Origin of the sequence: Thalassovita taeanensis, from assembly GCF_900110775.1 — a bacterium.
GTDB lineage: Bacteria > Pseudomonadota > Alphaproteobacteria > Rhodobacterales > Rhodobacteraceae > Litorimicrobium > Litorimicrobium taeanense.
This window is the reverse complement of sequence record NZ_FOEP01000005.1, coordinates 115,344-170,530: the sequence shown is the minus strand read 5'-3', so window position 1 is coordinate 170,530 and position 55,187 is coordinate 115,344. Positions and strand designations below refer to the sequence as shown.

Here is a 55,187-nt window from a genome sequence, read left to right as displayed (position 1 = left end):
GCAAAGGCCTGCTCGTCCTCACGCTTCACCATGACCTGAGTTTCAGTGGGCACAGCCGCGCGCGCCATGTCGATCACATCCTCGAACCACAGGCAGTCACCGTCCTTTACCTCAACCGAGATCCGCGCGACCGAGCGCTGCGAATGCGGCGTCGCCAACTGCCCCCGCGCGCGGCGGGCATGCTCGCTCAGCTCCAAGGAACAGGGGCAGGTCGAGGAATAAACATAGTCCAGATGCACGATCTTCTTGCGCTGCCCCGCCAGTTCAACCAGCTCTAGCGCGATGTCGTAATACTGATACCCATGCAGCCCCGATCGCAGCGATTCGACCCGAACGGGATAGGAAAACCGCATCTGGATCCGCGCATCAAAGCTTTCCAGATCGGCTTTGTAATCGTCCAGCGCGGCCTGTATCACCTCGAAACTAAAGGTTTTTTCAGCGTGAGCATAGAACGAGCGCATGATCCGGGACATGTTGATGCCCTTCTTTTCCGCCTCAAGGCTGACCGTGCCGGTCACGCTGGTTTCCAGCGCCAGATCACCACTGTCACGGCTGTGAAAGCGGATCGGAAGCCGGAAATTCGAGATCCCAACATGCTGGATCGGCTTGCGCGCACCCCGGATCAGACTGCTGGGACCGTTTTGCAGATCGGGCAAATCATCCTTATACGCGGCATCCACCTCGAACGCATGCGGATAGCTGCGCGACAGCACCGGATAGCTATCCTCGGCCGTATGTGGCAACAGGCGCGCCAGCGACGGATCAAGATCGGCGATTTCAGCGGGCGTCGCACGGGTGGCCCAGGCGCGCAACTGTTGCAGCGCCTCGGCGGCCTCATCCCGGCTGGGATGGCGATCAATCTCCGGCGTGTGGAGGTTCATTTTGTGCCCTTTCGATCCTGTGGCAAACACTAATCTAGTGTCAGATAGCCCGAATTGCCAATATCGCAGGGGTATATGCCGGAAATGACCTGTCGGATCACTGTTTACGATGCGATCTGGAAAGGGCCGGACATCTCCGGCCCATCCCGTTTCAGATCTGATCCAGCGCCTGACGCAGATCGGCCACCAGATCATCAGTGTCCTCCAACCCGACACTGAACCGGATCAGTCCCGGCGTGATCCCCAATTCCACCTTCTGCTCGGCGGGCAGACGTTGATGGGTGGTGGTTGCCGGATGGGTCGCGATGGATTTCGCATCGCCCAGATTGTTCGAGATCACAGCGATCTTCAGCGCGTTCAGAAACTTGAATGCCGCCTCTTGCCCGCCACGAATATCGAAGGACAGTACCGTGCCGCCCTCACCCATCTGTGCCACGGTCAACGCGTGCTGCTCGTGCGCCTGCAGACCAGGATAGACCACCCGCTCCAGCCCCGCATGGCCTTGCAGCGCCTCGGCAATTGCCAGCGCGCTGGCGGCCTGCGCCCGCACCCGCAGATCCATCGTTTCCAGACCCTTCAGCATGATCCAGGCGGTAAACGGGCTCATCGCGGCGCCGGTATGCTTCAGATAGGGCTCGACCGTGCCGCGGATAAACTCCTTGGTGCCAAGGATCACACCGCCAAGTGCGCGCCCCTGCCCGTCGATATGTTTGGTGGCCGAATAGATGACCACATCGGCGCCCAAATCGACCGCGCGCGAAAACACCGGTGTGGCAAACACGTTGTCCACCAGCACCAGCGCGCCGACGGCATGGGCCAGATCGGCCACAGCTTTGATATCAATCACTTCCAGCGTCGGGTTGGACACCGATTCAAAGAACACAGCCTTGGTGTCCGAACGCAGCGCCGCCTGCCACTGGCCCAGATCGGTGCCATCAACCAGCGTCACCTCGACGCCGAAGCGGCCAAGAATATCTTCGAGAATATACAGACACGAGCCAAACAGCGCGCGGGCCGCGACCACATGATCGCCCGCCTTCAGCATCGACATCAGCGCGGCGTTCACCGCCGCCATGCCGCTGGCGGTGGCAAAGGCATCTTCGGTGCCTTCCAGCATCGCAATCCGGTCTTCGAACATCGCCACGGTCGGGTTGCCATAGCGGGCATAGATGAATTCATCCTCGCCCACTTTCAGGAACCGCGCCTCGGCCTGCTCGGCGGTGTCATAAACAAAGCCCTGAGTCAGGAAAATTGCTTCGCTGACCTCGTTGTATTGGCTGCGGCGGGTGCCGCCGTGCACCAGCTTGGTACGTTTATTCCAGTTCTCGCTCATGTCATTCCTCCGGGCGATCCGCCCATAAAAAAACCCCCGACGCGGCCAAGCGAAAGGGGGCTCCTTCATCCTGACCTTTTAGCGGAATATTTAACGTGGCCCGCAATCCGGTAACAAATCGCCACGAAAATTCTGATACGCCCGCGTGCGGATCACGTCAACACCGTCACGGTTCTGTAATCTTATTTTCATCCCGGTTTCGTATCCCTCGTCTAAGCCCTGATCACAAGATGTAGTGGAGGGACGGGGAAATGCCCCTTCTACGGATCAACGCAACGAATAATGGCCCCCGGCTGCACGGGGCAGATCGACCTTTGATGCCCACGCTGGCGCATGCCGCCAACGGGGACGGGCCGGTGATTATCATGGTGCATGGCTATAAATTCGCGCCCGGATCGGCTGACAACTGCCCGCATGATCACATCCTGTCGATGCGCGAGGACCACGACTGCCCCAAAGCCCTCAGTTGGCCGCGCGCACTTGGCTTTGGTACCGCAAATGCCGACGAGGGGCTGGGGCTAGCGTTTGGCTGGTCGGCGCGCGGCAGCGTCTGGCAGGCCTATGCGCGGGCCGAAGAAGCGGGGGCTGATCTGGCGCAGGTCATCGCCGCCCTGCGCCGACTGGCCCCACATCGCCCCATCCACGCCTTGGCGCATTCAATGGGGGCGCGCGTCGTACTGTCTGCGCTGCGCCGACTGCCCGGCCACAGCGTAAACCGGGTGATCCTGCTGGCTGGCGCCGAATATCAGACCCACGCCAACGAGGCCCTGAACAGCCCCGCAGGCCAAAGCGCCGAGGTGATCAACATTACCAGCCGCGAAAACGATTTCTACGATTTCTTGCTGGAACGGCTGATTTCCCCGCCAGTGCGCGGCGACCTGACCATTGGGGCGCATCTGTCGCAAAGACCAAATGCGCTGACGCTGCAACTGGATGATCCGGTTACACTGCGCGCCCTGGCGTGGCACGGATTTCGCATTGATCCCCCCCAACGGCGGGTCTGCCACTGGTCGGCCTATCTGCGTCCGGGCGTGTTTGACCTGTACCGCGCGTTGCTGCGGGCGCCGCAACGGCATCCGCTGGCACAGCTGCGCCCGCTTCTGCCCGACCAGCCAGCCCCGCGCTGGTCACGCCTTTTTGCATGGCCTGCGCTGCCTCACTCCTTGCCCCTGACCGGAAAAGCACCATCATAAGCGCGACCAATATGGAGCGCGCAGATGACCACACCGATTGACCTTTTCTACTGGCCGACCCCCAACGGATGGAAAATCTCCATCGCGCTGGAAGAAATGGGCCTGCCCTATGCCCTTCACCTGATCAATATCGGCGCAGGTGAGCAGTTTCACCCCGATTTCCTGAAAATCGCCCCCAACAACCGGATGCCCGCGATCATCGACCCCGATGGCCCGGACGGCGCGCCGATCTCGATCTTCGAATCCGGCGCGATCCTGCAATATCTGGCCCGTAAAACCGGGCAATTCGGCGGCCCGACCGAACGGGACCGGATTGCAGTCGATCAATGGCTGATGTGGCAGATGGGCGGACTGGGTCCGATGGCGGGTCAGGCGCATCACTTTCTCAAATACGCCCCCGCGATGGAGCCGCCGAACGATCTGCCCTATGCCAAGGACCGCTATCGCAACGAGGTGGGGCGCCTGCACCGGGTGCTGGACACGCAATTGGCGGAAAACGAATATGTTGCGGGGGATTTTTATTCCATCGCCGATATGGCGATCTGGCCCTGGGCGTGCCTTTGGGAAGGGCAGGAACAGTCACTGGACGACAAGCCGCACCTGAAACGCTGGCTTGATCTGGTCGGCGCGCGCCCCGCGGTGCAAAAAGGCAAGGCCGTGGCTGCCGAAAAGCGCGCCAACCTTCAGGACAACAAGAACGCGCAGAAGGTGCTGTTCGGTCAGAAGGGGTGACACCTTAGGCGGGGCGGCCTTAGTGCCGCCTCAGCCGTCTTTGCTGTCGCCGCCTTCGGCCTCGGTGCTATAGCGTTTGAGCACGCCGCCTTGGGTCATGAAAAACAAGAACACCGCCGCCGTCAGCCCGAAGGTCTTGAAATACACCCAAGTGTCTGTGCTTTGCGTCCGCCAAATCGCCTCGTTCAGCAGTGCCAGCGCAAAGAAGAACCCCGCCAACCGCCGGGTCAGCACCATCCAGCCCTCGTGACTGATCGGCAAGGCCCCCTCCATCACATCCTGAAGATAGCTTTCGCCGCGCAACAGCCCGATCCCAAGTGCGCCGGCGAACAACAGATAGATCAGCGTCGGCTTCATCTTGAAAAACCGGTCATCATTCAGCCAGACCGACAGCCCGCCAAATACCACGATCAGCAGCAGCGTCACGATCTGCATCTTCGACAGCTTGCCGGTCAGTTTCCACAACAACACGGTGGACAGGATCATCAGTGGAATAAACCCGGCGGTGACAAGGATGAACCCCTCGTATTCGGTGCCACCAATCGTGAACATCCGCTCGCGCGTCAACAGATATGCAGCGAAGAAGACCACGACCGGCCCGATCTCCAGCACGGTTTTCAATATCGGATTGATTGTCTTGCCTGACATACCTGCCTCCTAGCCTCCCATCTCAACTATGACTGCTCCGATGGCGATCAAGGTCATCAGCGCAATCCGGCGTGGTCCAACCGTCTCTTTCAGCACAAGCCAGCCGATCAGCGCCGCAAAAACGGTCGACGTTTCGCGCAACACGGCCGCTTCGCCCACCTTATCCAGCCGGGTGGCCATCATGACGGAGCCAAAGCTGAAAAATGCCACCACCGACCCAATCGCCCCACGCGCCAGCAACGGCAGGGCGTCGGGCGGGTTGAACATACTGCGCCAGCGCAGGAAGGCGAAGAGCGGCATCACCAGCCCCTCGAACAGAAAGAACCACGCCAGAAAGGTGAACGGATTGGTCGAGGCGCGGATGCCATACGCGTCATAGGTCGTATAGAGCGCCACAAACAGACCGGTCGCCACTGCCAGCAGCATCGCCACCCCCAGCGTGTCGCGGTTCAGCTCGAGATACATCATGTTGTACAGCGCCAGACCGAAAATCCCCGCCAACAGCACGGCCACGCCGCCCCATTGCACCCAAGTAAACACCTCGCCAAACAACAGATAGGCACCGATCACGGTGAAAAACGGCCCGGTGCCCCGCACGACAGGGTACACAACCGTATAGGCGCCTTTGGTATAAGCCTGCGCCTGCAACAGCTTATAGCACATATGGATTGCAAAGACGGTGGCAAAGATGGGCCACATATGCGGCTCGGGAAAGGGCACGACAAAAAGCACAAACGGCAGGGCCAGCAGTGAGTTGAACAGATCAACCGACCCGCGCGTCAGCCAGGGATCATGCCGCCCCTTCTGCAACGCGCCGAAAACCGCGTGCAGAAACGCCGCCAGAAGCGCCAGATACATTGCCAGCTGATGTCCGGCGGCCGTCCCCTCCAATCCGGCCAGCCAAGCGGTCATATGACGCGCTGCTCGGCATAGCCAAGGGCGAGGTCGCGCAACCGCTCGACCCGTTCCGAGATGTCGATCTCGCGCCCGTCATAGCCCAGAACCACCTCGCCGCCTGCCGCCTCTTCGGCGTAATAATCGATCAGGACCGACTCCATCGTGTCAATCACGAAGGGCGTGCGATACTTCGGGCGCAGGCACAGATCGTGAATGGTTGGCACCGCGCCCTCAATGTGCATGTCCCACACCAGCCGCCCAAGCCCGACAACCTCGCCGCCGTCGGAAACGACGCATTCGGCATAAAGTATCCGCCCGTCCGGCCAGATTTCATCCGCCGGGGTCACGCCAAGGCGATCCGACCACAGAAGATCATCCACAACCGCATAGAGCGACACGTCATCCCATCCGAGATCGCCGCTCAGTGTTTCATGTATTTCAAGCATCCAGACCCGTCAGCGCCTTTGCAAATTCTTCCGGGTCAAAGGCTTGCAGATCGTCGATCTGCTCGCCTACCCCGATGGCATGGATCGGCAGGCCGAATTTGTCCGCCAATGCCACCAACACACCGCCCTTGGCCGTGCCATCCAGTTTCGTCATGATCAGCCCGGACACATCCGCCAGCTTGCGGAAGGTTTCAACCTGACTCAGGGCGTTCTGCCCCGTGGTCGCATCCAGCACAAGCAAAGTATTGTGTGGTGCGCTGGGATCTTTCTTGCGGATCACGCGCACGATCTTGGCCAACTCCTCCATCAGGTCGGCACGGTTCTGCAACCGTCCTGCGGTATCGATCAGCAACAGATCGGCGCCCTCGGCCTCGGCCTTGGTCATCGCATCGAACGCCAGACTGGCCGGGTCCGAGCCTTCGGGCGCGGTCAGAACCGGCACCCCCGCCCGTTCGCCCCAGACCTGCAACTGCTCTACTGCCGCCGCGCGAAATGTATCGCCCGCCGCAATGATCACTGATTTACCGGCCGCGCGGAACTGGCTTGCCAGCTTACCGATCGTCGTCGTCTTGCCCGAGCCGTTCACCCCAACCACCAGCACCACTTGCGGCACCTTGGGATAGATCGGCAGGGGGCGCGCCACCGGCTCCATGATGCGGGCGATTTCCGCCGCCAGCAGCCCCTTGATCTCTTCCACCGACAGCTTGCGGCCAAACCGGCCTTCGGCGATATTTGCGGTAACCCGCAGCGCCGTATCCACGCCCATGTCAGCCGAGATCAGCAGCTCTTCCAGCTGCTCCAGCATCTCGTCGTCCAGCGCACGGCGCACCACTGGTGCCGCATCTGTCCGCCCGACCAGACGCCCCAGAATTCCCGGCTTGGCTTGTGCGGGCTCGGTTTGGGTCGGCTCATCCGCCACGACCGACTCAGCGGGGGCATCGACAACGGCTTGGCCGCCCTCGTCGACAATCGAATCCAGACCTTCCCCCAACTTCGAGGATGATTTGGTCAGTCGTTGTTTGAGCTTGCCGAAAAAAGACATACGGCCCTCCGCAGGTGTTTGACCTCACCTAGACATTCTTTCCGGCAGTGGAAAGCCCCGTTGCGGATTTGCCTGTGGACAACTCTGCGCCACGACCCTCACTAGATCCGGATAAATCCAGTTATGATAAAGACTTGTGCGACGACATAAAGCGGCCAGATTAAGAAGGGCGTCAGCCGATGAAACCAGCCTCCGGCCAGAACGAACAGGTCCAGCGACAAGATCAGGTCAGAGGCAATGAACAGCAGCGCCCCAACCAGAAGCGTTTCACGCGGCATCGACGGCAACGCAGCCACCGCGCCCATCGTCAGGATCAGCCCGACATAGACGCGCACCGCAGCACGAAGCCCGCCCGTGCGCGACGTCAGCCAGATCTCGGTCGACAGCCCCAGCAACACCAGCGAAGCCACTACGCCAACAGTCACCCCGTCCGGTCCCGCGCCCCAGCCAAAACTGGCCAGAAACGCCACCACATACAGCACATGCCCAAGCGCAAACGCCCCGATCCCCGCTTTCAGCGTGGCTTCTCCGGGCCGCGACAAAAGATAATCACCCAGCACACAGGCCCAAAGCCCGGCAACCGCAAGCCACGGTGCCCCGACCAACGTCACACCAAGAGCAGGCAGCGCGATCGCTGCTGTTTTGATTATGGTCTTGCCCCAGCTTGGCCCGCGCCAGCAATAAACGCCCCAATACAGGCAGGCACAGGCCAGCCCAGCCAAAGCGAAGATCAGCAGTTCGTCATGCATATCGGGGCTTCTCCCATTTTTTCCGCAGTCCGCCGCCTGCGGTGCCCCCTTGCAGCGGGGATTTCCGCCAGTAAGGAAATCGGGGCTTGGCGATGCGCCCGCCCCCGGCCAAGATGATCTTATGAAACATTTTGTTCCACTTCTATTTCTTGCGGTCCCGGCTCAGGCGCAGCAGGCGATGACCGCGACCGAATTCGACAGCTATACCCGTGGCAAGACCTTTTACTATGCCGAAGACAGCCAACCCTATGGTGGAGAAGAATATCTGGACGGCAAGCGCGTGCGGTGGTCCTTTCTGGATGGCAAATGCAAGGAAGGCCAGTGGTTTGAGAGCAATGACCAGATCTGCTTTGTCTATGAAGACAACCCCGACCCGCAATGCTGGAGCTTCTTTGAAAGCGCCGAGGGGCTTGTTGCCCGGTTCGAGAACGATCCCTCGCAAACTGTGCTCTATGAGGTCGGGAAGTCGGATGAGCCGATGGTGTGCCTGGGCCCAGATGTCGGGGTTTGACTTGTCTTTTTCCGTCGAAAATCGCACCACCCTCTCGAAATCCACTCGCGAAATTTCACTTTCACGATAAATCGACGCGTAAACGCACACGATCAAAATCCCATGCAGAGCCTGCCGATCTTTCGCCTGATCTGCCCGAAGATAAATCCACACGAGGCCTAGAATGCTGCTTTTTTCCCTCGCAACCCTGACACCTGCGTTGTTGCTGGCATTGGGCAGCGTCTGGGGTGGGATCTGGATCGGTTTGGCGGTTCTGTTCATCACCGTCTTTGTCTTTGCGATGGACCGGCTGGGGGAAAAGGTCGTGGCGCAGACTGCCTCAAGGGCTGAATTTCCTAGCGGGGACGGGCTGTCGGTGATGCTGGGCCTACTGCACTTGCCGCTTCTGGGGCTGGCGGTCTGGTCTCTCAGTGGGGCAAGTGCCCTGTCGGCGTGGGAAAGGATTGGGCTTTGGGTGGGATACGGGCTGTTCTTCGGCCAAGTTGCGCATCCAAACGCGCATGAGCTGATCCACCGCAGCAATCGCTGGCTGCGGGGCTTGGGGAAGATGGTTTATATCACGCTACTGATCGGCCATCATGCCTCGGCGCACCCGAAGGTCCATCATATTCATGTGGCCACAGATCAGGACCCAAGCTCGGCTCGACTTGGCGAGGGCTTCTGGCGCTTTGCCCGGCGTTCGTGGATCGGTGCGTTTCGGGCAGGATGGCAGGCGGAAACCCGGATGCGTGGGCGACTGTCCCCGCCGCCGCCCGCCTGGAGCCACCCCTATGCCGGGTATATCGGTGGCGCGGTAGCGACGCTTGCGGCGGCATTTGTTTTGGCGCGCGCACCGGGCGTGATCGCGGTTTTGGCGGTTGCCACCTATGCGCAGCTTCAGATGCTGCTGTCGGACTATGTGCAGCACTATGGGTTGCGCCGCCCCCTGCGGGAAGATGGTCGCCCTGAACCTGTCGGCCCGCAACATTCATGGAACACACCACACTGGTTTTCCAGCGCAATGATGCTGAATGCGCCGCGTCATTCCGATCACCACATGCACCCGACGCGGCCCTATCCAGCGCTGCAGTTGGAGGCAACGATGCCCATTCTGCCGCATTCATTGCCGGTAATGGCGGTGATCGCGCTGTGGCCCGGGCTTTGGCGCAGGCTGATGGATCCCCGGACTGTTGCCGTCATGGCGCCTGCGGCGGGCGGCGGCAAAGGGGGCTGACGGCCCCCTCTTGGCCTTTGGCCAATTCACCCCCGTGAGTATTTTGATCAGAAAGAAGCCCGGATCAAAGCAGGCTTCCTTGTTCAGGCGTATCTTTCGGCTTTTTGCGTGGGGGTTTGCCGCCCAGCGTCAGGCGGCCATCGGCGAACTCAATCTCGAGCGATGCGGCCTGAGCTGCGGATTTTTTCGAGGTCACAACATCGCCATCGCCGCGTACAACGGCATAACCGCGCTGCAGGGTTGCCTTATAGCCCAGCGTTTCGCGCAAGCGCTCAAGCGCTTCGATCTGTTTGCTCCAGTTGTCGATCTGTCGCCCGCCGGCATCCGACAGACGCAGCGACAGCCGAAGCAGATCATCGGACTTTCGTTTCAGATCAGCCTTCAGCGGCGCGATGCTCAACCGATCTGCCCGGCGTCCAAGTGCTTCGCGCCGGGCATCCACCACCCGTTGCAGCCCGGTGGGCAAGCGCGGCGCTGTCGCGCTCAGGCGCCGCTTGTCGGCCTCAAGCCCGCGGCGCAGCATGGCCGGGCGGAGCGCGCCTGAGGTGTCGGACAGCCGCACCCGGCGCAACTGCACCGACCGGGTCAAGGCCTGCGGCAAACGCTCGCCCCAGCCATCCAGCCGCTGGCGCGGCCCATCCAGCAGGGCATCGGCCCGTGGCAATGCGCGCGACAAGTCACGTAGGCGCTGGCCACGTTGGCCCACCCCCTGCGTCAGCGCCCGTGTAAGGCGTGCCGATTGAGTTTCCAACCAGCCCAGTAGTTCCATCCGCACCGGCACGGCCAGCTCTGCCGCCGCCGTTGGTGTCGGCGCGCGCATATCGGCGGCATAGTCGATCAGCGTGGTATCGGTCTCGTGCCCAACCGCTGAAATAAGCGGTATCTCGGATTCTGCCGCCGCGCGCACGACCACCTCTTCGTTGAAGCCCCACAGATCCTCGATCGAGCCGCCACCGCGCGCCACGATGATCAGATCGGGCCGGGGCATCGCGCCGCCCGTTGTCATCGCATTGAAGCCGCGAATCGCATTCGCCACCTCTGCCGCGCAGGCCGTGCCCTGCACCGCCACAGGCCAGATCAGCACCTTGCGCGGAAAGCGGTCGCGCAACCGGTGCAAAATATCGCGGATTACCGCCCCCGAGGGCGACGTCACAACGCCGATCACTTCGGGCAGATAGGGTAGCTCTTGCTTACGCGTGGCGTCAAACAGCCCTTCTGCCGCCAGCGCCGCCTTGCGTTTTTCGAGCATCGCCATCAGGGCACCGGCGCCTGCGGGCTTGATATCCTCGATCACGATCTGATATTTTGACTGCCCTGGAAAGGTGGTCAGCCGCCCGGTTGCAATGACCTCCATCCCCTCTTCGGGCAGGGTCGCCAAGCGCCCCGCCACGCCTTTCCAGATCACCCCGGAAATCACCGAACGGTCGTCTTTCAGGTCCAGATACATATGCCCCGAGCGCGGCATAGACACGCGTCCAACCTCGCCCCGGATCCGCACATGCGAAAACTCGCCCTCGATCAGACGCTTCACCGCGCCCGACAACTCGGTCACAGTAAATTCCGGGGCGTTCACGCCAGAGGCGTCATCGTCAATCAGATCGGACATCGGGGGCTTGGCCTATCTTGTGTCTGCGGTTCGGGCACCTTAGAACGCCATGAAACCAAGGCCAAGCGACAAGCGGAGAGATGCGCCATGAATATCCTGATCCTCGGCAGCGGCGGGCGTGAACACAGCATCGCCTGGGCGGTAATGCAGAACCCCAAATGCGACAAGCTGATCGTGGCACCGGGCAACGCCGGGATTGCCGCTATCGCCGATTGTGCCGATCTGGATATCCTGAACGGTGCGGCGGTGGTCAATTTCGCCGAAGAGAACGCCATCGAGTTCGTGATCGTCGGCCCCGAAGCACCCTTGGCCGCCGGTGTCGCTGACCGCCTGCGCGAGGCTGGTGTTCTGGTCTTTGGCCCGTCCGAGGCTGCGGCCCGGCTTGAGGCCAGCAAAAGCTTTACCAAAGAGGTTTGCGACGCCGCGAACGCCCCCACCGCGGGCTATGGCCATTTCACCGATGCCGCTGCCGCCAAGGCCTATATCCAGCAGCAGGGCGCGCCGATTGTGGTCAAGGCCGATGGTCTGGCCGCAGGGAAAGGCGTGATCGTCGCCATGACCGAGGCCGAAGCCTTGGACGCCGTGGACGACATGTTTGGCGGCGAATTTGGCGCGGCCGGGGCCGAGGTGGTGATCGAAGAATTCATGGAGGGCGAAGAAGCCTCCTATTTCGTGCTTTGTGATGGCAAGGACGCGCTGCCGATCGGCACCGCGCAGGACCACAAGCGTGTTGGTGACGGAGATACCGGTCCGAACACCGGCGGCATGGGGGCCTATTCGCCCGCACCCGTTTTGACCGACGAGATCGCGCAAAAGGCGATGGATGAAATCGTCATTCCGACAATGAACGTGATGGCCGCGCGCGGGATGCCCTATCAGGGTGTGCTTTACGTCGGGCTGATGATCAAGGACGGCCAGCCGCGGCTGGTTGAATATAACGTGCGCTTTGGCGATCCGGAATGTCAGGTGCTGATGATGCGTCTGGGCGCGCAAGCGCTGGACCTGATGCAGGCTGCCGCCGAGGGCAGCCTGGCCGAAATGCGGGTGAACTGGGCTGACGATCATGCGATGACGGTGGTGATGGCGGCAAATGGCTATCCCGGCGCCTATGAAAAGGGCAGCGAGATCAAGGGGCTGAACGCCCTTCCCGAGACAAGCTCTGAAATGTGTTTTCATGCCGGCACCTTAGAAAAAGACGGTCAGATCGTCGCCAACGGCGGGCGGGTTCTGAATATCACCGCGCGCGGCGCAACATTGGCCGAAGCGCAAAAGCGCGCCTATGCGATGGTCGACAAGGTTGACTGGCCACAGGGGTTTTGCCGCCGAGATATCGGCTGGCGCGCGTTGTGATCGGGCGGCGCAAGGTTTGCGCAGCTCCGCCGACTGACATAATCTGCCAACGGAAATACAGATGATCAGAAAGGGCCGAGGCCATCAGCGATCCGATTGACATTGATGCGTGCTATCGTGACGGGACCTTCGCCGAGCTGGCCTTCAGCTTTGCTCCGGTCGGGCTGGTGATCACCGAAAACCGGGTGATCCGCGATTGCAATCCTACCTTTGCCCGCATGTTCGGCTATGCCCGCAGCGAACTGCAAAATCAGGTGTTTGCCATCCTGTACCCGACGCAGGAAGAGTTCGTGAACATCCGCAACCGCGGCGTCAAAGAGCTGCGCGAGACCAACAGCTATTGGGACGAACGGGTAATGATGCGCAAGGACGCCTCGTTGTTCTGGTGCCGAGTACGAGGCCACAGCTTTACACAGGACGATCCCTTGGCCCGCGCTGTCTGGAGCTTTGCCGACCTGTCAGGCACCCGCCCCTATCAGCCCCTGACCCGACGCGAGCGCGAGGTATTTTCACTGTTGGGCGAAGGCAAGACCAGCAAGGAAATCGCGCTCAATCTAGGCATGTCCTATCGCACGGTCGAGGTGCACCGCGCCCGCCTGCTGCGCAAATTCGGCGCCAGCAACACCGCAGGGCTGTTCCAGTCTCTGGGCGGGATCAGTGGCGCGCATGTGGTCAGTGCGCCCGGCTGAGGCTCAAAGCGGGCGACACGCCAACGCGCTGTTCAGACTTTCGGGCCCCGTGTAGCGCCCAAGCACCCGCATCTGCGTGTTGTGCCCGTCAAACCGGGTGGCCACCACATGCGACCAATCCGCATCGGCGGTAATCACCTCGGTATTCCCGGCACAGTGGCGTATCCCGCCAGAAATGCTTTTCTCGCCGAAACGGTGGTTAGTCACGTCGGGCTGATCGGCGATGTGGGTCAGCGCCCCCTTCTCGAGCCGCCAGATTCGCAGGGTTTTCGCCAGATGCGGTCGGTCGACATAGGCAATCTCGATCCGCCCATCGCCATCCAGATCCGCCGCACCAAGTTGCGCCAGCCAGCGATTGCGCTGCCCGATGAAGGGCGTGGCAGCGATACGTGTCACACGGGCGCCGCGCCGCGCGTAAATTGCCAAGCGCGCGCCCTTGCTGCGGTGGCTTTCCACCGTCAGCACCTCAGGCTCGCCATCGCCATCCAGATCCGCAAGGATCGGCGCGACATCCTCGAACACCAGTTCTTGTGGCAGTACGATCGTCGAAGTGCTCAGCCCCGCCCGACACGGCATTTTCAGCGCAATCGACACGGACAAAGCGCCCCATTCCCACGGGTCACCCAATGCACCATGCGGGTATCGGTCGGTCGCGCTGGTATACGTGGCGCCGCTGATGCCCCCGATGCAGTTCACCGGCACCGGGGTCTGCGCTATCGCTGGGCCACATGGTCCCAGCAGAAAAACGGCAACCAAACAGGACCAGAGGGCCCCCTGTCGCCGCCTCTGCATCAGATCTGTTTTTCCGGCATCTGCACAATCAGGCCATCCAACGCATCGGTAACCTTGATCTGGCAGGTCAGGCGCGAGCGAACAGGATCGGGCTGATAAGCGAAATCAAGCATGTCCTCTTCCATGTCGTCCTTACCGGGCAGCTTTTCCACCCACGCAGGATCAATGTAAACATGACAGGTCGAACAGGCGCAGGCCCCGCCGCAATCGGCCTCGATCCCCGGAATATTGTTGTCGCGCGCGCCTTCCATGACCGTCAGGCCATTGGCCACGTCGACCACATGCTCTGTCCCATTATGCTCGACATAGGTGATTTTCGCCATGCTGGCCGTCTCCTGTTTCCTGCAATCGCTATATTCAGCCCTGTTCCTAGCCAAGCCTGCCCGCCTGTACCAGTCCCTTTTGCGTGAGACACGATATCCGGCGCGCCCTGTGGCTGGGCTTTGTCAGCCTGATCGCAGCATTTCGGGCGGGTTCCCAAGGCCCCGCCGGTCCGGGTTGATCTGCTTCCCCCGGCCCAGAAAACCCGTTAGAGTAGCCTTATATTTGCAGATCGTCGTGAGAGCCTTGGTATATGACCCGACCCCGCCTTTCCGCCATTGCGGCGCTTAGCCTTATTGTGGCGGGCTGCGATACGGCGTTGCCCCTCTCCGATCTGACAGAGCCACAGGTCAGCCGCCGCATGGAAATGGCCCCCCCCGGCGCGGCGCCCGGCACATGCTGGGGCAAGCACATTACCCCCGCAATCGTGGAAACCGCGACCGAACAGATTTTGCTGCAACCAGCCGAGGTCACGGCCGACGGCACCCTGCGCCATCCCGCGATGTACAAGACCGAAACCCATCAAGCCATCGTGCGCGAGCGCAAGGAAACTTGGTTTGAAACCCCCTGCGATCCGACGATGACCGCCGAATTCATCGCCTCACTGCAACGCGCGCTTCAGGCGCGCGGCCTATATCGCGGGGCAGTCACGGGCGAGATGGACAGCCGCACCCGTGCCGCCGTGCGCAAATACCAGAAACCTCAGGGACTGGATTCCGGTATTCTGTCGCTGGCTGCGGCACGCAAACTGGGGCTGATTGCCGTACCGCGCACCACAGGGTGATCATTCGCTGATCTCCATCTGCAGAACAGAAAAAGGCACCCCAACGGGTGCCTTTTGTGTTTTACAAACCGGATGGGCTTAGCCGTTGAGTGAGATTGCCACAAATCGCGGTTCGCCTGCGCGGCGCACTAGAAGCAGCAAGGACTTGCGCCCAGCTTCTTTCGCCTCGGCCACGCGATCCTCCAGATCCTGGACCGTGGTCAGCTTCTGCTGCCCCGCCTCGGTGATCAGATCGCCCGCACGCAGTCCCTTCTCATAGGCTTCGGTGCTTTCGTCCACATCCATCACCACAAGGCCCGTAGCCGTGGTCGGCAATTGCAGCTCTTTGCCCAGTTCCTTGGTTACCGGGCTGAGCGTCAGCCCAAGGACCTCGGTCGGCGCGGCAGGCGCGTCATCCTGCGGCTGAGCCACCGGAATGGCTTCGGCCTCTTCCCGGCGCCCCAGCGCGATCTTGAGCGTCACAGTCTTTCCGTCACGGAACACGACCACCCGCACAGCTTTGCCCACGTCGGTATTGCCGACCTGACGCACCAGAGCCCGTGTGTCGGCGACCTCAACCCCGTCAAAGCTCACAATCACATCGCCCTGCATCATGCCACCATCCTTGGCGGGGCCATCCGGCACATCCGTCACCAGCGCGCCTGCAGCCTTGGTCAGCTGCATCGCTTCGGCGACATCATCGGTCACGTCCTGAATGCGCACGCCCAACCAACCACGACGCGTCTCGCCGAACTCTTTCAGCTGATCCACGACCCGGCTGACCACGTTCGAGGCCATCGAAAAGCCGATCCCGATCGAGCCACCATTGGGCGACAGGATCGCGGTGTTCACGCCAACCACGTTGCCATCCATATCAAACAACGGCCCGCCCGAGTTGCCCCGGTTGATCGCAGCGTCGGTCTGAATATAGTCGTCATAGCTGCCGGACAGCGCCCGGTTGCGCGCAGAAACGATTCCGGCAGAAACCGAAAAGCCCTGCCCAAGCGGGTTGCCCATTGCCATGACCCAATCGCCCACGCGGGCGGTGTCACTGTCGCCGAAATTCACATACGGCAGCGGCTTGTCAGCCTCGACCTTCAGCAGCGCGATATCGGTGTTGGGATCAGTGCCGACAACCTTCGCCTCAAGCTCTTCTCCCGAGAAAAACTCGATCACGATCTCATCAGCGCTTTCGATAACGTGGTTGTTGGTGACGATATACCCATCCTCGGAAATCACGAAACCCGAACCAAGCGCAGACGAGCGGCGCGGCCGGTCACCGTTGCCGTTGTTGCGGTCCTGAAATTCGCGAAAGAAGTCCTCGAACGGGCTGCCCTCGGGCACGATCGGGTTTGGCCCGGCCTGCCCGGCAACGACGGTCGTGGTGGTAATATTGACGACTGAGGGGCTGATTTTATCGGCGAGGTCGGCCAGACTGTCGGGGCGCGCAGTGGCCTGCATGGCCTGCGCCAGCACCAGAGCCGTTGCCAAAAAGCCCATCCAGACCGCTTTGAGCGCGCCGGGGTTGCGGGTGGGGATCGAAACTGCCTGACTGTTCACTCCCGTCTCTCCTTATTATCCTGCGGTGTGCGCATCCCGACCGGTCACGGACCGGGGTGTCTGCGTTACCATCCATGCAGGACAGCAAATGTGCAACTCAAAGCCGGTCTCGTTCACTCAATAGGCCGTGATTTGCCGGTGATCTTGCGACAAAACACAGGCGTCAGCATGCTCGGACGCGGCAGAGCCGCCGGCGGGGATATTTGCATAATGTGAAAGTTAGGTTAAGCGCCCAAAGATTTTGCAATCCAGACCAGAAAGACACCCAGCGCCAGCGCCAGCAGTCCCAGATTGCGCCGGGTCGTTTCGGGCAAGGCGCGCAGCGCCTCCAGCAGTTGCTCGACAAGCGAAGGGGCCAGCGCATAGGCCAGCCCCTCGACAATCAATACAAGCCCAAGGGCAAGAGCCGCAGTTGCGATCATTCTGCCGCGCGGTCCGATTTGAAGTAGTTGAAAAACTCGCTGTCCGGGGTCATCACCATCGACGAATTCTCGCCCGACAGAGCGTTTTCGTAAGCTTGAAGCGAGCGGTAGAAGGCGAAGAATTCGGGGTCGGCCCCAAATGCCTCGGCGAAGACTGCGTTACGACGGGCATCTGCTTCACCGCGTGCGACCTGCGCTTCGCGCTCGGCCTCGGACAGGGTTTCCACCACGGTCCGGTCTGCCAGCGCGCGCACCCGCTGTGCGGCTTCGTTACCGCGGGCGATCTCGTCGGCCGCTTCACGTTCGCGTTCAGCCCGCATCCTTGCAAAGGTTGCTTCGAGGTTCTGCGACGGCAGGTTGGTCTGTTTCAGCCGCACGTCAATGACGTCCAGCCCCAATCCGCGCGCCGAAGCCCGCGCCTGATCACGGATCCGGGTCATCAGCACCCGGCGGTCCGACGACAAGATCGTGTCCGACGTAACCTGATCGGCGCCCAGAACTTCGCGGATCTGCGCGTTGAGGATCGACTTCAGCCGGTCCTCGGCCACGCGCAACCCGCCGACGCCAACGGCCTGACGGAACTGCACCACATCCGAAATCCGGTAGCGTGCGAAGGCATCAACAACCAGACGGCGATCATCCGATGGCGTCACCTCGATGGTTTCGGTATCCAGCGACAGGATGCGGTCGTCATAGGTCACGACCTCCTGGATCAACGGGATCTTGAAGCTCAGACCAGGGTTTTCCTTCACGGCCTTGATCTGACCGAATTGCAGTACCAGCGCCTTTTCGCGCTCGTCCACGACGAAAACCGACGACAAAAACACCACAAGGGCGATCACGACTGCGGGGATAAGAAGTGTTGTCTTGCGCATGATCTTAGTTCCCCTGTCCGGTCGGGCGACGCAGTTCGTTCAGCGGCAGGTAGGGCACGACCCCAGAGCCGCCTTCGCCGCCCACAAGCGCGTTGTCGAGGATCGTCTTATCGACACTGCCCAGCACCTTTTCCATCGTTTCCAGATAGAGCCGTTTGCGGGTCACATCCTCGGCCTTTTTGTATTCTGTAAGCACAGACGTAAATCGGGCAGCTTCACCCAGCGCCTCGTTCACGACCTGCGCGCGATACGCCTCGGACTGTTCCAGCTTTTGCGCAGCCTCACCGCGCGCCTCGGCCAGAACCTTGTTGGCATAGGCGTCAGCCTGACGCTGCAAGCGGTCACGCTCCTGCTCAGCGGCCTGCACTTCGCGGAAACTGTTGATCACCTCTTTCGGCGGATCAGCCTTTTCAAGGTTTACCCGCACAATGGAAATCCCGCTTTCATACTCGTCCAACGTCGCTTGGATTCTCTCCATCGCCGTGTCAGCAATCAAACCGCGATCTCGGTTCAGGATCGGCGCCAGATTCGAAGCTGCAATGATTTCACGCATGACCGATTCAGACACCGCCTGTACCGTCAATTTCGGATCACGGATGTTAAACAGCAGTTTGGCTGGGTCGTTGATGTTCCACACCACTTGGAAATCAATATCCACGATGTTGGCATCCGTGGTCAGCATCAGACCGGTGTCCTGACCGCTGCGCGCAAGGCCCACGTTTTCGGTCCGTTCCGAGGTCACATTCACCACCTCGGCCGTCACAACAGGCCATGGCGCAAAGTTCAGCCCCGGATTGCCCGTCGCATTGTATTTACCAAGCAACAGCTCGACCGACTGCTCTTCGGGCTTGACGGTATAGAAACTGGCCACGCCCCACAGCACCACAGCCGCAAGAAGCCCAAGCCCCACCGTGCCACGGGTCAGCATCGGCCCACCAGAGCCACCTGTGCCGCCACCAGAGCCACGATTGCCGCCACGCCCGCCCATGAGCACACGCAGCTGTTCCTGGCCTTTTTTCACCAGATCGTCGATCTCAGGGATTTGCGGCCCGTCATTCTGCGGGCGTCGCCCACCTTCATTGCCGCGGCGATCATCATCACCCCTGTTGCCGCCGCCGCCCCATGGGCCGCCCGAATTCCCTGCCATTGACCTGTGTTCTCCTCATTTATCCCTGATCGTCAGCTTGCCTTAAACCTGTGCAATCTGACGCAAATTTCAAGCCTTATGCGCGTCGCACAGGCGCTTTCATGGTGACGATTTCTTCGGACATGGTCGGATGCACCGCCACGGTCCGGTCGAAATCTTCCTTTGTTGCGCCCATCTTGACCGCAATTCCTGCTAGCTGAATCATCTCGCCGGCACCCGGTGCCACGATGTGGCAGCCCAGCACCCGCCGTGTATCGGCGCAGATCACCAGCTTCATCATCACCCGGTCGGGCCGTCCGGCAAAGGCCGTCTGCATCGGTTTGAACGAGGTGCAATAGACCTCGATCGGCCCTTTATCGCGCGCCTCTTCCTCGCTCATCCCCACAGTTCCCATCTCGGGCTGAGTGAAAATCGCGGTCGGGATCAGCTCGTGATCAGGCTTGGTCGGATTGCCTTTGAACACCGTTTCAACGAATGCCATGCCCTCGCGGATCGCCACCGGTGTCAGATTCACCCGGTCGGTTACATCACCGATCGCATAGATCGACGGCACCGCGGTCTGGCTATAGTCATCCACTAGAACCTGCCCCCCGCGACCCAGCTTGACGCCCACGGCCTCAAGCCCCATCGCGTCGGTGTTGGGGCTGCGGCCTGTGGCAAACAGCACCTGATCAAACACGCGCTCGTCACCGTTGGTCGCCACCACCCGAATACGGCCCGAAGCATCCCGCGCCATCGAAAGAATATTGGTGCCCAGATGCAGATCAACACCGTTCTGGCGCATTTCTTCCGCCACGAGCCCGCGCGCTTCGTCATCAAAGCCGCGCAACACCTGCGCCCCGCGATAATACTGCGTCACATCAACGCCCAACCCGTTCAGGATCCCGGCGAATTCGCACGCGATATACCCACCGCCAAGGATCAGCATAGTCCCCGGCAACTGCTCCATGTGGAAAATATCGTTCGAGGTGATCGCAAGATCCGCCCCCGGAATCTCGGGCTTCACCGGCTGCCCGCCCATCGCCAACAGGATATGCTTGGCGGTCTTGCGCTCGCCGGTCGACAGCTCAACCGTATGCGCATCCACCACCGTGGCCCGCGCATCGAAGCTTTCGACACCAGCGTTTTTCAGCAGATTGCGGTAGATTCCTTCCAGTCGGTCCAGCTCGGCATGGAGTTTGGTCTTGAACGCGCCCCAGTTGAAGCCAGCGTTAACCATATCCCAGCCATAGGCGCGCGCTTCGTCCACCATGCCGGGGAATTCGCTGGCAAACACCATCAGCTTCTTCGGCACGCAGCCACGGATCACGCATGTCCCGCCATAGCGGTCTTCCTCGGCCAGTGCCACTTTGGCACCGGTTTCGCTTGCCGCCACCCGTGCGGCGCGCACGCCGCCCGAACCGCCGCCGATCACAAACAGATCATAGTCAAACGTCATCAGCGCCCTCACTCCGTCAAATCAGTGAACAGGTTGTCGGACTCAGCAAAATCCAGCCGACCGTTCTCGACCGTACCGTCATTGATGTCACGAACCTGCACGCGGCCATCGCCATACCCGATAATAACCGTATCACAGATATCTATGAACAGCCCGTTTTCAACCACACCCGGCACTTGATTCAACACCATCGCCACCTGACGTGGATTGCCGATCCGGCTCAGATGCAGATCCAGAATGTGGTTGCCCTCATCTGTCACAAACGGATGATCGCCGATCATCCGCAGCGTCGTATTGCGCCCCAGAACATCCATCGAGATCAGCATTTCCTCGACCAGCGCCTTTGTGGTCTGCCAGCCAAACGGGATCACTTCGACCGGCAACGGGAACGCGCCCAGCGTTTCAACCTCTTTGCCGACATCCGCGATGACGATCATCTGATCGCTGGCGGTGGCCACGATCTTTTCTTGCAACAACGCCCCGCCGCCGCCCTTGATCAGGTTCAGATCGCCATCGAACTCGTCCGCTCCGTCGATCGTCACGTCCAGCCAGCGCGCTTCATCCAGGCTGATCACTTCGATCCCTACGTCACGCGCCAACGCGGCCGTGCGGGTCGAGGTCGGAACGCCTTTGATCTTCAGCCCCTCATCACGCACCAACTCGCCCAGGCAGCGCACCATCCAAGCGGCGGTTGACCCGGTCCCAAGGCCAACACGCATCCCGTCTTCCACAAAATCCACTGCCCGCTTGGCAGCGACAAATTTGGCCTTATCAATAGGCGAAAGCTCTCCGGTCATTGCGGCGACTCCGTTGATTGCGCCCCGCTTATAGGAAAGTTGCGCGCGAGGTGCGAGGGGGAAGCGGCGCAAATCCGCGTTTCGGAAGTGAAAGGTCGCTTTTTGACTGCCGACCCAGCCCTGCATGGATAAAGCTGCCGCATGGATACGCCCTATCGCCTGCACTATGCACCTGACAACGCATCGCTGATCGTCCGGCTGGCGCTGGAGGAAACAGGTGTGCCCTATACAACTGTTCTGGTGGACCGCCGTGCGCAGGCGCAACGCGCGCCCGCCTATCGGGCGCTTAATCCCAATGGGCTGATCCCCGTGCTGGAAACCCCACAGGGGCCACTGTTCGAGACCGCCGCGATCCTTCTGTGGTTAACTGAAACCCATGCCGCGCTGGCCCCGCAACCCGGCACAGACGCGCGTGGCGCCTTTCTTAAGTGGTTGTTTTTCATCTCGAACACCCTGCATGCCGAACTACGGATGCTGTTCTATCCTCAGAAATACGTCGGACCGGACGCTGCCGCGCAAACCGCCCTCAGCATCTCCCTGCGCCACAGCCTGATGCGCCACCTGAGCACCCTCGAGCACCTTGCCGCCAGCCAGCCGGGATATTTCGCCAGTCAAATTATTACCGTGCTCGACCTTTACATCGCGGTCTGCCTAAGATGGATGGCGCTGTACCCCGTGGCCACCGTGGGCTGGCTCACGCTTGAGCGCTTGCCGCAGCTGCACGCGCTGACCCGGCGCATCGAACAGCGTGCATCAAGCCGCGCCGCCATCATCGCCGAGGGGCTGGGCACAACGCCGTTTTCCGCCCCCTCGTACCCAAATCCACCCGAAGGATCGGCCATATAATGTTTTTGTCTATCTTCGAGATGTTCAAGGTCGGCATCGGCCCATCCTCGTCCCACACAATGGGGCCGATGGTCGCCGCCGGGCGGTTCCTGCAAATGATGCGCGCCTCGCCCTTCGTGTTCCACGGCGTGCGCGCCTCGCTGCATGGCAGTCTGGCCTTTACCGGCGTCGGCCATGCCACCGACCGCGCCACGATTCTGGGGCTGTCTGGCTTCCTGCCTGACACCTATGACCACCCAGCCGCCGAAGCCACGCTGGCGGCGATCAAAGCCACAAAGACGGTCACACCCCACGACCTGCCGCCGCTGCAGTTCGACCCCGACCACGACCTGACCTTTGATTACGGCCCCGCCCTGCCCGGCCACGCCAACGGGATGATCCTTATGGCCACCGACGCGCAGGGCGACGTGATCCTGCAGGAGACCTTCTATTCCATCGGCGGCGGCTTTGTGATGACCGCTGATGAACTGGCGGCAGGCAAGGCCACGGATGACGGCCCGCCCGTGCCGTTCCCGTTCAAATCCGCTGCAGAAATGCTGACGATGGCCCGCGCCTCGGGCAAAAGCATCGCCGAGATGAAAGCCGCCAACGAACTGTCGCGCGGCAGCAATCAGGCCCTGTCAGCCGGAATTACCCGGATCTGGCAGGTGATGAATGCCTGCATCGACCGGGGCCTGACCACCGATGGCATTTTGCCCGGCGGTCTGGGCGTCAAACGCCGCGCCAAGGCGATCCACGCGGCATTGCTGGCCGAGCGCGGCCTGAACCTGACTGCGCCGCATGTGATCAACGACTGGATGAGCGCCTATGCCATGGCAGTGAACGAGGAAAACGCCGCTGGCGGGCAGGTCGTGACCGCGCCGACCAATGGTGCGGCGGGGGTTGTGCCTGCGGTGATCCGCTATTGGTTGGATCATGTGCCCGGCGCCACCGCCACCCGCGTGGACGAGTTTCTGCTGACCGCCGCCGCCATCGGCGGGCTGGTGAAATACAACGCCTCGATCTCAGGAGCCGAGGCTGGATGTCAGGCCGAGGTCGGCAGCGCCGCCGCCATGGCTGCCTCTGGCCTGTGCGCCGTGATGGGCGGCACGCCCGAGCAGATTGAAAATGCAGCGGAAATTGCGCTGGAACACCATCTGGGCATGACCTGCGATCCGGTGCGCGGACTGGTGCAGGTGCCCTGCATCGAGCGCAACGGGCTGGGCGCGATCAAGGCGGTATCCGCGGCCAGCCTCGCACTGCGCGGAGATGGCACCCATCTGGTGCCGCTGGACGCCTGTATCGAAACCATGCGCCAGACCGGTCAGGACATGAGCGAGAAATACAAGGAAACCTCGCTTGGTGGGCTGGCGGTGAATGTGCCCAATTGTTGAGCCTGTGTTCTGACGTGGCACGACGACGGGATGCCCGATGCCTCCGGCCGGGATATTTGGAAAATGTGAATAGCCGTGTCAGGAATGGAATTTCACGGGATTGCCGCGCGGGCCGAGGCGATCTAGCGTGGCGCGCATGACCGGAATTGCCCCTGATCGCCCTTTGCTTGGTATCCTGCTGATGCTGGGATTTTGTGTGCTGGCCCCGCTTGGTGATGCACTGGCCAAGCTGTTGGGGCAAAACCTGCCTGTCGGGATGATCCTTCTGGCCCGGTTTGCGGCGCAGGTGATTCTGCTGGCCCCACTGGTGATCGCCACCAATCGCCCCTGGCGCATGCGGGGACGGGTCCTGCGGCTGGCCGCCTGGCGCACGCTGCTGCATATCGCAGGCATTGGCATGATGTTTTCCGCGCTGCGGTTCTTACCGCTGGCCGATGCGATTGCCATCGCGTTTGTCATGCCGTTTCTGATGCTGCTTCTGGGGCGCTATGTGTTGGATGAAGAGGTCGGTCCGCGCCGCCTGATCGCCTGTGCCGTCGGATTTGTCGGCACGCTTCTGGTGATCCAGCCAAGCTTTGCCGCCGTCGGTTGGCCCGCGTTGCTGCCGCTGGGGGTGGCGGTGGTGTTTGCGTTGTTCATGCTGGTGACCCGGCAGATTGCACGCGAGACCGACCCGGTCAGCCTGCAAGCCGTGTCGGGCGCAATGGCCACGGCGGTTGTGTTGCCAATATTACTGGCCTTTGGCGACATTGGGCCAGAGATGCTCAGACTGACTGTCCCGCGCGGCAGCGACTGGGCTCTGCTGATCGCCATCGGTGCTATCGGCACCCTGGCACATCTGCTGATGACTTGGTCCCTGCGCCATGCCCCCGCAGCCACGCTGGCCCCGATGCAATATCTGGAGATCCCCTTTGCCACGCTGATCGGCTGGGCCATCTTCCGCGACCTTCCCAACGGGCTATCAGCCCTTGGTATCGCCATCACCGTCGCCGCCGGGCTTTATATCATCGCACGCGAGCGGGCCACGAGCCGGGCGCCGCGATCAGCCCCTCAGCCGCAGCAGCCAGCGCCGCCCGCGGCAGAATGATCAGCATCGCCGGTGCGTCGAAGGACAATTGCACCGATCCGACCACCTGATTGGACGTACCGACCCGACCGTCCGGTGCGAACCTCAGCCCCTCGATCGGCCAGCGCAGCCCTTCCGACCGGCCCTGAACTGCGCCCAGCGGAAACAGTGACAGCAAGCTTTGCTCTGGCAGGTCAAGCCCGATCCGTGGCGGGGACACAAACACGATTTGCTCTGCCCCCACCAGAATGCAGCGCCGATGTGCATGGGTCAGTAAGGTATTGAACGCCGCCAGCTGATGATCCATCCGCGTGCCGTCAAACCCCACCCCCAGCACAAGGGGGGCCACGATATTGCGCAGACATTTGTCGAAATCCGTGCTCTCCTGCTCTGAAATCGGAAATTGACGCTCGACCGGGATCGCGGTGCGTGCCTCAATTGACACACTGTCGAAGTCACCGATCACCGCGCGCGGCATTAGCCCATGCGCCAGCGCAACGTCTGCTCCGCCATCGGCACAGACCACTTCGGGCGCCAAGGTTAACGCGGCCTGCAGCGCACTTTCGCGCGGCGGCCCAGCCCCGATCAGGGTTACATTGCGAGATGTCTGAACAATTGGATCAATCATGCCCGATTACTGCACTTTCGGGAAACAGATCACAATGTCGACACAAAATGATACAGTAAAAAACGAAGATTCGTTCACCTTTCGTCGGGATACTCATGGTAAATCCCGGTCCAGAAGGCAGAGGAAGGCGAGTAGTAATGGTAAACAATAGTAAAATTCTTACAGTTTCCTACGGAACATTTTCGTGCACCTTGGAAGGGTTTGATGACTCTTTTGAAACGATGAAAGCGATTGCGGAATATTTTCGCGATCTCGCCTCCGATGACCGCTATTTCGGGGCCGAGCCACCGACGCCGGACGCTGAAATGCTGGCACGCATTGCCGAACGCGAAACCTCTCGCCGGATCGACGCCCGTCAAGAGCGCGGCGCCATCGTGCTGCGCCCCTCCGCTGCCGCAGCGCAAGAAGAACCCGAGGCGCCACTTTCTCCCGCACTGGCCGCCGTGCCTGCGCAGGTCCCTGACGCGCCGGATATGCCTGCCGATGCCCCAAGCGCCCCGCCCGCCGCCGAGCCTGTTGAGACAGTAGCAGAGGCAGCCGCGCCGGAAGTACACGATGAGGTATCGCCTGAGCCTGCTGCCGCGCCCTTGGAACCCGCTGTCGAAAGCCCGGCAGAGCCCATTGTTGCTGCGGCGGATACCGCCGAGGCCAGCGTGGCAGCCAAGCTGCAGCGTATCCGCGCCGTGGTTTCCCGCAATGACGCGCTGACCGAGCCAGACGATGCCTCCTATTCCGAAGACGAGCATGCCGAAGACTATCTGGCCGAGGCCACCGAGAGCATTCAGGCGGCGCTGGACACCGATGATCAGGCCGAAATCGCCGCGGTTTCTGAGGATACCGAGGAAGACGACGGCGGATTTTCCGCATTGCTGGATGCCGTGACCGCGCGCGCGGGCGCTGCGCCCGCCGAAGTAGAGGCCCCCGCTGCTCTGCCCGAAGAGGTCGCTGAGAAAAAAGCAGAGCAAGCTCAGGCTCCCGCCGCGCCGCTGCGGGCGCGTGTCCTCAAGATGAAGCGCGCCGATTTCGAGGCCGCCGTCGCAGATGGCCGCCTGGAAGAAGAAGACGAATACGACGATGATTTCGCCTCGACCCTTTCCCCGGAGGAAGAGGCCGAATTACAGCGCGAGCTGGCAGAAGTCGAAGCCGAACTGTCGCCGGAAGACGAAGAAGGGGAAGTGGCCTCGATCTTCGCGGATGATGATGAGGGCGACGATCAGGCCCCCGCCCAGCGCGATCAGCTTGAAGATTCCGAGCCCGACATGTCGCGTCTGATGGCCAAGACAAAGACCGAGATGGACAGCCCCGAGGGGGCCAATCGCCGCAATGCGATCGCGCATCTTCGCGCCGCCGTCGCAGCAACCCGTGCCGAAACCGAGGCAGGTGAAGGCCTGAACCGTGGCGAGGACAGCGTTGATGCCTATCGCGACGACCTGAACAGTGTGGTGCGGCCCCGTCGCCTCACGGCCGAACACCGCCGTCAAGACGAACCGCGCCCAGCCCCGCTGAAACTGGTCGCCGAACAACGGATCGACACCAACGCCCCCAAAGCGGTTAGCCCTGTGCGCCCGCGCCGGGTGTCTCTGGCCGAGGCCACGCCCAGCGCTGACATCGCCGCCGTGAGCAAATTGCAAAGCGATCAGCCTACTGAAACCGGCAGCTTTGCAGAATTTGCCGAGCGGATGGGAGCAGAAGGCCTGCCCGATCTGCTCGAGGCCGCCGCCGCGTACCTGTCGTATGTCGAAGGGCATGCGCAATTCTCGCGCCCTCAGCTGATGACAAAAGCACGTCAAGTCGAAGACATGACCTTCAGCCGCGAAGACGGGTTGCGCTCGTTTGGTCAACTTCTGCGCCAGGGCAAGATCGAAAAGCTAAAGGGCGGGCGGTTTACCGTATCCGAACAGATCGGCTTCAAACCGGACAAACGCGCCGCCGGGTGACGTGTCCTGTGATTGAAAAATACAACAACCGGCTCGCGCAACCTGCCGAGCCGGTTTTTTCTAAATCTGATCCCACAGGCGCACATACAACCACGACGGTCTGAAACGGCAGTTCGAGGTCTGATGATCAAGCTTGGCAGGCCTTAGTCCGCGTCCCGATGGAAACTGTGCTGCGCCCGCCCACGCCGTTTGGAAGCATAAAGCGCCTCATCCGCATCGATCAGAAACTGCTCCGCATTCGGCACCTGATAATCCACCGACAGAACGCTTCCGATACTGGCCGAAATCCGACAGGTCTGGCCATCGAAGGGGATCGGTTTTTCAAGCCGTGCAATCAACCGCGCGGCAATCGCCGACAGCATGGTCCGATCAGTCAGTCCGGTCAGAATCAGCACGAATTCATCGCCGCCGACCCGGGCCACCGTGTCATCCTTGCGGGTGACATCGACCATGATCCGCGCCACCTGCTGTAAGACATGATCCCCCGCAGCGTGGCCCATCGTGTCATTCACCGCTTTGAAGAAATCCAGATCCAGATGCATCAGGGCAAACGCCTCGCCCATGCTGATGTGACGCGCCAGAACATGGTCCATCGCACGCCGGTTCTTTAATCCGGTCAGTGTGTCGGTAAATGCCTGCTCCTCGGCCGCAATCATCGCCCCCTGCAACCGCAGATTCAACTGGCGGCTGGCCTCCATCGCCGCAGATTTCGCCTCGATCAGATATAGCATCTCAATCGTAAGGTCCGTGGCGGCAAAGTCGCTGGAGGTCAGCGCATAGTCACGCACGCTGTCCAGCACGGAAATGCCGAAGGACAGATTGATCACCGCCCCACCGTCCCAAGGCACCAGAACGCCCTTCAGGGCTGTCTGCGGCGCATCGCGAAACTGAAGATGCAGCTTGACCCCATGATGTGCCACCAGCGCCTGCATCGAGTCGATCAACCTCGGCCTCATCGTCTCGAAAACGTCAAGAAAATCGCAATCTTCCAGAACAGTATCGGGGCGCAGTTTGCGCAGCGTCGGCCCCGCGTGACATATCCGTCCTGCCGCATCCAGCATCACGTGCATCGGCGACAAGACATCAAGAATTTGCGCAAGATCACGGTCATGCGACATCGTTCAGCCCACCCCCGCGCCCAGATCGAAACTGCGGCCTTCCGCAAAGGCCATTTCAATCACCGTAATCTCGATCACATCGTCGCCCGGCGCTCTGGAGTGAATATCCAGAAACACCAACGCACCATAATCATCAGCCATGGTTCTCAATACCCCCAGCATCACATGACCATAGCCCACATACGGCGATTGGCAAAACAGACGAAAACAATTGGACGGACACTCGTGCAGTTCCAGCCGCGGCAACTCCAGATCAGAGACCGCCAGTCGCGCCCGATCAGGCAGGTCATCCAGTGAATGCAGGAACTCCACAAAGCTGACCCCACCAAATCGCAGCAGCCTTCGCAACGCCTCGACGTTGGGATGCGAAACCAGATAGATACCGATATCCTCCAGAAGCGCCTCCCGCTCCTTCGCCAGAAGCGCCCCCACGCGGTTCAAAACCCGTTCGGTCAGCGCATCATCATAATACAGCATCGCCTCGAAACCCTGGCCGTCAAGCCGCGCCTGACGGGTCACGTCAAGCCACAGCTCGGCACCATATGTATCACGCACAAAACACTGGATTGCGCGGTTAATCAGCCCGTGCATGCCACCCACTCTCTATTCTGATCCAGCCTGCAGTCTTGCCCAGCACGGGTTAAGATTCAGCGAATAGATTCAATTTTCAGGACGCGGTTCCATCCCTCCCAGCGTCACCGCATTCAGCCGCGTCAGCGGCGGCATCCCCGCCAACGCCAGCAAAAGGCGCTCATTCGCGATCACTTCGGGCAGCTTTTCCAAAAGCAGCCACATCGCAGTGCCGCCCACGGTCCCAACCACCGCAACCCCGCACGGGTCGAGGCCAGTTGCATCTCTTCACTCAAACTACTCATTTGTTGGCTCTCCCGCACAGTCGGTCTCAAACTGCCCGGAACAGTCCCAACAGACCAGCAATGCGCAGCCCCTCAGAAGTCAGTCGGCGCACCACCCTCGGCCTTGCGCCGCGCCACAAACGCCTTCAGTTCCTCGTGAATCGCCTCGTCCATCGGGGGCGCTTCGAAACTGGCGATGATTTCTTTGTAAATCCGGTGCGCTCGCTCCGGGGTCCATGTCGCTCCCGCAGCCTCCCACGCCTCGTAATTACGCCAATCCGACAGGAACGGCTGATAAAACGCCTTGGTATAGCGGTCCTGCGTGTGCTGAATGCCAAAGAAATGCCCGCCCGATCCGACCTCCTGAATGGCCTCGATCGCAATATCCTCGGGCGTGGTAGCCACGATCTCGGGCTCCATATAGCGTTGGATTTGCTGCAAAACCTCGCAGTCCATCACGAACTTCTCGGGCGAAGCAATCAGCCCGCCCTCCAGCCAGCCAGCCGCGTGATAGACCATATTGGTGCCCGACTGCACCGCCGCCCACAGGCTGTTGGAGGTTTCCCACATCGCCTGCCCATCCGGCACATTCGCCGCGCAAACCCCACTCGACCGCAGCGGCAATCCGTAAAACCGCGCCAATTGCCCGGTCATCTGCGTCGCGCGCATGTATTCCGGCGTGCCAAACGCGGGTGCGCCGCTTTTCATATCCACGTTGCTGGTAAACGTGCCGATCGCGCAGGCCGCTCCGGGCCGGATATACTGCGCCAGAGCGATCGCACACAGCCCCTCGGCCAACGACTGCGCCACCGCCCCGGCCATTGTCACCGGCGCCATCGCCCCGGCCAGCGTAAACGGCGTCACGATCAGGCCCTGATTGCGCCGCGCCAGCCGCATCCAGCCGTCCAGCATCGGTTGATCATGCTTCAGCGGTGACGTCGAGTTGATGTTGGTGTACATCTTCGGATCGGCGTCGAACTCGTCGTGGCTGTGCCCGCCCGCGATCCGCACCATCTCCATCACATCCTCGACCCGCTCCTTACCCAGACTATAGGCATGCGCCACCTTGTCGGTCAGCGTCAGCTTGTCATATAGCACGTCCAGATGCCGCACCGAGGGGTGAATATCCTGCGGCTCCACCGGGTATCCACCCACGAAATGGATGCAGTTGAAATACTGGCTCAGCTTCAGCAGATCGCGGCACATCTCGCGGGTGCCCGACATCTTGCGCCCCACTGACATGTCCCAATAGGCAGGCGGCGACGACACATTGCCAAACAGCAGATACTCGCCCCCCACGATCAGCTGCCGTTCGGGGTTGCGCGGCGTCATCGTCCATTGGCTGGGGGCCTTGGCGATCATCTCCATCACGAAATCGCGCCCCATCCGCACGTTTTCGCCATTCACCGTGCACCCGGCCTGCTTCAGAATTTCCAACGCCTCGGTGTTCAGAAACTCGATCCCGATCTCTTCCAGAATGCGCATCGCGCCCTCGTGGATCGCCTGCACGCCGTCTTCGCGCAAGGGCTCGGTCGGCCGGTCCTGATTGATCGGCAACCGCCACGGCATCTGCTCGATCGCCGAAGGCCCGCGCCGCGCCGCCTTGCCCGCCCGTCCGCCACCGCGCTTGCGCGGGGCTGCTGTCTCTACCGCTGAGTCTGCCATTCGGACCTCCTGTCGCCATTTGCCCTCAGCAAACACCGAACCCCGGCCCGTCACCTGCCGATTAACGACCGAATGCGTCGTTTTTGCCGACCGCCCGCTACGGTTCAGCCCTGCGGCGTGTCCAACCACCCCGGGATATGCCCGATATCGGGCAAAACCGCATCGGCATAGGGGTGCAGTTCCGCCGTCCCTGCCGTGCCGGTCAGCACGCCCAGAGTCTGCATCCCGGCGCGCCGCCCGGCGATCAGGTCATGGGTGCTGTCGCCCACCATCACCACCGCCTCTGGCGCCACCCCCGTTGCCTGCGCAAAGGCCAGCAGCGGCTCCGGGTCCGGCTTCGCGCCATAGCCACTGTCAAACCCGGCGATAAAATCGAACCGCTCTAATACCCCCGCCGCCGTCAGATGTGCCCGCGCCCCGTGTTCGGTGTCATTTGTCATCACCCCCAGCGCCATGCCCCGCGCTGAAAGCCCCGCCAGAAACGGCACCAACGGCACGGCGGGGGCCAAAGGCGCCTCTGCCGCGCGGGTCATCAGGAACAGCTCCAGCTCCTCGACCGCCCGACCGGGCAAGGCCTGCGCAATGCACTCTGCCGCCTCGCGGTTGGTGCCCGCAATGATCGGGCTGCCCGGATGAAACCGCCCCGTGCCCAGATCATACACCGCCGCGTCGGCGATCCGCCCGGCCAGCGCCGCGTCGCCCTGCGACAGATCGGCAATCACCCCCGCCGCCCAGACATCCCATGTGGCGCGGAAATCGAACAAGGTGCCATCCTTGTCGAACAAAACTGCCTTGACCTGCATTGCTGCCCCCTGCTGACCGGAACCGCCCGGATTGTCGCCAACCTGCCCCCCGGCCCGCCGTTTGACAAGCCCGCGATTGCTTGACTTTCGCACGCCAATCCTGTGGGTTTTGTTGCCATGGAAAACCCGCCGCCCTACCGCCTGCACCAATCGCTCGGCTATCACCTGTCCGTCGCCGCCCGGCTTCAGGAACGCCGCATGGATGAGCAGCTCAAGACACTTGGCCTGACCCGCACCACTTGGTGCATCCTGCTGGCTGTCGGCAACGAAGACCTCAGCCAACCCTCTGATATCGCAGATTTTGTCGGCATCGACCGCACCGCCACCTCACGTGCCCTGAGGCATATGGAGGCCGACGGCCTGCTGGCCCGCTCCAACGGCACTGAAGACCGCCGCACCCGTCGCGTCGAACTGACCGCCAAAGGCCGCGACCACATTCTGCGCGCCACGCCAAATGCGCGCGACAATGCCGCCGTCATGGCCCAAAGCCTCGCCCCCGGCGAAGAGGCCGAACTGCTGCGCTTGCTGGAAAAGCTGCGCCCCTCCGCCGACAGCCCGCTGAAAACGCTTTGAAAACCCGCTAGGTCCAGCTGACCTGCTGCCCGCCCGGCAGCGCAATCCGCGCCTGCATCGGCCGGTCATACGGCACACGCAGCGTGTCGCAGAACCCGATCACCCAAGCGTCGTCCATCATCAGAAAATCCAGCACCGCCGCCAGAAACGCGGGATCGCCCGCATTGTCGCGCAAATCCTGCGCCGACGCCCCGGTTGCCCCCAGAAACACCGGCAGCAGATCTTCATTCCCTGCCAGCCAAGCCAAAGCCTGAAGCGCGAAGGTTTCGGCGGATTCCTGCGAAAAGCTCATCTTTTTTGCTCGTTTTCCGGATCATTAAAGGATTTCTTAACCAATCTCACGAAAGACTGAATCACACAAGTTCCCCTGCTTGGGGTCCGCGTCATGCACCTGCTTCATGCCCTGAAAGGCCAAACGTCCTGATGCCCGGAAAAATCCTCATCGTTGATGGAATTTCGACCAACCGCATTGTGCTACGGGTCAAGCTGTCTGCGGCGTTCTATTCCGTGGTGCAGGCTGGCAGCGGGGCCGAAGCCCTGCGCCAGATCGACCTTGAACAACCCGATCTGGTGATGACCAGCGCCACCTTGCCCGACATGACCGGCACCGCGCTGTGTCAGCGGATCAAGGCGGGCGAAGCCGCCTCCTGCCCGCCCGTGGTGATCGTACAGCCCAACGCCGACCGCGCCGACCGGCTGATGGCCTTGGCTCAGGGCGCTGACGAGGTTGTGTCGCATCCGCTGGGCGACACGCTTTTGTTGGCGCGCCTGCGCGCACTAATGCGCGCCCGCGACAGCGCCGAAGAACTGCGGCTGCGCGAAAGCACCAGCCGCGCGCTTGGGTTCGCCGAACCTGCAGCCGATATTATTGCACCCTCGCGGGTCGGCCTTGTCGCTGATACCTCGGTGAAATCGCTGCTGTGGCGCAAGTCGCTTGCCCCTGTCACGCCGCATCGGCTCAGCTGCCATGATGGGCGCGGCCTGATCAGGGACATCGCCACCCGCGGCGCGCCGGATGTGTTGGTGATCGGATTGGGCGGCGACGCGCCCGAAGCAGGATTGGCCCTGCTCGCCGGGCTGCGCGCGCAGCCCGAACTGCGCCGCACGATGTTTCTGGCGGTGGTCGAAGACGGCAATGTCGGTCTGGCGGCCGACGCGCTGGATCTTGGGGCGAATGACCTGATGGCCAGCGGCTTTGATGCCGCTGAAATGGCACAGCGCCTGACCACGCTTGCGCACCGCAAGGCGCTGGCTGACCGGCTGCACAACACCGTGCGCGACGGGCTGCGCGCCGCGGTCACCGATCCGCTGACCGAACTTTACAACCGCCGCTATGCCCTGCCGCATCTGGCCCGCATGACGCAGAAGGCCGCGCAGACCGGGCGCCCGATTGCGGTGATGCTGGCGGATCTGGACCATTTCAAGCAGATCAACGACCTTTATGGCCATGCTGGCGGCGACGCTGTGCTCAGCGAGGTGTCACACCGCCTGCGCGCGGCCATGCGCGGCATCGATCTGCTGGCTCGCATCGGCGGCGAAGAATTTCTGATCGCCCTGCCCGACACGCCTCCGGCACAGGCCCGCGCAATTGCGCGCAGGCTGTGTCAGATCATCAGCGACACACCCTTCCACCTGCCCGGCCACGCGCAGCCCGTGAACGTTACGGTCAGCATCGGGCTGGCGCTGGCGCATGGCGCTGATATCGCGATGGACGACACAGCCGTAAACGGACTGCTGGATCAGGCCGACCGCGCCCTTTATGGCGCCAAGGCGCACGGGCGCAATCAGGTTACGCTCAGCCGCCCTGCCGCCTGATCCCGCTCAGTCGTTGTCGTGCGACTCATCGTTATCGTCCGAGTCATCCGAGTGGCGTCCCCACTCCGAGCGATGCTCCAGCGCCTCGGCCAGCCGATCGGCAAAGCCCGCGCGCTCGGCATCATTCATTGCCGCCAGCCGCTCCAGCAACAACCGCTGCCCCAGCTCCTGACGGTCCATCCCGACCGCCATCTGGCGCTCTACAATCGCGGCCACCCGACCGGGATCATAAGGTACGGCCCGCAACGCCGCGATCACCGCGTTGAATTCGTCCCGGATCTGCTCCCGCGAGGGCCGACCCTCGCGGTATTCACTACGCAACGCATATATGATTTCGCGCCGGTCGGCCCGGCTCAGCGCATGGGTGTATGGCCCGGCCACCTCGACCATGCGCGGTGGCCGTCGCCCGTTCGGGTGGCCGTGGGTCAGCACAGACCCAATCACCAACCCCGCCACGGCAAGGTTCAGCGCAAGCGATGCGAACAGCATCACCTGCATCCAGCCAAATCGCTTTGTGCGGCCCTTCGGTGCACTGTCATCCTGCGGGGTCATGGCCTATCCTTCTGCCAAGTCAAAACCAAAAGCGGGCGCCAGATCGACCAGATACAGGTCACTGCTGCCCCCCAGAAACATCTGCGCCGTGTCCGAGATCACGGTCGGCGGGTTCACCCCGATCCACAAGCCTGCAACCCCGGCTGTCGCCAGCCCCGCCAGCGCGGGCCAGCCGCCAATCGCGGCCATCACCCGGCTCAAGACCCCGGGTCGCGGGCGTGCCGCCACCGTCGCCACATTGTGCGACACCTGAGCCGCAAACGCATCCTCCAGCACCCGCGCCATCAGATCGGCCGACGGTTCAGACACCTGTGCGCGTGCCGCGCCAAACAGCGCGTCCAGCATTGCCTCGTCTTGATCCATTTCAGCCATCTGAATACCCCAACTCTTCGCGCCGCCCAGCCAATTCTGCCGTCAGCGCCCGTTTGCCCCGTGCCGTCAGACTTTCGACCGCCTCGGTGCTGATGTCCATGATCTGGGCGATCTCGGGATTGCCCAGTCCTTCAATATGACGCAGCACAACCGCTTGCCGCTGCCGCTCGGGCAAACACTCCAAAGCCGCCGTCAACGCCGCCATCCGGCTGCGCTCCTGCATCGTCTCGGTCACGCTTGCCGTGCCGTCCTCCGGTTCAGGCACCGTATCCAGATCGACGGTCCGCCGCCGACGCAGCCGGTCCGTGCTCAGATTGGCCACCACACGGTACAGCCAAGTCGTGACCTTCGCCTCGCCCTGCCGCCACTCCGGGGCGATCCGCCACAGCCGCAACATTGCTTCCTGTGCCACGTCCTCGGCCTCGGCCCGGTCGCGCAGCATGCGCATCGCCTGCGCAAACGCTCGCGGGGTCAACCGTACATTCAATGCCCGTGCCGCATCGGCATCGCCGTTGGCGAAAAGCACCAGCAAAGCATCATCCGATACATCGGCAAGGGCGTCAAAGGGCATAACCATTGTCCTTTTGGCGTATCCTGTTCGCAGGGGCCTGACAATCAAATCGCGGCGCACGTACAACCCGCCCGCAGATCACGGGCGGTCAAGGGCCAGACCAACCGGCCCGGCCCTCCACACTTGGATCAGTCCTGATCGCGCTCCATGTCGTCATCGTCGTCATAGGGCATGAACCGACCTTTTTTGCCGTCATGGCGCCCGCGATGCTCCTGCATCTCGGAAAACTCCTTGGCCGAGATCGCACCATCGTCGTTGGCATCCATCCACGAGAACATCTTGCCCATACGCTTGGGCTGCATCTCCTCAAGGCTCAGCTTGCCGTCGCCGTTTTCATCGCGGTACTTGATCATGCGCGCTGTGTTCTTTGCCATGCGCTCCGCAGCTCTCTTCTGGGCCTGCGCAGTCATCTCGTCAGCGCTCAGTGCCCCATCCTTGTCGGTGTCGGCTTCGTCGAAGCGCGCCTTGAAATGACCTTGCATTTCTTCGGGCGTGACCTTGCCATCGGCATTGGTATCAACCTCTTCAAAGGTGATCCGCGGCCCGCCATGCCCGTGCATCCGCTCTTTGCCAAACGCCGAAGCGGTAAGAGTTGTGCCCGCCAGCGCCAGCGTGGCCAGACCAGTGATCAGAATTGCGCGTTTCATTTGCATTTCTCCGTTTTTGTTTTGCTCGAAAATCCGGACCAGTGCCCGTTTTCTGATTGGTCATACGCACCGCGCCGCGGTCTCCGTCGCCCGGATCTGAAAAATTCCTGCGGGTTCACGCGACCGTGATCTTCCCGCATACCGACCGCCACGTTTTGCGACATCGCGACGCAAGGACATCGCGCGGGGTTTTTATTCCGCTCCAAATACCCCAAATTCCCCGCTTACCGGAAATGCGAGGGTGCAATGACAGATCAAACGGCAAATGCTCAGGAGCGCGAAACCTGGCCCGCCGTGTTCAACGGATGGCGGCGCAAATGCCCCAGCTGCGGCAGCGGCCCGCTGCTGAAGGGCTATCTTAGCGTGCGTAACGCCTGCCCGGTCTGCCGCGAGGAATTTTACCACCACCGCGCCGATGACGGGCCTGCCTATCTGACAATCCTGTTCGTCGGTCACCTGATGGCGCCGCTGCTGCTGTTCGCGTTCACGACTTGGCGGCCCGAGCCTCTTGTGCTCTTTACCATCTTCGCTATTGGCACGGTCGGCCTATCGCTCTACCTTTTGCCCAGATTGAAGGGGGCAATGATCGGGTTCCAGTGGGCGCGGCGCATGCACGGGTTCGACAAACCCGACTGACCCCGTCGCCTGAGGGGGGGAAACATGACAGTTGATAAAACCGCAATCCGCAATGCCGCCACCGTGATCGTGCTGCGCGACCGCTTGACCGCGCCAAAAGTGCTGATGGGTCAGCGCGGCGCGCAGGCGGCCTTCATGCCCAACAAATTCGTCTTTCCCGGCGGTGCGGTCGATGCCGCCGATGCAGATGTGCCGTTGGGCACGCCCCTGCCTGCGGTGTGCCACGAACGCCTGATGGAGGATGCCCCGGCGGACATGCCACACGCCCTGTCTGCGGCAGCAATCCGCGAGCTGTGGGAAGAAACCGGGCTGGTGCTGGGCACGCCCGGCAGTTGGAGCTGCCCGCCCCCCGCCGATTGGGCCAGCTTTGCCGCCACCGGCCACCTGCCCGCGGCGCATCCGCTGCAATTCGTGTTCCGCGCCATCACCCCGCCGGGCCGCCCGCGCCGCTTTGACGCGCGGTTCTTCATGATTGACGCTGATGAAATCTCCAGCGATCCCGATGATTTCTCATCCGCCTGTGACGAGCTCTCTCACCTGCAATGGATTCCGCTGCCACAGGTGCGTGAATTCGACCTGCCCTTCATCACCGAGGTCGTTCTGGCCGAGGTCGCAGCCCGTGCGCATGACATGACCCCGCCCAGCTCGGTGCCTTTTTTCAGGAACAACGAAGAGGCGAATATGTTCGTGCGCCTTAAAGGAGTAGGACCAGTAACAGGACGCTCGCACTGATCAGCGCGATGCCTGCGCCCTCCCGCCGGCTCAGCCGCTCGCGGAAAAACAACACCGACGCCGCAAGCGAAAAAATCACCTCGACCTGCCCGACCGCGAACACGTAAGCCGCGTTTTGCAGCGTGAACGCCGTGAACCAGCACAGGCTGCCCGCCATCCCGGTGATCCCCATCCAGACCGCCGTGCGCCGGGCTGCGAACACTTTGCCCATCTGCCCCGGCTCGCGCCAGATCAACCACAGCGCCATGCCAATCGCCTGTGCGGTGGTCACCACCGCCAGCGACACCACCGCCCGCAAGAACGCATCGTCACTGGCCACCTCCAGCGTCGCGCCGCGATACCCTACCGCCGACACCGCAAAAAATGCGCCCGACAACAGGCCCAGCCCCGCGCCCCGGTTCATAAACCGCCGCGCCCATCCGCCGTCGCCGCTTGCCGCCGTGTCCGAAAGGACCAGAACGCCAACCAGCCCCAGCACAATCGCCGCCATCCCGGGCACCGACACCCGGTCGCCCAGCACTAGCAAGCCCAAAATCGCGGTCTGCACCACTTCGGTTTTCTTGAACGTGATCCCCACCGCAAAGTTGCGCGCCGCGAACAGCGCCACAACGCACCACGTCGCCAGGATCTGCGCCAAGCCACCGCTCAGCGCATAGGCCCAGAACACCGGCCCCAGCTGAGGCACCCCCACCCCGCGCCACAGCACATAGCCCAGCGCCAGCGACACCACGAAAGGCACCGAATAGACAAACCGGGCCGAGGTCGCCCCGCCCGCCGACAAGGCCCCCATGCTCAGATGCTTTTGCAGCATAAACCGAAATGTTTGAAACGCCGCCGCTGCGACAGAAATGAATATCCAGGCCATAGGCCCGCCTACTCCGATTTCACCGCCTGCGCCACAACGGATGTGGCACCGGGTCCTTGGCCCGCCACAAATAGCGCCCGATCACCTGCGCATAGGATCGGTACATATAGCCATCATTGCGGCTCAGGTATCGCTCGCGGTTGCCAAAATACAGCCCCGGCAACCGGTGCCACGGCACCTTGGGGTGCATGTGATGAACGACGTGCAGGTTGTTGTGCAGAAACAGAAAAGCCAAAGGCCCGCGATCCTCGACAATCGCCGTCCGCCCGCGTGCCCGCTCATGCGCCTGATGCTCCAGAAACGTGCGGATCTTCAACACCCCCAGCGCGCCATAGGCCGCCGCCACATAGGCCCAGACCGGCATCACCGCCACCGCTCCCAACCACCAGACCACTCCCCCCAGCGCCGGAATATGCCAGAGCCAGCCGCGCAGCACCGCCCGGTCCCCGGCCCAAATCGCCCGCATGTCCGCCGCCGTGAATGTCATCATCCCCACCAGCGGCCCGATCACCATCCGCCCCAACAAGGTATTATTCGCCCGCAACACCGCCCGCATCCATGGCCGCAACCGGGCCCAGACCATGGGATCAAGGTAATTGCTCTCCGGGTCGTCATAAGGATCGGTCAGGATCGCATCGCGGTGATGCGCCAGATGGCTATCGCGAAACCGCAGATATGGCACACAAAGCGCCACCGCCGGAAACACCAAGGCCTCATTCACCACCCGCCAGCGAAACGGATGCCCATGAATGACCTCGTGACAAAGCGAACTGTGCAACACAATGGCCAGCCCGGTCACGACCATCGCCAGCGGCAGGTTCCACCCCACCAGAACCGTCGTGCCCACCCCCCAGGCCAGATAGACCAGCCCCAACAACGCCAGCGTCGGAAGCTCCGCCACCAATCCCTTGCCGCGCTCAAACATTGCGGCCCCACCGAACCAGAGTCCAAACCCGCTCATATATCAGGTAAAGAACCAAGCCGATCCCGGTGTTGATCGCCGCCATCCCCCCGCCCAGCATTGCCGACCCGGTCAACGCCAGCCCAACAAGACTCATCGTCACCAAGCCCAACAAACTCCAAAGGATCGCTTTCACCAAGGTTCGCGCCCGCGTTTCCATTCCATCCCCACTGCTATATTTCACAATACGGCTACCGTGCAGGTGCAGCAAAATACACTTGGAATATGATTAACATTTCTCCACATCTGTGATTTATATCACCATATGCCTCATAGAATCGACAAACGCCTGCGCGCCAGCCAATTCCGCACCCGGCTTTCCACCGCCATGACCCTGCGAAGCCTCAGCCAAAGCGCGCTGGCGCGGCGGATCGGCGTCGACCGCTCGACCATCTCACAGCTGCTGACCGGCACTGGCGCGCGGCTGCCCAATGCGCAGGTCGTGGGCGAATGCGCCGCCGCCCTCGGCGTTTCCGCCGACTGGCTGCTGTCGCTCTCCGACCGGCCTGAAACCGCCGCCGACATCCTCGCCGCCTCGATGACCCTGACCGAAGCGCCCCGCGCCCTCGTCGATGAACAGATCTTCAACTGGCATACCGAGGCCGCAGGCTATAAAATCCGCCACGTCCCCGCCACCCTGCCCGACATGCTGAAAACCCCGGCCCTGCTGGAATGGGAATACGCCCCCCACCTTGGCCGCACCGCGCAACAGGCGATCACCGCCAGCGCCGATCGCCTGGAATGGATGCGCAGCGCCGGGTCAGACTATGAAATCGCCCTGCCACAGCATGAACTCACCAGCTTCGCCCGCGCCGAGGGCTACTATGCCGATCTGCCCGCCGACCTGCGTCGCGAACAGATCGACCGGATGCTCGACCTGCACACCCAACTTTACCCCCGCCTGCGAGTCTATATGTTCGATGCCCGCCGCCTGTTTTCCGCCCCGCTGACCATTTTCGGCCCTCTTCTGGCCGTGCTCTACGTCGGGCGTAATTACCTGGCGTTCCGCGACAGCGAAAAAGTCACCACCTTCACCCTGCACTTCGACCAGCTGGTGCGCGAAGCCAGGATTTCCGCCCGTGACCTGCCCGCAGAACTCCTGAGCCTGCGCGACAGCATCACCGACTGGCCCACCCCGTACTCAAGACTTCTTTCTGACAAAAATACTCACGGGGGGTGAATTGGCCAAAGGCCAAGAGGGGGGCCGTCAGCCCCCCTTTCCCCGCCCGCCGCAGGCGAAACCCTACCGCGGCGCGCCGACCGCCCGGCCCACACCCTCCGGCAGGTCCAACCCCGCATGCGCCGCGGCAAACCGCTGCAAAGCCCCGGCAATCTGCGGCGGCGGCGGCACCGAGCGGCGCGTCGAAAGATCCACATGCAACAGCATATGCTCCGCCGTCGCCAGCATGCGCTCGCCCTCGACCATCTCATGCCAAAGCTGCATCTTCTTGCCCTCGGCCATTAACACCCGCGTGCGCACCTGAATGCGCGCCCCCGCGCGCGCCTCGTCGATATGGCGGATATGCGTCTCTGCGGTAAAGAAGCTACCACCCGACGCGATATACTCCGGCGTGCAGCCGATGATCTGCATGAACCGATCCGTCGCCGCCGCAAAAGCATCCAGATACCGCGCCTCGGTCATATGGCCGTTGTAATCAATCCAATCCAGCGGCACCGCCCGGTTGATCGTCAGCACAGGTGCTGCGATATCCGCCACCTCGCTGATATCCTGCACCAGCCCCATGTCCCCGGATCGCGCCTGATCATGGGCGTTCTGCAACGCCCCCGCACCCCAGTTGGTCGGCTGCAGCGACCGGATAATGCCCACCAGATTGTTGTCCCTGATCCGCTCCAACGCGCGGATCGAATGCGCGCCCGATTGCGCATCCGACTGGCTTGCGATCTGTTCCACCAACGCGTCCGTCAGCTCGGGTACATCCATCAGCTTGGTCCAGGGCCACTGCAAACATGGCCCGAACTGCGCGATGAAATGCGCCATCCCGGCCTCGCCGCCCGCCACGCGATAGGTCTCGAACAACCCCATCTGCGCCCAGCGAATGCCAAAGCCATAACGGATCGCGTTATCAATCTCTTCGGTCGTGGCAATGCCATCATTGACCAGCCACAGCGCCTCGCGCCACACCGCTTCCAGCAACCGATCGGCGATATGCGCGTCGATCTCCTTGCGGACATGCAGCGGGTACATCCCCAAACCGGTCAGCACCGCCTTGGCCTGCGCCACCACCTCGGGCGGGTTCGCCTCCGACGGCACCAGTTCGACCAACGGCAGCAAATACACCGGGTTGAACGGATGCGTCACCACGATCTGCTCGGGCCGCGTCGCACAGCCCTGCAACTCGCTCGGCTTGAACCCCGATGTCGACGAGCCGATCACAGCCCCCACATCACAGGCCGCCTGCACCGCCTGAAACACCTTGCGCTTCAGTTCCAGCCGCTCTGGCACGCTCTCCTGAATCCACGCGGCCCCGGCAACCGCCTCCGGCATCGTGGCGTGAAAGCTCAGGCGGCCCTCCTCGGGCAAGGCGACATTGCCCAACCCCGGCAAGGATCGCCGCGCGTTGTCCAGAACCTCGCCAATCTTGCGCTCAGCCTCCGGGTCGGGGTCGAACACCCGCACATCCCACCCGTTCAGCAGGAACCGCGCCGCCCAACCGCCGCCAATCACCCCACCGCCAATAACCGCTGCAATCCTGCTCATAGCGACACCGGAGCCCGCTTGACCAAGCCCAGCTTCGCCCGCACCTCTTCCGGCCCGATCACCCGCGCGCCCATGTTTTCAACGATACTCACCGACCGCTCCACCAATTGCGCATTGGTCGCCAACACGCCCTTGTCCAGCCACAGGTTATCTTCAAGACCCACCCGCACATTGCCCCCGGCCAAAACGCTCGCCGCGACATATGCCATCTGATGCCGCCCCAGCGCAAAGCCGCTGAAATTCCAGTCGTCCGGCACATTGTTCACCATCGCCATGAAGGTATTCAGATCATCCGGCGCGCCCCATGGCACCCCCATGCACAACTGCACCAGGGCCGGGCTTTCCAACACCCCATCCTTTACCAACTGCTTGGCATACCACAGATGCCCAGTGTCAAACGCCTCGATCTCGGGCTTCACCCCCAGCGCCGACATCATCCGCCCCATCGCCTGCAACATGCCCGGCGTGTTGGTCATCACATAATCGGCCTCGGCGAAATTCATCGTGCCGCAATCCAACGTGCAAAGCTCGGGCAGACACTCGGCGATATGCTTCACCCGCTCAGAGGCGCCCACCATATCAGTGCCCGCCTCTTTCAACGGCAAAGGCTGCTCGGTCGGGCCAAAGATCATGTCGCCGCCCATGCCCGCCGTCAGGTTCAGCACCACATCGACCTCGGCCTCGCGAATGCGATCGGTCACCTCGCGGTACAGATCCAGCCGACGGCTTGGCGCGCCGGTTTCTGGATCGCGCACATGGCAATGCACCACCGCCGCCCCTGCGCGGGCCGCATCAATCGCACTTTCCGCGATCTGCTTGGGGCTGCGCGGCACATGCGGGCTGCGATCTTGCGTCGCCCCCGACCCGGTTACGGCACAGGTGATAAAGACCTCACGGTTCATTTCCAAAGGCATTGGCCACTCCTATTCTTGCTGACAGCAGTCTTTACCGGCTTGCGACAGGTTTCTTTGCATTTTACGAATGAAACATGGCAAAATCCGCGAAAAACATCAGCGAGAATATCTTCGCCCCCTCAGAACAGCCACTTTCGACCGCGCTGCTGCTTCTTGACGACAGCAATATGCTCAGCTTCGCCGCAGCGCTGGACCCGATGCGCGCCGCCAACCGCCGTGCAGGCAAGCCGCTGTTCGGTTGGTCGTTCTTCTCGCCCACCGGCACGCCCGCGCGACTGACCTCAGGCGTCACCGTCCCGGCACAGCCCATCGCCACACTTGATCGCTGCGACCTGCTGATCGTGATCGCGGGGTTTCGCGTGAACGAACAGGCCACGCCCGCGCTGCTGGCCAGCCTGCGCCGCCTCGCCCCCCGCTGCCACGCTCTGGCCGGGATCGACGGCGGCAGCTGGGTTCTTGCCGGTGCCGGATTACTGAACGGTCAACGCGCCACAACCCATTGGGAGGATCTGGAAGATTTCGCCGCCCGCTTCGATCAGGTCGATCTGCTGCGCGACCGCTATGTGATTTCCGGCAAATACATCACCTCGGGCGGCGCCGCGCCCGCCATCGACCTGATGCTGCACCTGATCGGCGCGCGCTATGGCGCGGGGCTGGCGCGCCGCGTCGCCAGCGCCTTCATCTATGACCCTGACCCGCACGCCGCCACCACGCCGCAGGCGCTCAGCGGCACCGCCCGCCTGTCGCGCCGCCATCCGCTGGTTGCCCGCGCTGTCGCCCTGATGGAAACCCATATCGAAGACCCGCTGCCGATCGCTGACATCGCCAGCGCTCTCGCGGTCTCGCCACGTCAGCTCGAGGCTCAGTTCGCCCGCGCGCTGGCCATGCCGCCGAAACGCTTCTACCTCGACCTGCGCCTGTCCGAGGCCCGGCGCCTGGCTCAGGACACCGCCCTGCCAGTGCAACAGATCGCGCTGGCCACCGGGTTTTCGTCTCAGGCCAGTCTGGCGCGCGCCTTCCGCGCCGGGCTGGGCCTTTCGGTGCGCGACCTTCGCCGCGCACACGAGATCAATAGGGCATCGGATGGGCGCGATGCACCGCGTTCAACTCTGCCCGAACCTCATCGCTCAGCACCAGACCGTCGGCCCCCAGCACCTGCTCAAGCTGCGCCAGCGTCGTCGCGCCGAAAATCACCGAGGTCATGAACGGCCGACCCGCAGCCCATGCCAGCGCCATATGCACCGGATCCAGCCCGTGCCGCGCCGCGACCTCCAGATAGGCATCGACCGCGTCGAACACCCGGTCGCTCTTGCGCCCGCCCAGATCGCCATTCAGCGACAACCGCGATCCGTCTGGCACCGCGCCGCCCTGATACTTGCCCGTCAGCAACCCCGCCGCCAGCGGCGAATAGGACAACAGCCCGACATCCTCGTTCACCGCCACCTCGGCCAAATCAGTATCGAACAACCGACACAGCAGCGAATATTCGTTCTGGATCGAGGCCACACGTGGCCCTGCCCCGGCCTCGGCCAAAGTCGCCCACATCGTCGTGCCCCAAGCGCTTTCGTTCGACAGGCCGAAGTGGCGGATATTGCCCTTGGTCACCTGCTCCTGCAACGCGCCCAGCGCATCTTGCATATGCGCCACCGTCGCCGCGCGGTCCTGCCGCGACGGGTCGAAATTCCAGTTCTGCCGGAACATATACGACCCGCGATTGGGCCAGTGGAACTGATAGAGGTCGATGTAATCCGTCTGCAACCGCCGCAACGATCCCTCGATCGCCTCGGCAATCGTGGCCGAGGAAATCGGCGCGCCGTCGCGGACATGCTTCAACCCAGCGCCCGAATGCTTGGTCGCCAGAACATAGTCGCCGCGCCGCGCCTTGTTGGCCGCGTTCCAGGTTCCGACAATCTCTTCGGTCCGCCCCTGCGTCTCTTTCGACACCGGATTCACCGGATACATCTCGGCGGTATCGACGAAATTTATACCCCGTGCCAGCGCCAGATCCATCTGCGCATGGCCATCCGCCTCGCCGGTCTGTGTGCCCCAAGTCATCGTGCCAAGGCACAACTCGCTTACCATCAGGCCAGTGCGGCCCAGCGGATTCATCTTCATTGCCCGTTCCCCTCATGTCATATGCTTGGGGGGAACATACCCCGGCAAACCCAAAAGGCCAGCCGGAGCCGCCATTTTTCAATCCCGCTCAGGGCCGGACATAGGCATAGCCCTGTTCCTGCAACTCGACCAACCGCACAACGCCCGACGGCACAACCACGGCTTCGTCCATCAGCGCCACATCATGACCCGCCTTTTCGCTCATCTTGCGCAGCGTGTTGCCGCAGGCGGAAAAGGTCAGCCCCTCCAGCTCCAGCGACATGGTCGAAATCCGGTCCGACACCGGGCTTTTGCCATCCAGAAACATCACCAAGCCGGGGCCATAAGCCACCACTTCGACCTGCACCGTATCGCCCTGCGATTTGTAATAGCTGGCCATATTCTGCACATTGTTCAGCGCCATATGCAGCACACGCGGGTCGCCATCGTCCACATGCACCGCAATCTTGTGCACGATCCCTTCGGCCCAACCCGCAACCGGCGCCAGCGCCAAAAACGCCGCCATCATCATTCGTTTCATCCTGTGTCCTCCCTGATCACATCACGGCGCAGGCTATCGCATATCTCGTCGCTGTCACCGACAAAAATCCCCGCACAGATAATTATCGCCCAAACCGCGCCTGTCAGTATTTTTCCCGGTATCGCCCCCGAAAGTGGCGGCAGTTGAGCCGGATCAAAGACGCCCTCCCGCCCCGGCCCCATCGTGAAGCCTGTAGTTCAACTCAGGAGTATGATCATGAACCTGACTTTTGACGGAAAGACCGCCCTTATCACTGGTGGGGGATCGGGTATTGGCGCCGCCTGCTGCCGCGAGCTGGCAGCTTCGGGGGCGACGGTTGTCGTGGCCGACATGAACCTCGAAGCGGCGCAAAGCGTGGCGGACGAGATCGGTGGCCACGCCTGTGCCGTTGATGTCGGCAAGCCCGATCAGGTTGAAAAGATGATCGCTTTCGCGGTCGAGAAAACCGGCGCGCTGCACCTGCTGGTCAACAATGCGGGCATCGGCGGGCCGCAGGTTCCGGTGGGCGAATACCCGCTGGAGGGCTGGCAACAGGTGATGGATGTCAACCTCAACGGCGTTTTCTATGGCATGCGCTATGCGATCCCGGAAATGCTGAAATCCGGCGGCGGGGCGATTGTGAACATGTCCTCGATCATGGGAAGCGTCAGCATGGCCGGTCTGTCTGCCTATACCGCCGCCAAACACGCGCTGCTGGGGCTGACCCGCGCCGCCGCGATAGAATACAGCGCCCACGGTATCCGGGTCAACGCCGTCGGCCCGGCCTTCATCAACACGCCTCTGCTAGAGACTCTGCCCGCAGAAGCGATGACCGCGATCACCGCCGCTCATCCGATCGGGCGTCTGGGTACCTCAGAAGAGGTTTCAGCGCTGGTGACATTCCTGCTGTCGGACCGCGCCAGCTTCATCACCGGAAGTTACCATCTGGTCGACGGTGCCTATACCGCGCAATAAGCCGCGCGTGACCTGATTGTGCGCCTTCGGCGCGCAGTATATCTCGTGTCTGCCCTTTCAGGGCAGACACTCGGATGGCTTCGCCAAGGATATTTGGAAAATGTGAAGCACAGGTCGGGGCTTCGACCTTCTATTGCAGGATACTGACGGAAGCGACAGAAGATGGCGCGAACGTGCTTGCCACTGCGATCAGGATCGTCAGGGTGGGCGAATGCGTCTGATGATTTCCTTTGCCGCCCTGTTCATGTCCGTTGTGTTGCTTCAGCTGGCCACGGGCGGCGTCGGGCCGCTTGATGCGCTGTCGGGTTTCACGCTTGATTTCACCACCGGGCAAATTGGTCTGCTGGGGTCGGCGCATTTCATGGGGTTCTTCATCGGCTGTTGGTGGGCGCCGCGCCTGATGGGCAGCGTCGGCCATGCCCGCGCCTTTGCCGCCTTCACCGCGACGGGCGCCATTGGTCTGTTGGCGCATATGCTAGTGATCAACCCGACCGCCTGGGCGGTGATGCGGCTGGCCTCGGGGTTATGCGTGGCCGGGTGCTATACGGTGATCGAGGCGTGGTTGCAGGCCAAGGTCACCAATGAGACCCGCGGTCGCGCCATGGGCACATATCGCATCGTCGATATGGGCGCCTCGCTGGTGTCGCAGATGCTGATCTCGGTGCTCGCCCCGGCCTCTTATGTGTCCTATAATTTGTTGGCGATCCTGTGTTGCGCCGCGTTGCTGCCGCTGACTCTGACACGCGCCAGCCAGCCCGACACCCCCGCCGCGCCGCGCCTGCGCCCGATGCTGGCGGTCACACGTTCGCCCCTGGCGGCGGCTGGTGTTGTGGTCGCCGCGCTGTCCAGCGCCTCGTTCCGGATGGTCGGGCCGATCTATGGCCAGCAGGTTGGCCTTGCCATCGATCAGATCGCCTGGTTTTTGGCCGCGTTCATCGCGGGCGGCGCCATTGCGCAATACCCGGTTGGCTGGCTGGCCGACAAATACGACCGCCGCTGGGTGCTGATCTGGATGTCCGTCGCCGCCGTCGGCAGTTGCACCCTGACCGCGCTGACCCATGACCTCAGCACCACCGGCATCCTGCTGACCGCCGGGCTGTTTGGGATGACCACCTTCCCGATCTACTCGGTCGCCGCCGCCCATGCCCATGACTTTGCCGAGGAACACGAGCGGGTCGAGCTGTCGGCCGCTTTGATGTTCTTCTTCGCCGTCGGTGCCATTGCCGCGCCGCTGCTGGCCTCGGGGCTGATTGCCACCTTCGGCCCGCCCGCCATGTTCGTGATGATTGCCGTAGGCCATGCCGTTCTGGTCATCTTTGGCTTTATCCGCATGCGCGCGCGCCCCGCGCGCACCCGCACCCGCTATATCTATTCGCCGCGCACCTCGTTTCTGGTCGGCCGCCTGACGGGGCGCACCCGCGACCCGGACTAACGGCGCTGGAACCCGCCCGCGCCATGCGCTAAAGCAGGCGCAAAGCGGACAAAGGGCGGCACAATGGCACGGCATCTGATCACCTCAGCAATTCCTTACATCAACGGGATCAAGCACCTGGGCAACCTCGTGGGCAGCCAGCTGCCCGCCGATTTGTTCGCCCGCTACCAACGCGGTCGCGGCAACGAGGTGCTGTTTCTGTGCGCCACCGATGAACACGGCACCCCGGCCGAGCTGGCCGCCGCCAAGGCGGGTAAGCCCGTCGCTGAATACTGCGCCGAAATGCACGACGTGCAGGCCGAAATCGCCAAGGGCTTCCGGCTCAGCTTCGACCACTTCGGTCGCTCCTCCAGCCCGGAAAACCACCGTCTGACGCAGCATTTCGCCGGGCAGCTGGCCAAGGCGGGACTGATCCGCGAAGTCATTGAAAAGCAGATGTATTCCCACGCCGATGGCCGCTTCCTGCCGGATCGGTATATCGAGGGCACCTGCCCTAACTGCGGCTTCGACTCCGCCCGCGGTGACCAATGCGACAACTGCACCAAGCAGCTTGACCCGACCGACCTGATCAACCCGCATTCCACCATCTCGGGGTCCACCGATCTTGAGCAGCGCGAGACCAAACACCTCTACCTCTGCCAATCGCAGATGCGCGACCAGCTTCAGGCATGGATCGACAGCAAAACCGACTGGCCGATCCTGACCACCTCGATCGCCAAGAAATGGCTCAACGACGGCGACGGCCTGCAAGATCGCGGCATCACCCGTGACCTTGACTGGGGCATCCCGGTGAAAAACGGCACCGAGGATTGGCCGGGCATGGAGGGCAAGGTCTTCTACGTCTGGTTCGACGCGCCGATCGAATACATCGCCTGCGCGCAGGAATGGGTCGATGCGGGCAAAGGCACCGATTGGGAGCGCTGGTGGCGCACCGACAAGGGCGCCGATGACGTCACCTATACCCAGTTCATGGGCAAGGATAACGTGCCCTTCCACACGCTGTCCTTCCCCGCCACCATCCTTGGCTCGGGCGAGCCGTGGAAACTGGTCGATTACATCAAGTCGTTCAACTACCTGAACTACGACGGCGGGCAATTCTCCACCTCGCGCGGACGCGGCGTGTTTATGGATCAGGCGCTGGAATTGCTGCCTGCCGATTATTGGCGCTGGTGGCTGCTGTCCCATGCCCCCGAAAGCTCGGACGCCGAATTCACCTGGGAAAATTTCCAAACCAGCGTGAACAAAGATCTTGCCGACGTGCTGGGCAACTTCGTCTCACGCATCACCAAATTCTGCCGCTCGAAATTCGGTGAAACTGTTCCCCAAGGCGGCGAATACGGTGCGCAGGAACAGGCGCTGATCGCCGAGCTGACCACCCGCATCCGCGCCTACGAAGACCATATGCAGAATATGGAGGTCCGCAAGTCGGCGCAGGAACTGCGCGCGATTTGGGTCGCGGGCAACGAATACCTGCAATCCACCGCGCCGTGGTCGACCTTCAAAACCGACCCCGCGCAAGCCGCCGCACAGGTTCGCCTTGGCCTCAACCTGATCCGGCTCTACGCCGTGCTGTCCGCCCCCTTCATCCCCGATGCCAGCGCCGCCCTGCTGGCCGCGATGCAGACCAAGGATGACACATGGCCCGACGATGTGGCGGGGGCGCTGGCTGCCCTGCCCGCCGGTCATGCCTTCACCGTGCCAGAGGTGCTTTTCGCCAAAATCGCCGACGAAGACCGCGAAGACTGGCAACAGCGCTTCGCAGGTGTCCGCACCTAACCCAAAGGCGCCGCCATCAGCCTGGCCAAACGGCGCATCAAACGACAATCAGCCCAGTGCCCACCCGGTCACTGGGCAAAGCCGACACTCTTGCCTGTACCAAATTTATCTTCGCCATGATTTGTGTATGATCGCCCCATGTCCTTTGATTTCTCTGCCAGCTTCCCGCCTCGAAAGGCCCGCACGCACGAGGCCTGCGGCCCCAACGCCTTGGTGTTTGCCTTTGCGCTGGGGGGGCAACTGGGCGGCACCGCCCTTTGGGTGCGCGAGGCATGGCAAACCGACCAGATCAACCCGATCGGCTTCGAACCCTACCTGCACCCGCACAAGATTCTGGTCGCACAGGCAAAGGAGCAAACCGATGTTCTGGCGGTGGCCGAAGACGCCCTGCGCTCGGGCGCGGTATCGCTTGTGGTGATGGAACTCAGCCGCCCCCTTGGCCTGACCGAAGGGCGGCGGCTGCAACTTGCCGCGCAGACCGGACAAACCACCGGCCTTTGCCTCATCCCCGAAGGCGCAGGCAGCAATGCCGCCGATACGCGCTGGCACTGCTCACCGCTTTTTGATCCTGACGACTCGACTCTGCAACGGTGGGCGCTTATCAAGAACAAATCAGGAACATTGTCTGCATGGGATGTAAGATGGGATGCCCAAACGCGTCGTGTCATTGTGGTTTCCAAGGCTGCCCAGCGACAGGGTTCTGCGGGCACGCCCGACTGACGCGCCCTTTGCGCTGACCCTGCACCAAAAGAATACCGACCGGATTTATTGCCTGAACCAACAGGCCGAACAGCAGGGGCTGCACCGCGGCATGGGCTATTCCGATGCGCGGGCCTTTTGCCCTGACCTGCAAAGCCGCCCGGCAGACACGCGGGCCGACCTGCGATTCTTGCACATGCTGGCCCGCTGGGCGAAACGCTATTGCCCCTGGGTGGGGCTTGATGACGCCGACGGGCTGCTTTTGAACATCACCGGCGCGGCGCATCTCTTTGGCGGTGAGGCCGCAATGCTGGACGACATGCGCCACCGGCTTGCCCGTGCGGGGGTGACTGTGCGGATCGGGCTTGCAGACACCCGCGGCGCCGCTTGGGCCTTGGCGCATTTCCGCGAAGGCTACGCCAAGACGGGGCACACCCAAGCCCGCCTCACCCCCTTGCCCATCGCCGCGCTGCGGCTGGACGACAAAACCCGCATCGCCCTGCAACGTATTGGAATACAGCGGATTTCTGATCTGATCGCGCTGCCTCGCACCACGGTGACCCGCCGGTTCGGACCGGATGTGCTTATGCGGCTGGATCAGGCTTTGGGCCGACAACCCGAACAGATTTTCACTGACGCGCCACTGACACCGCACGGCCCCCACAGCGGACAGAATTGATGGCAGTATAAATGATGAAAGGATGCTATGCTTGCGCCACGCAGACCGAAGGCCGCCATGGAAACTCTTCACCTCAGCAAAGCATTCACCCTGATCGAACCGGGGCCGGTCATCCTTGTCACCACGCATGACGGTCACAAACCCAACGTGATGACCATCACCTGGACCATGGTGATGGATTTCGCCGCCACCTTCGCCATCACCACCGGCCCCTGGAACCACTCCTACACCGCGCTTCGGGACATGAAGGAATGCGTGATCTCGATCCCGACCGTGGACCTGATCGATACCGTCATCGGGGTGGGCACATGCTCGGGCAAAGACACCGATAAATTCGGTAAATTCGACCTCACCCCGGTCAAGGCCAAGCACGTTCAGGCGCCTCTGATCAAAGAGTGCCTCGCCAATATCGAATGCCGGGTTGTCGACATCATCGAGCCACACAACATCATCGTGCTAAGCGGCGTCGCCGCATATTTTGACAGCACCCGCACCGAGCAGCGAACCCTCCATGCCGTGGGCGACGGCACTTTCATCGTGGATGGCGACATACTCGACAGGAAAACGATGATGCAGTCCAAACTTCCCGCCGGGCTATAGGCCCCGCCGCCGCGTGTTTGCCGCCAAGCCCGACACCGCCCCCCAACAGAACCGCAGGCCGCGCGATCCGTCGCACATCCCCGAAACCGGATGACAGCCGATCCTTGCCCTATATGGTAGAAAGGATTCGACAGGCGGGGCCTTTGCGGTGCGGACAGCAGCAATCACGATCATCCACAGCGAGGTGCCCGGGCGGCTGCGCCTGCGGCTGGCAGGGCTGCGCGGCAATACCGGCCTCGCGGCGCGGCTCGCGGGTCTCGTGCACGCCGAAACCGCCTGGCTCCGGGCCGAGGTGCGCACAAAGACCGGCAGCGTGATCCTGCATCATGACCCAAGCACGCCACATCACCACCTTGTGGATCGGCTCCGCACGCTGGTCGACACCATCCTCAACGACCTGCCACACGTGGGCGCGCCCAAAACCTCTGCCACCGCGCAAACCGCCCGGCCATCCCCCTCTGCCCCCACTGGCACGCCATGGCACACGCAAAGCCCGCAGGACATCGCCGCCGCCCTGCACAGCAACTCCGCCCGCGGCCTTACCGCCGACGACGCCCGAAACCGGCTGCAAACCGAGGGCCCGAACCTTCTGCCACAGGATGAAAAACGCTCGGGCCTCGGGCTGCTGAAGGACCAGTTCACCAGCCTCCCCGTCCTGATGCTCGGCGGCTCGGCCGTGGTCTCGCTGGCAACGGGCGGCGTCGCCGATGCCGTGGCCACACTCGCGGTCGTGATGGTCAACGGTGTCCTTGGCTATGTCACCGAAGGTCAGGCCGAAAGCGTGATCCACGCCCTGATGGAAAGCGGAACCGGCAACGAAAACGTCACCGTCCTGCGCGACGGGCAACCGGTCGAGATTGCCGCCGCGGACGTGGTGCGGGGCGATCTTTACGCCGTGCGGGCCGGGGGGCAGGTCGTGGCCGATTCCCGTCTGGTCAGCGCCGACCGGCTTCTGGTCGACGAATCCCCCCTGACCGGCGAAACCATGCCCGTCGAAAAGGCAGCCGAAACCAAGGTCAGCGCCGACGCCCCGATCGGATCACGCGCTACGATGCTGCACTCCGGCACAATCGTCACCGAAGGTCAGGGCCTTGGCCTTGTCGTGGCCACCGGGCGCCACACAGCCGCCGCACAGATCGCCCTTCTCAGCCAGCACGCCACCCGCCCCCGCGCCCCGGTCGAAGAGGAGCTGGATATTCTGGGCAGCAAGCTGGTGCAGATCTCGCTCGCGGCCTGCGGCGCGCTTATGGGCATCGGCTGGATGCGCGGCTATGGCCTTGCGGGCATGCTGAAGGATGCCCTGGCCCTGGGCGTCGCCGCAGTGCCCGAAGGGCTGCCCGTCGTCGCGACCACCACAATGGCGCTTGGCCTGAAAAAGATGGAAAAGCGCGGCATCCTGATCCGCCGCATTGATGCGGTCGAAAGCCTCGGGGCGCTGCAAACGATCTGCCTCGACAAGACCGGCACCCTGACCCAGAACCGCATGCAGGTGATCGCGGCCACGCGCGGGCTGTCCGAAATCCCGCTGACCGATCTCGCTCTGCTTGGATCACTCGCCGAGGCCGCAGTGCTGAACAACGACAGTGCAACCAGTCCGGGCGCCGCCAACGGGTCGTCCGCCACCGAACGCGCGCTGATGGAATTCGCGCTTGATTGCGGCATTGACGCCGTTGAACTGCGCGCCGCCAGACCGCGCCACACAACCGTCGAACGCACCCTGCGGCGCCCGTGGATGGCGACCTGTCACGACGGCCCGACCCCGCTGACCGTGGTCAAAGGCGCCCCCGACGCCGTGCTGGCGCGCTGCTCGCACCTGTTTGACGGGGTCGAAACCCGCCCGCTGACCGACAGCGACCGCGCCACGATCATCGGTCTCAATGATCAGCTTGCGGCTCGACCGACGCGGGTGCTGGGCTTTGCGCGTGGTGAAACCGCCCCGACAGATGATGAAGTCTCCGGGCTGACCTGGCTTGGCCATCTGGCGATGGTCGACCCGCTGCGGCCCGGCGCCAAGGACTTCATCAGCGCCCTGCACCGGGCCGGTATCGAAACCGTCATGATCACTGGCGATCAGGCCGCCACGGCGGGCGCAATCGCGCGCGAGCTTGATCTGGCCAATGGCGGCCCCGTCCGCATCATCGACTCCACCACACTTACCGCGATGGACCCCGCCCTGCTGTCCGGCCTCGCGCGCAAGACCCACGTCTTTGCCCGCGTCAGTGCCGATCAGAAGCTGGCGATTGTGCAGGCGCTTCAGGCAACGGGCCGGGTTGTGGCAATGACCGGCGACGGGGTGAATGACGCGCCCGCGCTCAAGGCCGCGAATATCGGCATCGCGATGGGGGCCTCGGGCACCGATCTGGCGCGCGGCGTGGCCAATGTGGTCATCCGCGACGACGAGCTGACCACCCTGATCGACGCCATCGCGCGCGGCCGCACGGTGTACCGCAACATCCGCCGCGCGCTCGACTTTCTGGTGACCACCAACATGTCGGAAATCATCGTGACCATGGCCGAAGCCCTGCATGGCCCCGGCGAGATGGAATCCCCGATGGAGCTTTTGTGGATCAATCTGGTGACCGATGTGCTACCGGGGCTTGGCCTTGCCCTCGCCGATCCCGATGCCGACGCCATGTCACAGCCACCGCGCGATCCCAGCCAGCCGATCATCCCGCGCGAGCATATGCAGCGCATCGGCATCGACGGCGTTACCATTGCGGCCTCGGCGCTGACCTCGCATTTCATCGGGCTCTCGCGCTATGGCCCCGGACCTCAGACCCGCGCAATGACGTTCCTGTCACTCTCGCTGGGTCAGCTTTTCTATACGATGACGTGCCAACGACAGGACGTGCGCAAACTCAGACCCGACAAACTGTTTGAAAACCGCGCGCTGGACCAGATGGTGCTGGGCAGCATCGGGCTGGCCGTGCTCCCCTTCATGGTGCCGCCGCTGGGCCGCCTGCTGGGCGTGGCACGCCTTGGTGCAGCCGATGCCGCCGTGGCGGTCGGAATGGGCACGGTTCCGACGCTTGCAGTCCTGGCGCGGCGCCGCCTCGAACTTGATTTGCAACCTCTGGAGGGTAAACCATGCGTGACTTTGTGATGACATCCGAGTCGGTAACCCTCGGTCACCCCGACAAGCTGTGCGACCAGATCAGCGATGCGGTGATCGATGCCTGCCTTACCGCCGATGTGGGCCGCAACGCGGTGGCCGAATGCGCGGTGGCCACCGGGGTGGTGTTCCTGTCGGTGCGCGGCCTGCCCGAACCACCCTGCGACCTTGCCGCCCTCGCCCGTCGGGTGATCGCCGAGGCGGGCTATGATCACGCCATGGGCGATGGCGCCGGTCCAACAGTGATG

At 62.4% G+C, this 55,187-nt stretch carries 58 protein-coding genes, 1 pseudogene and 1 riboswitch (2 of these 60 cut by a window edge); of the genes and pseudogenes, 25 read left to right on the top strand and 34 right to left on the bottom strand.

From position 1 onward, the window contains the following. Both folE2 and metZ read right to left on the bottom strand, forming a co-directional pair. On the bottom strand, positions 1–881 hold the 5' portion of the coding sequence (gene folE2, locus BSF79_RS09325) for a GTP cyclohydrolase FolE2 (protein WP_090269622.1). 220 nt of this gene lie to the left of the window's left edge; 881 of the gene's 1,101 nt are visible here — the first part of the coding sequence; its start codon is at positions 879–881; the stop codon falls past the left edge of the window. Positions 882–1,032: 151 nt separating this feature from the next. Continuing rightward, the gene (gene metZ, locus BSF79_RS09320; protein WP_090269621.1) at positions 1,033–2,214 is read right to left on the bottom strand and encodes an O-succinylhomoserine sulfhydrylase; all 1,182 of its coding nucleotides are present in this window, start codon (positions 2,212–2,214) and stop codon (positions 1,033–1,035) included. Positions 2,215–2,272: 58 nt separating this feature from the next. Continuing rightward, positions 2,273–2,349: riboswitch (SAM riboswitch) on the bottom strand. 116 nt (positions 2,350–2,465) lie between these two features. Between metZ and BSF79_RS09315 the strand changes: the two genes are divergently transcribed. Continuing rightward, entirely contained in the window at positions 2,466–3,407 is a 942-nt protein-coding gene (locus BSF79_RS09315) for a DUF726 domain-containing protein (RefSeq protein WP_090269620.1), read from the top strand. A gap of 24 nt (positions 3,408–3,431) precedes the next feature. Next, positions 3,432–4,139: a glutathione S-transferase N-terminal domain-containing protein gene (locus BSF79_RS09310; protein WP_090269619.1), complete on the top strand. Its 708-nt coding sequence runs from the start codon at positions 3,432–3,434 to the stop codon at positions 4,137–4,139. A gap of 30 nt (positions 4,140–4,169) precedes the next feature. Here BSF79_RS09310 and BSF79_RS09305 read toward each other — a convergent pair whose 3' ends face one another. The 5 genes from BSF79_RS09305 to BSF79_RS09285 all read right to left on the bottom strand — a co-directional run bounded on the left by BSF79_RS09305 (position 4,170) and on the right by BSF79_RS09285 (position 7,921). Continuing rightward, positions 4,170–4,787, bottom strand: a complete 618-nt coding sequence (locus BSF79_RS09305) for an inner membrane-spanning protein YciB (RefSeq protein ID WP_090269618.1) — start codon at positions 4,785–4,787, stop codon at positions 4,170–4,172. A 9-nt stretch (positions 4,788–4,796) separates the two neighbouring features. Then, positions 4,797–5,699, bottom strand: a complete 903-nt coding sequence (locus BSF79_RS09300) for an EamA family transporter (RefSeq protein ID WP_090269617.1) — start codon at positions 5,697–5,699, stop codon at positions 4,797–4,799. Next, positions 5,696–6,130 carry a hypothetical protein gene (locus BSF79_RS09295; protein ID WP_090269616.1) on the bottom strand — a complete coding sequence of 145 codons (435 nt, stop codon included), beginning with the start codon at positions 6,128–6,130 and terminating at the stop codon, positions 5,696–5,698. The genes BSF79_RS09300 and BSF79_RS09295 overlap by 4 nt, the downstream gene beginning before the upstream one ends. Beyond that, positions 6,123–7,172, bottom strand: coding sequence for a signal recognition particle-docking protein FtsY (gene ftsY / locus BSF79_RS09290; protein ID WP_090269615.1), 1,050 nt, complete (start codon positions 7,170–7,172; stop codon positions 6,123–6,125). Before ftsY ends, BSF79_RS09295 begins: the two co-directional genes overlap by 8 nt. Positions 7,173–7,273: 101 nt before the next feature. Continuing rightward, a complete protein-coding gene (locus BSF79_RS09285; protein WP_090269614.1) occupies positions 7,274–7,921 on the bottom strand; it encodes a lysoplasmalogenase family protein in 648 nt (215 codons plus the stop codon). Between the two features lie 121 nt (positions 7,922–8,042). On the opposite strand from BSF79_RS09285, the gene BSF79_RS09280 reads away from it, so the two are divergent. Then, positions 8,043–8,432: a hypothetical protein gene (locus BSF79_RS09280; protein WP_090269613.1), complete on the top strand. Its 390-nt coding sequence runs from the start codon at positions 8,043–8,045 to the stop codon at positions 8,430–8,432. Between the two features lie 163 nt (positions 8,433–8,595). Further along, the gene (locus BSF79_RS09275) at positions 8,596–9,645 is read left to right on the top strand and encodes an alkane 1-monooxygenase (RefSeq protein ID WP_090269612.1); all 1,050 of its coding nucleotides are present in this window, start codon (positions 8,596–8,598) and stop codon (positions 9,643–9,645) included. A gap of 64 nt (positions 9,646–9,709) precedes the next feature. On the opposite strand, the gene xseA is transcribed toward BSF79_RS09275, so the two are convergent. Beyond that, positions 9,710–11,251 (bottom strand): exodeoxyribonuclease VII large subunit, encoded by a 1,542-nt coding sequence (xseA, locus tag BSF79_RS09270; protein WP_090269611.1) that lies wholly within the window; start codon positions 11,249–11,251, stop codon positions 9,710–9,712. Positions 11,252–11,338: 87 nt separating this feature from the next. On the opposite strand from xseA, the gene purD reads away from it, so the two are divergent. Next, on the top strand, positions 11,339–12,601 hold the full coding sequence (purD, locus tag BSF79_RS09265; RefSeq protein WP_090269610.1) for a phosphoribosylamine--glycine ligase: 1,263 nt from the start codon (positions 11,339–11,341) through the stop codon (positions 12,599–12,601). 83 nt (positions 12,602–12,684) lie between these two features. Then, complete coding sequence (locus BSF79_RS09260) at positions 12,685–13,290, top strand: PAS and helix-turn-helix domain-containing protein (RefSeq protein ID WP_245776367.1); 606 nt, start codon at positions 12,685–12,687, stop codon at positions 13,288–13,290. Between the two features lie 3 nt (positions 13,291–13,293). Here BSF79_RS09260 and BSF79_RS09255 read toward each other — a convergent pair whose 3' ends face one another. Next, the gene (locus BSF79_RS09255) at positions 13,294–13,992 is read right to left on the bottom strand and encodes an FG-GAP repeat domain-containing protein (RefSeq protein ID WP_245776364.1); all 699 of its coding nucleotides are present in this window, start codon (positions 13,990–13,992) and stop codon (positions 13,294–13,296) included. 89 nt (positions 13,993–14,081) lie between these two features. Next, positions 14,082–14,405 carry a 2Fe-2S iron-sulfur cluster-binding protein gene (locus BSF79_RS09250; protein WP_090269608.1) on the bottom strand — a complete coding sequence of 108 codons (324 nt, stop codon included), beginning with the start codon at positions 14,403–14,405 and terminating at the stop codon, positions 14,082–14,084. 251 nt (positions 14,406–14,656) lie between these two features. Here BSF79_RS09250 and BSF79_RS09245 point away from each other — a divergent pair, with 251 nt between their 5' ends. Continuing rightward, positions 14,657–15,187, top strand: a complete 531-nt coding sequence (locus BSF79_RS09245) for a peptidoglycan-binding domain-containing protein (protein ID WP_090269607.1) — start codon at positions 14,657–14,659, stop codon at positions 15,185–15,187. Between the two features lie 78 nt (positions 15,188–15,265). On the opposite strand, the gene BSF79_RS09240 is transcribed toward BSF79_RS09245, so the two are convergent. The 6 genes from BSF79_RS09240 to rpiA all read right to left on the bottom strand — a co-directional run bounded on the left by BSF79_RS09240 (position 15,266) and on the right by rpiA (position 21,405). Next, the gene (locus BSF79_RS09240) at positions 15,266–16,666 is read right to left on the bottom strand and encodes a Do family serine endopeptidase (protein ID WP_090269707.1); all 1,401 of its coding nucleotides are present in this window, start codon (positions 16,664–16,666) and stop codon (positions 15,266–15,268) included. 284 nt (positions 16,667–16,950) lie between these two features. After that, positions 16,951–17,148: a DUF2065 domain-containing protein gene (locus BSF79_RS09235; RefSeq protein ID WP_175545295.1), complete on the bottom strand. Its 198-nt coding sequence runs from the start codon at positions 17,146–17,148 to the stop codon at positions 16,951–16,953. Continuing rightward, positions 17,145–18,023 (bottom strand): protease modulator HflC, encoded by an 879-nt coding sequence (gene hflC / locus BSF79_RS09230; RefSeq protein ID WP_090269606.1) that lies wholly within the window; start codon positions 18,021–18,023, stop codon positions 17,145–17,147. Before hflC ends, BSF79_RS09235 begins: the two co-directional genes overlap by 4 nt. A gap of 4 nt (positions 18,024–18,027) precedes the next feature. Then, complete coding sequence (hflK, locus tag BSF79_RS09225) at positions 18,028–19,170, bottom strand: FtsH protease activity modulator HflK (protein ID WP_090269605.1); 1,143 nt, start codon at positions 19,168–19,170, stop codon at positions 18,028–18,030. A gap of 76 nt (positions 19,171–19,246) precedes the next feature. Then, positions 19,247–20,608: a glutathione-disulfide reductase gene (gene gor, locus BSF79_RS09220; RefSeq protein WP_090269604.1), complete on the bottom strand. Its 1,362-nt coding sequence runs from the start codon at positions 20,606–20,608 to the stop codon at positions 19,247–19,249. 8 nt (positions 20,609–20,616) lie between these two features. Continuing rightward, positions 20,617–21,405 (bottom strand): ribose-5-phosphate isomerase RpiA, encoded by a 789-nt coding sequence (rpiA, locus tag BSF79_RS09215; RefSeq protein ID WP_090269603.1) that lies wholly within the window; start codon positions 21,403–21,405, stop codon positions 20,617–20,619. 141 nt (positions 21,406–21,546) lie between these two features. On the opposite strand from rpiA, the gene BSF79_RS09210 reads away from it, so the two are divergent. The 3 genes from BSF79_RS09210 to BSF79_RS09200 all read left to right on the top strand — a co-directional run bounded on the left by BSF79_RS09210 (position 21,547) and on the right by BSF79_RS09200 (position 24,711). Next, positions 21,547–22,251 (top strand): glutathione S-transferase family protein, encoded by a 705-nt coding sequence (locus BSF79_RS09210; protein ID WP_090269602.1) that lies wholly within the window; start codon positions 21,547–21,549, stop codon positions 22,249–22,251. Further along, positions 22,251–23,624 carry an L-serine ammonia-lyase gene (locus BSF79_RS09205; RefSeq protein ID WP_090269601.1) on the top strand — a complete coding sequence of 458 codons (1,374 nt, stop codon included), beginning with the start codon at positions 22,251–22,253 and terminating at the stop codon, positions 23,622–23,624. Before BSF79_RS09210 ends, BSF79_RS09205 begins: the two co-directional genes overlap by 1 nt. Positions 23,625–23,769: 145 nt before the next feature. Next, positions 23,770–24,711, top strand: coding sequence for a DMT family transporter (locus BSF79_RS09200; protein WP_090269705.1), 942 nt, complete (start codon positions 23,770–23,772; stop codon positions 24,709–24,711). Here BSF79_RS09200 and BSF79_RS09195 read toward each other — a convergent pair. After that, positions 24,629–25,318, bottom strand: coding sequence for a thiamine diphosphokinase (locus BSF79_RS09195; RefSeq protein WP_090269600.1), 690 nt, complete (start codon positions 25,316–25,318; stop codon positions 24,629–24,631). The two genes, BSF79_RS09200 and BSF79_RS09195, sit on opposite strands and share 83 nt — an antisense overlap. A 221-nt stretch (positions 25,319–25,539) precedes the next feature. Here BSF79_RS09195 and BSF79_RS09190 point away from each other — a divergent pair, with 221 nt between their 5' ends. Next, entirely contained in the window at positions 25,540–27,255 is a 1,716-nt protein-coding gene (locus BSF79_RS09190) for a hypothetical protein (RefSeq protein WP_245776363.1), read from the top strand. Positions 27,256–27,398: 143 nt separating this feature from the next. Here the strand turns inward: BSF79_RS09190 and BSF79_RS09185 are convergent, their stop codons facing one another. From BSF79_RS09185 to BSF79_RS09170, 5 genes are all read right to left on the bottom strand, one after another. Continuing rightward, on the bottom strand, positions 27,399–28,373 hold the full coding sequence (locus BSF79_RS09185) for a GGDEF domain-containing protein (RefSeq protein WP_090269598.1): 975 nt from the start codon (positions 28,371–28,373) through the stop codon (positions 27,399–27,401). 3 nt (positions 28,374–28,376) lie between these two features. After that, positions 28,377–28,964 carry a heme NO-binding domain-containing protein gene (locus tag BSF79_RS09180; RefSeq protein ID WP_090269597.1) on the bottom strand — a complete coding sequence of 196 codons (588 nt, stop codon included), beginning with the start codon at positions 28,962–28,964 and terminating at the stop codon, positions 28,377–28,379. A gap of 69 nt (positions 28,965–29,033) precedes the next feature. Next, positions 29,034–29,168 (bottom strand): hypothetical protein, encoded by a 135-nt coding sequence (locus BSF79_RS20215; RefSeq protein ID WP_281248635.1) that lies wholly within the window; start codon positions 29,166–29,168, stop codon positions 29,034–29,036. A gap of 152 nt (positions 29,169–29,320) precedes the next feature. Next, positions 29,321–30,892: a trimethylamine methyltransferase family protein gene (locus BSF79_RS09175; RefSeq protein ID WP_090269596.1), complete on the bottom strand. Its 1,572-nt coding sequence runs from the start codon at positions 30,890–30,892 to the stop codon at positions 29,321–29,323. 104 nt (positions 30,893–30,996) lie between these two features. After that, on the bottom strand, positions 30,997–31,695 hold the full coding sequence (locus tag BSF79_RS09170) for an HAD family hydrolase (protein ID WP_090269704.1): 699 nt from the start codon (positions 31,693–31,695) through the stop codon (positions 30,997–30,999). A 117-nt stretch (positions 31,696–31,812) separates the two neighbouring features. On the opposite strand from BSF79_RS09170, the gene BSF79_RS09165 reads away from it, so the two are divergent. Beyond that, positions 31,813–32,268 (top strand): MarR family winged helix-turn-helix transcriptional regulator, encoded by a 456-nt coding sequence (locus tag BSF79_RS09165; protein WP_090269595.1) that lies wholly within the window; start codon positions 31,813–31,815, stop codon positions 32,266–32,268. Between the two features lie 7 nt (positions 32,269–32,275). Here BSF79_RS09165 and BSF79_RS09160 read toward each other — a convergent pair whose 3' ends face one another. After that, a complete protein-coding gene (locus BSF79_RS09160; protein WP_090269594.1) occupies positions 32,276–32,560 on the bottom strand; it encodes a DUF3572 domain-containing protein in 285 nt (94 codons plus the stop codon). Positions 32,561–32,691: 131 nt separating this feature from the next. Between BSF79_RS09160 and BSF79_RS09155 the strand changes: the two genes are divergently transcribed. Further along, positions 32,692–34,083 (top strand): diguanylate cyclase domain-containing protein, encoded by a 1,392-nt coding sequence (locus BSF79_RS09155; protein ID WP_090269593.1) that lies wholly within the window; start codon positions 32,692–32,694, stop codon positions 34,081–34,083. 6 nt (positions 34,084–34,089) lie between these two features. On the opposite strand, the gene BSF79_RS09150 is transcribed toward BSF79_RS09155, so the two are convergent. The 4 genes from BSF79_RS09150 to BSF79_RS09135 form a co-directional block, all read right to left on the bottom strand. Then, positions 34,090–34,635 (bottom strand): periplasmic heavy metal sensor, encoded by a 546-nt coding sequence (locus BSF79_RS09150; RefSeq protein ID WP_090269592.1) that lies wholly within the window; start codon positions 34,633–34,635, stop codon positions 34,090–34,092. 3 nt (positions 34,636–34,638) lie between these two features. Next, positions 34,639–35,007: a hypothetical protein gene (locus BSF79_RS09145; RefSeq protein WP_090269591.1), complete on the bottom strand. Its 369-nt coding sequence runs from the start codon at positions 35,005–35,007 to the stop codon at positions 34,639–34,641. Further along, positions 35,000–35,584 (bottom strand): RNA polymerase sigma factor, encoded by a 585-nt coding sequence (locus BSF79_RS09140; protein ID WP_090269590.1) that lies wholly within the window; start codon positions 35,582–35,584, stop codon positions 35,000–35,002. Before BSF79_RS09140 ends, BSF79_RS09145 begins: the two co-directional genes overlap by 8 nt. A gap of 122 nt (positions 35,585–35,706) precedes the next feature. After that, entirely contained in the window at positions 35,707–36,225 is a 519-nt protein-coding gene (locus BSF79_RS09135) for an EF-hand domain-containing protein (protein WP_090269703.1), read from the bottom strand. A gap of 246 nt (positions 36,226–36,471) precedes the next feature. On the opposite strand from BSF79_RS09135, the gene BSF79_RS09130 reads away from it, so the two are divergent. Together BSF79_RS09130 and BSF79_RS09125 are read left to right on the top strand one after the other, a co-directional pair. Then, positions 36,472–36,861, top strand: coding sequence for a DUF983 domain-containing protein (locus BSF79_RS09130; protein WP_090269589.1), 390 nt, complete (start codon positions 36,472–36,474; stop codon positions 36,859–36,861). 24 nt (positions 36,862–36,885) lie between these two features. Then, positions 36,886–37,593: an NUDIX hydrolase gene (locus tag BSF79_RS09125; RefSeq protein WP_090269588.1), complete on the top strand. Its 708-nt coding sequence runs from the start codon at positions 36,886–36,888 to the stop codon at positions 37,591–37,593. Here BSF79_RS09125 and BSF79_RS09120 read toward each other — a convergent pair. The 3 genes from BSF79_RS09120 to BSF79_RS09110 are packed head-to-tail and all read right to left on the bottom strand — an operon-like array spanning position 37,556 to position 39,579. Next, complete coding sequence (locus BSF79_RS09120) at positions 37,556–38,458, bottom strand: DMT family transporter (RefSeq protein ID WP_090269587.1); 903 nt, start codon at positions 38,456–38,458, stop codon at positions 37,556–37,558. The two genes, BSF79_RS09125 and BSF79_RS09120, sit on opposite strands and share 38 nt — an antisense overlap. A gap of 19 nt (positions 38,459–38,477) precedes the next feature. Continuing rightward, positions 38,478–39,383 carry a fatty acid desaturase gene (locus BSF79_RS09115; RefSeq protein ID WP_090269586.1) on the bottom strand — a complete coding sequence of 302 codons (906 nt, stop codon included), beginning with the start codon at positions 39,381–39,383 and terminating at the stop codon, positions 38,478–38,480. Then, positions 39,376–39,579 (bottom strand): DUF2061 domain-containing protein, encoded by a 204-nt coding sequence (locus tag BSF79_RS09110; protein WP_090269585.1) that lies wholly within the window; start codon positions 39,577–39,579, stop codon positions 39,376–39,378. Before BSF79_RS09110 ends, BSF79_RS09115 begins: the two co-directional genes overlap by 8 nt. Positions 39,580–39,684: 105 nt before the next feature. Here BSF79_RS09110 and BSF79_RS09105 point away from each other — a divergent pair, with 105 nt between their 5' ends. Then, complete coding sequence (locus BSF79_RS09105; protein ID WP_090269584.1) at positions 39,685–40,599, top strand: helix-turn-helix domain-containing protein; 915 nt, start codon at positions 39,685–39,687, stop codon at positions 40,597–40,599. 63 nt (positions 40,600–40,662) lie between these two features. Here the strand turns inward: BSF79_RS09105 and BSF79_RS09100 are convergent, their stop codons facing one another. Then, positions 40,663–42,138, bottom strand: a complete 1,476-nt coding sequence (locus tag BSF79_RS09100; protein WP_090269583.1) for a carnitine 3-dehydrogenase — start codon at positions 42,136–42,138, stop codon at positions 40,663–40,665. Then, positions 42,135–43,052 carry a 3-dehydrocarnitine:acetyl-CoA trimethylamine transferase BcoG gene (gene bcoG, locus BSF79_RS09095; protein WP_090269582.1) on the bottom strand — a complete coding sequence of 306 codons (918 nt, stop codon included), beginning with the start codon at positions 43,050–43,052 and terminating at the stop codon, positions 42,135–42,137. Before bcoG ends, BSF79_RS09100 begins: the two co-directional genes overlap by 4 nt. Before the next feature lie 74 nt (positions 43,053–43,126). On the opposite strand from bcoG, the pseudogene BSF79_RS09090 reads away from it, so the two are divergent. Next, a pseudogene (locus tag BSF79_RS09090) lies at positions 43,127–44,098 on the top strand (GlxA family transcriptional regulator); the annotation flags it as partial. Positions 44,099–44,120: 22 nt separating this feature from the next. Here the strand turns inward: BSF79_RS09090 and BSF79_RS09085 are convergent. Together BSF79_RS09085 and BSF79_RS09080 are read right to left on the bottom strand one after the other, a co-directional pair. After that, on the bottom strand, positions 44,121–45,167 hold the full coding sequence (locus BSF79_RS09085) for an aldo/keto reductase (RefSeq protein ID WP_090269581.1): 1,047 nt from the start codon (positions 45,165–45,167) through the stop codon (positions 44,121–44,123). An 88-nt stretch (positions 45,168–45,255) separates the two neighbouring features. Further along, positions 45,256–45,687, bottom strand: a complete 432-nt coding sequence (locus BSF79_RS09080) for a DsrE family protein (protein WP_090269580.1) — start codon at positions 45,685–45,687, stop codon at positions 45,256–45,258. A 216-nt stretch (positions 45,688–45,903) separates the two neighbouring features. Between BSF79_RS09080 and BSF79_RS09070 the strand changes: the two genes are divergently transcribed. The 8 genes from BSF79_RS09070 to BSF79_RS09035 all read left to right on the top strand — a co-directional run. Continuing rightward, positions 45,904–46,641, top strand: coding sequence for an SDR family NAD(P)-dependent oxidoreductase (locus BSF79_RS09070; RefSeq protein ID WP_090269702.1), 738 nt, complete (start codon positions 45,904–45,906; stop codon positions 46,639–46,641). Between the two features lie 211 nt (positions 46,642–46,852). Then, positions 46,853–48,073: an MFS transporter gene (locus BSF79_RS09065; protein ID WP_090269578.1), complete on the top strand. Its 1,221-nt coding sequence runs from the start codon at positions 46,853–46,855 to the stop codon at positions 48,071–48,073. Positions 48,074–48,136: 63 nt separating this feature from the next. Continuing rightward, the gene (gene metG / locus BSF79_RS09060) at positions 48,137–49,849 is read left to right on the top strand and encodes a methionine--tRNA ligase (protein WP_090269577.1); all 1,713 of its coding nucleotides are present in this window, start codon (positions 48,137–48,139) and stop codon (positions 49,847–49,849) included. 138 nt (positions 49,850–49,987) lie between these two features. Then, positions 49,988–50,569: an ImuA family protein gene (locus tag BSF79_RS09055; protein WP_090269576.1), complete on the top strand. Its 582-nt coding sequence runs from the start codon at positions 49,988–49,990 to the stop codon at positions 50,567–50,569. Next, entirely contained in the window at positions 50,496–51,227 is a 732-nt protein-coding gene (locus BSF79_RS09050; RefSeq protein ID WP_090269575.1) for a Y-family DNA polymerase, read from the top strand. Before BSF79_RS09055 ends, BSF79_RS09050 begins: the two co-directional genes overlap by 74 nt. 57 nt (positions 51,228–51,284) lie before the next feature. Beyond that, a complete protein-coding gene (locus tag BSF79_RS09045) occupies positions 51,285–51,827 on the top strand; it encodes a flavin reductase family protein (protein WP_090269574.1) in 543 nt (180 codons plus the stop codon). 148 nt (positions 51,828–51,975) lie between these two features. Then, positions 51,976–54,930: a cation-translocating P-type ATPase gene (locus BSF79_RS09040; RefSeq protein WP_090269573.1), complete on the top strand. Its 2,955-nt coding sequence runs from the start codon at positions 51,976–51,978 to the stop codon at positions 54,928–54,930. Continuing rightward, positions 54,915–55,187, top strand: the 5' portion of a protein-coding gene (locus tag BSF79_RS09035; RefSeq protein ID WP_090269572.1) for a methionine adenosyltransferase domain-containing protein. Its footprint extends 855 nt past the window's final position; the window shows 273 of its 1,128 coding nt (coding positions 1–273); the start codon lies at positions 54,915–54,917; its stop codon lies beyond the right edge, outside the window. Before BSF79_RS09040 ends, BSF79_RS09035 begins: the two co-directional genes overlap by 16 nt.

Excerpts from the sequence above, each read along its gene's own strand:
- metZ (WP_090269621.1), bottom strand. The coding sequence starts at position 2,214 with ATGAGCGAGAACTGGAATAAACGTACCAAGCTGGTGCACGGCGGCACC.
- BSF79_RS09315 (WP_090269620.1), top strand. The coding sequence starts at position 2,466 with ATGCCCCTTCTACGGATCAACGCAACGAATAATGGCCCCCGGCTGCAC.
- BSF79_RS09310 (WP_090269619.1), top strand. The coding sequence starts at position 3,432 with ATGACCACACCGATTGACCTTTTCTACTGGCCGACCCCCAACGGATGG.
- BSF79_RS09305 (WP_090269618.1), bottom strand. The coding sequence starts at position 4,787 with ATGTCAGGCAAGACAATCAATCCGATATTGAAAACCGTGCTGGAGATC.
- BSF79_RS09300 (WP_090269617.1), bottom strand. The coding sequence starts at position 5,699 with ATGACCGCTTGGCTGGCCGGATTGGAGGGGACGGCCGCCGGACATCAG.
- BSF79_RS09295 (WP_090269616.1), bottom strand. The coding sequence starts at position 6,130 with ATGCTTGAAATACATGAAACACTGAGCGGCGATCTCGGATGGGATGAC.
- ftsY (WP_090269615.1), bottom strand. The coding sequence starts at position 7,172 with ATGTCTTTTTTCGGCAAGCTCAAACAACGACTGACCAAATCATCCTCG.
- BSF79_RS09285 (WP_090269614.1), bottom strand. The coding sequence starts at position 7,921 with ATGCATGACGAACTGCTGATCTTCGCTTTGGCTGGGCTGGCCTGTGCC.
- BSF79_RS09280 (WP_090269613.1), top strand. The coding sequence starts at position 8,043 with ATGAAACATTTTGTTCCACTTCTATTTCTTGCGGTCCCGGCTCAGGCG.
- BSF79_RS09275 (WP_090269612.1), top strand. The coding sequence starts at position 8,596 with ATGCTGCTTTTTTCCCTCGCAACCCTGACACCTGCGTTGTTGCTGGCA.
- xseA (WP_090269611.1), bottom strand. The coding sequence starts at position 11,251 with ATGTCCGATCTGATTGACGATGACGCCTCTGGCGTGAACGCCCCGGAA.
- purD (WP_090269610.1), top strand. The coding sequence starts at position 11,339 with ATGAATATCCTGATCCTCGGCAGCGGCGGGCGTGAACACAGCATCGCC.
- BSF79_RS09250 (WP_090269608.1), bottom strand. The coding sequence starts at position 14,405 with ATGGCGAAAATCACCTATGTCGAGCATAATGGGACAGAGCATGTGGTC.
- BSF79_RS09245 (WP_090269607.1), top strand. The coding sequence starts at position 14,657 with ATGACCCGACCCCGCCTTTCCGCCATTGCGGCGCTTAGCCTTATTGTG.
- BSF79_RS09240 (WP_090269707.1), bottom strand. The coding sequence starts at position 16,666 with ATGGGCTTTTTGGCAACGGCTCTGGTGCTGGCGCAGGCCATGCAGGCC.
- BSF79_RS09235 (WP_175545295.1), bottom strand. The coding sequence starts at position 17,148 with ATGATCGCAACTGCGGCTCTTGCCCTTGGGCTTGTATTGATTGTCGAG.
- hflC (WP_090269606.1), bottom strand. The coding sequence starts at position 18,023 with ATGCGCAAGACAACACTTCTTATCCCCGCAGTCGTGATCGCCCTTGTG.
- hflK (WP_090269605.1), bottom strand. The coding sequence starts at position 19,170 with ATGGCAGGGAATTCGGGCGGCCCATGGGGCGGCGGCGGCAACAGGGGT.
- gor (WP_090269604.1), bottom strand. The coding sequence starts at position 20,608 with ATGACGTTTGACTATGATCTGTTTGTGATCGGCGGCGGTTCGGGCGGC.
- rpiA (WP_090269603.1), bottom strand. The coding sequence starts at position 21,405 with ATGACCGGAGAGCTTTCGCCTATTGATAAGGCCAAATTTGTCGCTGCC.
- BSF79_RS09210 (WP_090269602.1), top strand. The coding sequence starts at position 21,547 with ATGGATACGCCCTATCGCCTGCACTATGCACCTGACAACGCATCGCTG.
- BSF79_RS09205 (WP_090269601.1), top strand. The coding sequence starts at position 22,251 with ATGTTTTTGTCTATCTTCGAGATGTTCAAGGTCGGCATCGGCCCATCC.
- BSF79_RS09195 (WP_090269600.1), bottom strand. The coding sequence starts at position 25,318 with ATGATTGATCCAATTGTTCAGACATCTCGCAATGTAACCCTGATCGGG.
- BSF79_RS09190 (WP_245776363.1), top strand. The coding sequence starts at position 25,540 with ATGAAAGCGATTGCGGAATATTTTCGCGATCTCGCCTCCGATGACCGC.
- BSF79_RS09185 (WP_090269598.1), bottom strand. The coding sequence starts at position 28,373 with ATGTCGCATGACCGTGATCTTGCGCAAATTCTTGATGTCTTGTCGCCG.
- BSF79_RS09180 (WP_090269597.1), bottom strand. The coding sequence starts at position 28,964 with ATGCACGGGCTGATTAACCGCGCAATCCAGTGTTTTGTGCGTGATACA.
- BSF79_RS20215 (WP_281248635.1), bottom strand. The coding sequence starts at position 29,168 with ATGTGGCTGCTTTTGGAAAAGCTGCCCGAAGTGATCGCGAATGAGCGC.
- BSF79_RS09175 (WP_090269596.1), bottom strand. The coding sequence starts at position 30,892 with ATGGCAGACTCAGCGGTAGAGACAGCAGCCCCGCGCAAGCGCGGTGGC.
- BSF79_RS09170 (WP_090269704.1), bottom strand. The coding sequence starts at position 31,695 with ATGCAGGTCAAGGCAGTTTTGTTCGACAAGGATGGCACCTTGTTCGAT.
- BSF79_RS09165 (WP_090269595.1), top strand. The coding sequence starts at position 31,813 with ATGGAAAACCCGCCGCCCTACCGCCTGCACCAATCGCTCGGCTATCAC.
- BSF79_RS09160 (WP_090269594.1), bottom strand. The coding sequence starts at position 32,560 with ATGAGCTTTTCGCAGGAATCCGCCGAAACCTTCGCGCTTCAGGCTTTG.
- BSF79_RS09155 (WP_090269593.1), top strand. The coding sequence starts at position 32,692 with ATGCCCGGAAAAATCCTCATCGTTGATGGAATTTCGACCAACCGCATT.
- BSF79_RS09150 (WP_090269592.1), bottom strand. The coding sequence starts at position 34,635 with ATGACCCCGCAGGATGACAGTGCACCGAAGGGCCGCACAAAGCGATTT.
- BSF79_RS09145 (WP_090269591.1), bottom strand. The coding sequence starts at position 35,007 with ATGGCTGAAATGGATCAAGACGAGGCAATGCTGGACGCGCTGTTTGGC.
- BSF79_RS09140 (WP_090269590.1), bottom strand. The coding sequence starts at position 35,584 with ATGGTTATGCCCTTTGACGCCCTTGCCGATGTATCGGATGATGCTTTG.
- BSF79_RS09135 (WP_090269703.1), bottom strand. The coding sequence starts at position 36,225 with ATGAAACGCGCAATTCTGATCACTGGTCTGGCCACGCTGGCGCTGGCG.
- BSF79_RS09130 (WP_090269589.1), top strand. The coding sequence starts at position 36,472 with ATGACAGATCAAACGGCAAATGCTCAGGAGCGCGAAACCTGGCCCGCC.
- BSF79_RS09125 (WP_090269588.1), top strand. The coding sequence starts at position 36,886 with ATGACAGTTGATAAAACCGCAATCCGCAATGCCGCCACCGTGATCGTG.
- BSF79_RS09120 (WP_090269587.1), bottom strand. The coding sequence starts at position 38,458 with ATGGCCTGGATATTCATTTCTGTCGCAGCGGCGGCGTTTCAAACATTT.
- BSF79_RS09115 (WP_090269586.1), bottom strand. The coding sequence starts at position 39,383 with ATGTTTGAGCGCGGCAAGGGATTGGTGGCGGAGCTTCCGACGCTGGCG.
- BSF79_RS09110 (WP_090269585.1), bottom strand. The coding sequence starts at position 39,579 with ATGGAAACGCGGGCGCGAACCTTGGTGAAAGCGATCCTTTGGAGTTTG.
- BSF79_RS09105 (WP_090269584.1), top strand. The coding sequence starts at position 39,685 with ATGCCTCATAGAATCGACAAACGCCTGCGCGCCAGCCAATTCCGCACC.
- BSF79_RS09100 (WP_090269583.1), bottom strand. The coding sequence starts at position 42,138 with ATGAGCAGGATTGCAGCGGTTATTGGCGGTGGGGTGATTGGCGGCGGT.
- bcoG (WP_090269582.1), bottom strand. The coding sequence starts at position 43,052 with ATGCCTTTGGAAATGAACCGTGAGGTCTTTATCACCTGTGCCGTAACC.
- BSF79_RS09085 (WP_090269581.1), bottom strand. The coding sequence starts at position 45,167 with ATGAAGATGAATCCGCTGGGCCGCACTGGCCTGATGGTAAGCGAGTTG.
- BSF79_RS09080 (WP_090269580.1), bottom strand. The coding sequence starts at position 45,687 with ATGAAACGAATGATGATGGCGGCGTTTTTGGCGCTGGCGCCGGTTGCG.
- BSF79_RS09070 (WP_090269702.1), top strand. The coding sequence starts at position 45,904 with ATGAACCTGACTTTTGACGGAAAGACCGCCCTTATCACTGGTGGGGGA.
- BSF79_RS09065 (WP_090269578.1), top strand. The coding sequence starts at position 46,853 with ATGCGTCTGATGATTTCCTTTGCCGCCCTGTTCATGTCCGTTGTGTTG.
- metG (WP_090269577.1), top strand. The coding sequence starts at position 48,137 with ATGGCACGGCATCTGATCACCTCAGCAATTCCTTACATCAACGGGATC.
- BSF79_RS09055 (WP_090269576.1), top strand. The coding sequence starts at position 49,988 with ATGTCCTTTGATTTCTCTGCCAGCTTCCCGCCTCGAAAGGCCCGCACG.
- BSF79_RS09050 (WP_090269575.1), top strand. The coding sequence starts at position 50,496 with ATGCCCAAACGCGTCGTGTCATTGTGGTTTCCAAGGCTGCCCAGCGAC.
- BSF79_RS09045 (WP_090269574.1), top strand. The coding sequence starts at position 51,285 with ATGGAAACTCTTCACCTCAGCAAAGCATTCACCCTGATCGAACCGGGG.